This window comes from Bacillus sp. NTK074B (assembly GCF_017303375.1).
Taxonomy (GTDB): domain Bacteria; phylum Bacillota; class Bacilli; order Bacillales; family Bacillaceae_B; genus Rossellomorea.
This window is the reverse complement of sequence record NZ_JAFKOH010000007.1, coordinates 1-57,671: the sequence shown is the minus strand read 5'-3', so window position 1 is coordinate 57,671 and position 57,671 is coordinate 1. Positions and strand designations below refer to the sequence as shown.

Annotated in this window: 61 protein-coding genes (1 of these 61 running past the window's edge); 26 read left to right on the top strand and 35 right to left on the bottom strand. The window is 41.0% G+C overall.

What is annotated here, in order from left to right; translation table 11 throughout:
* The 3 genes from JI667_RS13065 to JI667_RS13055 form a co-directional block, all read right to left on the bottom strand.
* Positions 1-1,552: the 5' portion of an endonuclease MutS2 gene (locus JI667_RS13065; RefSeq protein ID WP_206854798.1), read on the bottom strand. 380 nt of this gene lie to the left of the window's left edge; only the first 1,552 of its 1,932 coding nucleotides appear in the window; its start codon is at positions 1,550-1,552; its stop codon lies off the left edge, out of view.
* A 429-nt stretch (positions 1,553-1,981) separates the two neighbouring features.
* A complete protein-coding gene (locus JI667_RS13060) occupies positions 1,982-2,410 on the bottom strand; it encodes a DUF4395 domain-containing protein (RefSeq protein WP_206854795.1) in 429 nt (142 codons plus the stop codon).
* 153 nt (positions 2,411-2,563) lie between these two features.
* Positions 2,564-2,746: a YkvA family protein gene (locus JI667_RS13055; protein ID WP_306465463.1), complete on the bottom strand. Its 183-nt coding sequence runs from the start codon at positions 2,744-2,746 to the stop codon at positions 2,564-2,566.
* A gap of 460 nt (positions 2,747-3,206) precedes the next feature.
* Between JI667_RS13055 and JI667_RS13050 the strand changes: the two genes are divergently transcribed.
* A complete protein-coding gene (locus JI667_RS13050) occupies positions 3,207-4,808 on the top strand; it encodes an ABC-F family ATP-binding cassette domain-containing protein (protein WP_206854788.1) in 1,602 nt (533 codons plus the stop codon).
* Positions 4,809-4,860: 52 nt separating this feature from the next.
* On the opposite strand, the gene recQ is transcribed toward JI667_RS13050, so the two are convergent.
* From recQ to JI667_RS13030, 5 genes are all read right to left on the bottom strand, one after another.
* Positions 4,861-6,990, bottom strand: coding sequence for a DNA helicase RecQ (recQ, locus tag JI667_RS13045; protein WP_206854769.1), 2,130 nt, complete (start codon positions 6,988-6,990; stop codon positions 4,861-4,863).
* A gap of 127 nt (positions 6,991-7,117) precedes the next feature.
* Complete coding sequence (locus tag JI667_RS13040) at positions 7,118-8,716, bottom strand: amidohydrolase (protein WP_244668316.1); 1,599 nt, start codon at positions 8,714-8,716, stop codon at positions 7,118-7,120.
* A 113-nt stretch (positions 8,717-8,829) separates the two neighbouring features.
* Positions 8,830-8,964 carry a hypothetical protein gene (locus JI667_RS22930; RefSeq protein WP_280515491.1) on the bottom strand — a complete coding sequence of 45 codons (135 nt, stop codon included), beginning with the start codon at positions 8,962-8,964 and terminating at the stop codon, positions 8,830-8,832.
* Positions 8,965-9,099: 135 nt separating this feature from the next.
* Entirely contained in the window at positions 9,100-9,315 is a 216-nt protein-coding gene (locus JI667_RS13035; protein ID WP_201715108.1) for a cold-inducible protein YdjO-related protein, read from the bottom strand.
* Between the two features lie 217 nt (positions 9,316-9,532).
* Complete coding sequence (locus JI667_RS13030) at positions 9,533-9,664, bottom strand: YuzL family protein (RefSeq protein ID WP_206854756.1); 132 nt, start codon at positions 9,662-9,664, stop codon at positions 9,533-9,535.
* 359 nt (positions 9,665-10,023) lie between these two features.
* On the opposite strand from JI667_RS13030, the gene JI667_RS13025 reads away from it, so the two are divergent.
* The 3 genes from JI667_RS13025 to JI667_RS13015 are packed head-to-tail and all read left to right on the top strand — an operon-like array spanning position 10,024 to position 13,796.
* Positions 10,024-11,538 carry a spore germination protein gene (locus JI667_RS13025; protein ID WP_368077907.1) on the top strand — a complete coding sequence of 505 codons (1,515 nt, stop codon included), beginning with the start codon at positions 10,024-10,026 and terminating at the stop codon, positions 11,536-11,538.
* Between the two features lie 12 nt (positions 11,539-11,550).
* Positions 11,551-12,663 carry a GerAB/ArcD/ProY family transporter gene (locus tag JI667_RS13020; protein ID WP_206854751.1) on the top strand — a complete coding sequence of 371 codons (1,113 nt, stop codon included), beginning with the start codon at positions 11,551-11,553 and terminating at the stop codon, positions 12,661-12,663.
* Positions 12,660-13,796, top strand: a complete 1,137-nt coding sequence (locus JI667_RS13015; RefSeq protein ID WP_206854748.1) for a Ger(x)C family spore germination protein — start codon at positions 12,660-12,662, stop codon at positions 13,794-13,796. The genes JI667_RS13020 and JI667_RS13015 overlap by 4 nt, the downstream gene beginning before the upstream one ends.
* Before the next feature lie 334 nt (positions 13,797-14,130).
* Here JI667_RS13015 and JI667_RS13010 read toward each other — a convergent pair whose 3' ends face one another.
* Entirely contained in the window at positions 14,131-14,481 is a 351-nt protein-coding gene (locus tag JI667_RS13010; protein WP_206854745.1) for a DUF1033 family protein, read from the bottom strand.
* A 164-nt stretch (positions 14,482-14,645) separates the two neighbouring features.
* Between JI667_RS13010 and JI667_RS13005 the strand changes: the two genes are divergently transcribed.
* The 6 genes from JI667_RS13005 (at position 14,646) to JI667_RS12980 (ending at position 20,376) form a co-directional block, all read left to right on the top strand.
* Positions 14,646-15,101 (top strand): cupredoxin domain-containing protein, encoded by a 456-nt coding sequence (locus tag JI667_RS13005; RefSeq protein WP_206854742.1) that lies wholly within the window; start codon positions 14,646-14,648, stop codon positions 15,099-15,101.
* Between the two features lie 225 nt (positions 15,102-15,326).
* A complete protein-coding gene (locus JI667_RS13000) occupies positions 15,327-15,608 on the top strand; it encodes a hypothetical protein (protein ID WP_206854739.1) in 282 nt (93 codons plus the stop codon).
* 33 nt (positions 15,609-15,641) lie between these two features.
* On the top strand, positions 15,642-16,403 hold the full coding sequence (gene yidC, locus JI667_RS12995; RefSeq protein ID WP_206854736.1) for a membrane protein insertase YidC: 762 nt from the start codon (positions 15,642-15,644) through the stop codon (positions 16,401-16,403).
* Positions 16,404-17,017: 614 nt separating this feature from the next.
* Positions 17,018-17,647 carry a 5-bromo-4-chloroindolyl phosphate hydrolysis family protein gene (locus JI667_RS12990; protein WP_206854733.1) on the top strand — a complete coding sequence of 210 codons (630 nt, stop codon included), beginning with the start codon at positions 17,018-17,020 and terminating at the stop codon, positions 17,645-17,647.
* 14 nt (positions 17,648-17,661) lie between these two features.
* The gene (locus tag JI667_RS12985; RefSeq protein WP_206854730.1) at positions 17,662-18,804 is read left to right on the top strand and encodes a toxic anion resistance protein; all 1,143 of its coding nucleotides are present in this window, start codon (positions 17,662-17,664) and stop codon (positions 18,802-18,804) included.
* Between the two features lie 267 nt (positions 18,805-19,071).
* Positions 19,072-20,376, top strand: coding sequence for an aldehyde dehydrogenase (locus tag JI667_RS12980; protein ID WP_206854727.1), 1,305 nt, complete (start codon positions 19,072-19,074; stop codon positions 20,374-20,376).
* A gap of 410 nt (positions 20,377-20,786) precedes the next feature.
* Here the strand turns inward: JI667_RS12980 and JI667_RS12975 are convergent, their stop codons facing one another.
* The 5 genes from JI667_RS12975 to JI667_RS12955 all read right to left on the bottom strand — a co-directional run bounded on the left by JI667_RS12975 (position 20,787) and on the right by JI667_RS12955 (position 27,273).
* The gene (locus tag JI667_RS12975) at positions 20,787-22,361 is read right to left on the bottom strand and encodes a cation:proton antiporter (protein ID WP_206854724.1); all 1,575 of its coding nucleotides are present in this window, start codon (positions 22,359-22,361) and stop codon (positions 20,787-20,789) included.
* 507 nt (positions 22,362-22,868) lie between these two features.
* Complete coding sequence (locus JI667_RS12970) at positions 22,869-24,788, bottom strand: vWA domain-containing protein (RefSeq protein ID WP_206854712.1); 1,920 nt, start codon at positions 24,786-24,788, stop codon at positions 22,869-22,871.
* Between the two features lie 10 nt (positions 24,789-24,798).
* Complete coding sequence (locus tag JI667_RS12965; protein WP_206854710.1) at positions 24,799-25,680, bottom strand: ATP-binding protein; 882 nt, start codon at positions 25,678-25,680, stop codon at positions 24,799-24,801.
* Between the two features lie 365 nt (positions 25,681-26,045).
* The gene (locus tag JI667_RS12960) at positions 26,046-26,951 is read right to left on the bottom strand and encodes a GNAT family N-acetyltransferase (RefSeq protein ID WP_206854707.1); all 906 of its coding nucleotides are present in this window, start codon (positions 26,949-26,951) and stop codon (positions 26,046-26,048) included.
* A 118-nt stretch (positions 26,952-27,069) separates the two neighbouring features.
* Complete coding sequence (locus tag JI667_RS12955; protein WP_206854688.1) at positions 27,070-27,273, bottom strand: DUF6501 family protein; 204 nt, start codon at positions 27,271-27,273, stop codon at positions 27,070-27,072.
* A gap of 208 nt (positions 27,274-27,481) precedes the next feature.
* On the opposite strand from JI667_RS12955, the gene JI667_RS12950 reads away from it, so the two are divergent.
* A complete protein-coding gene (locus JI667_RS12950) occupies positions 27,482-27,811 on the top strand; it encodes a hypothetical protein (protein ID WP_206854685.1) in 330 nt (109 codons plus the stop codon).
* A gap of 32 nt (positions 27,812-27,843) precedes the next feature.
* Here JI667_RS12950 and JI667_RS12945 read toward each other — a convergent pair whose 3' ends face one another.
* The 3 genes from JI667_RS12945 to JI667_RS12935 form a co-directional block, all read right to left on the bottom strand.
* Positions 27,844-28,470, bottom strand: coding sequence for a DedA family protein (locus tag JI667_RS12945; protein WP_206854682.1), 627 nt, complete (start codon positions 28,468-28,470; stop codon positions 27,844-27,846).
* Between the two features lie 129 nt (positions 28,471-28,599).
* Positions 28,600-29,475 (bottom strand): gamma-glutamylcyclotransferase, encoded by an 876-nt coding sequence (locus JI667_RS12940; RefSeq protein WP_206854679.1) that lies wholly within the window; start codon positions 29,473-29,475, stop codon positions 28,600-28,602.
* A 182-nt stretch (positions 29,476-29,657) separates the two neighbouring features.
* Complete coding sequence (locus JI667_RS12935; RefSeq protein ID WP_206855569.1) at positions 29,658-31,295, bottom strand: AMP-binding protein; 1,638 nt, start codon at positions 31,293-31,295, stop codon at positions 29,658-29,660.
* 387 nt (positions 31,296-31,682) lie between these two features.
* Here JI667_RS12935 and sda point away from each other — a divergent pair, with 387 nt between their 5' ends.
* Positions 31,683-31,817: a sporulation histidine kinase inhibitor Sda gene (gene sda / locus JI667_RS12930; protein WP_044336757.1), complete on the top strand. Its 135-nt coding sequence runs from the start codon at positions 31,683-31,685 to the stop codon at positions 31,815-31,817.
* Between the two features lie 75 nt (positions 31,818-31,892).
* On the opposite strand, the gene JI667_RS12925 is transcribed toward sda, so the two are convergent.
* The 3 genes from JI667_RS12925 to JI667_RS12915 form a co-directional block, all read right to left on the bottom strand.
* A complete protein-coding gene (locus JI667_RS12925) occupies positions 31,893-32,030 on the bottom strand; it encodes a hypothetical protein (RefSeq protein WP_206854661.1) in 138 nt (45 codons plus the stop codon).
* 170 nt (positions 32,031-32,200) lie between these two features.
* Positions 32,201-33,448, bottom strand: coding sequence for a 2-oxoglutarate dehydrogenase complex dihydrolipoyllysine-residue succinyltransferase (gene odhB / locus JI667_RS12920; RefSeq protein ID WP_206854658.1), 1,248 nt, complete (start codon positions 33,446-33,448; stop codon positions 32,201-32,203).
* A gap of 19 nt (positions 33,449-33,467) precedes the next feature.
* Positions 33,468-36,314 carry a 2-oxoglutarate dehydrogenase E1 component gene (locus tag JI667_RS12915; RefSeq protein ID WP_206854656.1) on the bottom strand — a complete coding sequence of 949 codons (2,847 nt, stop codon included), beginning with the start codon at positions 36,312-36,314 and terminating at the stop codon, positions 33,468-33,470.
* A gap of 545 nt (positions 36,315-36,859) precedes the next feature.
* Between JI667_RS12915 and JI667_RS12910 the strand changes: the two genes are divergently transcribed.
* Positions 36,860-37,375 carry an Hsp20/alpha crystallin family protein gene (locus JI667_RS12910; protein WP_206854653.1) on the top strand — a complete coding sequence of 172 codons (516 nt, stop codon included), beginning with the start codon at positions 36,860-36,862 and terminating at the stop codon, positions 37,373-37,375.
* An 11-nt stretch (positions 37,376-37,386) separates the two neighbouring features.
* Here JI667_RS12910 and JI667_RS12905 read toward each other — a convergent pair whose 3' ends face one another.
* Positions 37,387-38,796: a HAMP domain-containing sensor histidine kinase gene (locus JI667_RS12905; RefSeq protein ID WP_206854648.1), complete on the bottom strand. Its 1,410-nt coding sequence runs from the start codon at positions 38,794-38,796 to the stop codon at positions 37,387-37,389.
* Positions 38,793-39,473, bottom strand: coding sequence for a response regulator transcription factor (locus JI667_RS12900; RefSeq protein ID WP_206854645.1), 681 nt, complete (start codon positions 39,471-39,473; stop codon positions 38,793-38,795). The genes JI667_RS12905 and JI667_RS12900 overlap by 4 nt, the downstream gene beginning before the upstream one ends.
* 345 nt (positions 39,474-39,818) lie before the next feature.
* On the opposite strand from JI667_RS12900, the gene JI667_RS12895 reads away from it, so the two are divergent.
* From JI667_RS12895 to JI667_RS12870, 6 genes are all read left to right on the top strand, one after another.
* On the top strand, positions 39,819-41,039 hold the full coding sequence (locus JI667_RS12895; RefSeq protein WP_206854642.1) for an MFS transporter: 1,221 nt from the start codon (positions 39,819-39,821) through the stop codon (positions 41,037-41,039).
* A 137-nt stretch (positions 41,040-41,176) separates the two neighbouring features.
* Entirely contained in the window at positions 41,177-41,353 is a 177-nt protein-coding gene (locus JI667_RS12890) for a hypothetical protein (protein ID WP_206854639.1), read from the top strand.
* A 467-nt stretch (positions 41,354-41,820) separates the two neighbouring features.
* Positions 41,821-42,549 (top strand): LamB/YcsF family protein, encoded by a 729-nt coding sequence (locus tag JI667_RS12885; RefSeq protein WP_206854636.1) that lies wholly within the window; start codon positions 41,821-41,823, stop codon positions 42,547-42,549.
* An 83-nt stretch (positions 42,550-42,632) separates the two neighbouring features.
* On the top strand, positions 42,633-42,926 hold the full coding sequence (locus JI667_RS12880; RefSeq protein ID WP_206854633.1) for a hypothetical protein: 294 nt from the start codon (positions 42,633-42,635) through the stop codon (positions 42,924-42,926).
* A 14-nt stretch (positions 42,927-42,940) separates the two neighbouring features.
* Positions 42,941-43,459, top strand: coding sequence for a 2'-5' RNA ligase family protein (locus JI667_RS12875; protein ID WP_206854620.1), 519 nt, complete (start codon positions 42,941-42,943; stop codon positions 43,457-43,459).
* 60 nt (positions 43,460-43,519) lie between these two features.
* Positions 43,520-43,927 (top strand): secondary thiamine-phosphate synthase enzyme YjbQ, encoded by a 408-nt coding sequence (locus JI667_RS12870; RefSeq protein ID WP_206854618.1) that lies wholly within the window; start codon positions 43,520-43,522, stop codon positions 43,925-43,927.
* Positions 43,928-44,061: 134 nt separating this feature from the next.
* On the opposite strand, the gene JI667_RS12865 is transcribed toward JI667_RS12870, so the two are convergent.
* Positions 44,062-44,451: a thiol-disulfide oxidoreductase DCC family protein gene (locus tag JI667_RS12865; RefSeq protein WP_206854615.1), complete on the bottom strand. Its 390-nt coding sequence runs from the start codon at positions 44,449-44,451 to the stop codon at positions 44,062-44,064.
* A gap of 104 nt (positions 44,452-44,555) precedes the next feature.
* Positions 44,556-45,134, bottom strand: coding sequence for a histidine phosphatase family protein (locus JI667_RS12860; RefSeq protein WP_206854612.1), 579 nt, complete (start codon positions 45,132-45,134; stop codon positions 44,556-44,558).
* Between the two features lie 185 nt (positions 45,135-45,319).
* Between JI667_RS12860 and JI667_RS12855 the strand changes: the two genes are divergently transcribed.
* Positions 45,320-46,174: an STAS domain-containing protein gene (locus JI667_RS12855; protein ID WP_206854609.1), complete on the top strand. Its 855-nt coding sequence runs from the start codon at positions 45,320-45,322 to the stop codon at positions 46,172-46,174.
* Positions 46,175-46,218: 44 nt separating this feature from the next.
* Here the strand turns inward: JI667_RS12855 and JI667_RS12850 are convergent, their stop codons facing one another.
* Both JI667_RS12850 and JI667_RS12845 read right to left on the bottom strand, forming a co-directional pair.
* Positions 46,219-46,722 carry a hypothetical protein gene (locus tag JI667_RS12850; RefSeq protein ID WP_206854594.1) on the bottom strand — a complete coding sequence of 168 codons (504 nt, stop codon included), beginning with the start codon at positions 46,720-46,722 and terminating at the stop codon, positions 46,219-46,221.
* Positions 46,706-47,191, bottom strand: a complete 486-nt coding sequence (locus JI667_RS12845) for a hypothetical protein (RefSeq protein WP_206854590.1) — start codon at positions 47,189-47,191, stop codon at positions 46,706-46,708. The genes JI667_RS12850 and JI667_RS12845 overlap by 17 nt, the downstream gene beginning before the upstream one ends.
* Before the next feature lie 129 nt (positions 47,192-47,320).
* Here JI667_RS12845 and JI667_RS12840 point away from each other — a divergent pair, with 129 nt between their 5' ends.
* Together JI667_RS12840 and JI667_RS12835 are read left to right on the top strand one after the other, a co-directional pair.
* Entirely contained in the window at positions 47,321-47,518 is a 198-nt protein-coding gene (locus JI667_RS12840; RefSeq protein ID WP_206854586.1) for a hypothetical protein, read from the top strand.
* Positions 47,519-47,984: 466 nt separating this feature from the next.
* Entirely contained in the window at positions 47,985-48,176 is a 192-nt protein-coding gene (locus JI667_RS12835; protein ID WP_206854581.1) for a hypothetical protein, read from the top strand.
* A gap of 111 nt (positions 48,177-48,287) precedes the next feature.
* Here the strand turns inward: JI667_RS12835 and JI667_RS12830 are convergent, their stop codons facing one another.
* The 4 genes from JI667_RS12830 to JI667_RS12815 form a co-directional block, all read right to left on the bottom strand.
* On the bottom strand, positions 48,288-48,719 hold the full coding sequence (locus JI667_RS12830; RefSeq protein ID WP_306465462.1) for an NUDIX hydrolase: 432 nt from the start codon (positions 48,717-48,719) through the stop codon (positions 48,288-48,290).
* Between the two features lie 72 nt (positions 48,720-48,791).
* Positions 48,792-49,133 (bottom strand): VOC family protein, encoded by a 342-nt coding sequence (locus JI667_RS12825; protein WP_206854578.1) that lies wholly within the window; start codon positions 49,131-49,133, stop codon positions 48,792-48,794.
* Positions 49,134-49,156: 23 nt separating this feature from the next.
* Complete coding sequence (locus tag JI667_RS12820) at positions 49,157-49,522, bottom strand: aminoacyl-tRNA hydrolase (protein ID WP_206854575.1); 366 nt, start codon at positions 49,520-49,522, stop codon at positions 49,157-49,159.
* Positions 49,523-49,587: 65 nt separating this feature from the next.
* Positions 49,588-49,917 carry a hypothetical protein gene (locus JI667_RS12815; RefSeq protein ID WP_206854573.1) on the bottom strand — a complete coding sequence of 110 codons (330 nt, stop codon included), beginning with the start codon at positions 49,915-49,917 and terminating at the stop codon, positions 49,588-49,590.
* Positions 49,918-50,075: 158 nt separating this feature from the next.
* Here JI667_RS12815 and JI667_RS12810 point away from each other — a divergent pair, with 158 nt between their 5' ends.
* Genes JI667_RS12810 through JI667_RS12800 form a run of 3 tightly spaced genes read left to right on the top strand, consistent with a single transcriptional unit; the run spans position 50,076 to position 51,332 of the window.
* Positions 50,076-50,669: a TetR/AcrR family transcriptional regulator gene (locus JI667_RS12810; RefSeq protein WP_206854571.1), complete on the top strand. Its 594-nt coding sequence runs from the start codon at positions 50,076-50,078 to the stop codon at positions 50,667-50,669.
* Between the two features lie 4 nt (positions 50,670-50,673).
* Positions 50,674-51,018: a DMT family transporter gene (locus JI667_RS12805; RefSeq protein WP_206854567.1), complete on the top strand. Its 345-nt coding sequence runs from the start codon at positions 50,674-50,676 to the stop codon at positions 51,016-51,018.
* Positions 51,018-51,332 (top strand): DMT family transporter, encoded by a 315-nt coding sequence (locus JI667_RS12800; RefSeq protein WP_206854564.1) that lies wholly within the window; start codon positions 51,018-51,020, stop codon positions 51,330-51,332. Before JI667_RS12805 ends, JI667_RS12800 begins: the two co-directional genes overlap by 1 nt.
* Positions 51,333-51,378: 46 nt before the next feature.
* Here the strand turns inward: JI667_RS12800 and JI667_RS12795 are convergent, their stop codons facing one another.
* From JI667_RS12795 to JI667_RS12785, 3 genes are read right to left on the bottom strand one after another with little or no spacing between them, the layout of a single operon-like run.
* Complete coding sequence (locus JI667_RS12795) at positions 51,379-52,482, bottom strand: Ger(x)C family spore germination protein (RefSeq protein WP_206854561.1); 1,104 nt, start codon at positions 52,480-52,482, stop codon at positions 51,379-51,381.
* Positions 52,479-53,588 (bottom strand): GerAB/ArcD/ProY family transporter, encoded by a 1,110-nt coding sequence (locus JI667_RS12790; RefSeq protein ID WP_206854556.1) that lies wholly within the window; start codon positions 53,586-53,588, stop codon positions 52,479-52,481. Before JI667_RS12790 ends, JI667_RS12795 begins: the two co-directional genes overlap by 4 nt.
* Complete coding sequence (locus tag JI667_RS12785) at positions 53,572-55,104, bottom strand: spore germination protein (RefSeq protein WP_206854552.1); 1,533 nt, start codon at positions 55,102-55,104, stop codon at positions 53,572-53,574. Before JI667_RS12785 ends, JI667_RS12790 begins: the two co-directional genes overlap by 17 nt.
* A gap of 215 nt (positions 55,105-55,319) precedes the next feature.
* Here JI667_RS12785 and JI667_RS12780 point away from each other — a divergent pair, with 215 nt between their 5' ends.
* Positions 55,320-56,411, top strand: coding sequence for an AI-2E family transporter (locus tag JI667_RS12780; protein ID WP_206854548.1), 1,092 nt, complete (start codon positions 55,320-55,322; stop codon positions 56,409-56,411).
* Between the two features lie 100 nt (positions 56,412-56,511).
* Here the strand turns inward: JI667_RS12780 and JI667_RS12775 are convergent, their stop codons facing one another.
* Together JI667_RS12775 and JI667_RS12770 are read right to left on the bottom strand one after the other, a co-directional pair.
* Positions 56,512-56,784 carry a hypothetical protein gene (locus tag JI667_RS12775; RefSeq protein ID WP_206854545.1) on the bottom strand — a complete coding sequence of 91 codons (273 nt, stop codon included), beginning with the start codon at positions 56,782-56,784 and terminating at the stop codon, positions 56,512-56,514.
* A 78-nt stretch (positions 56,785-56,862) separates the two neighbouring features.
* On the bottom strand, positions 56,863-57,567 hold the full coding sequence (locus JI667_RS12770; RefSeq protein ID WP_206854542.1) for a Type 1 glutamine amidotransferase-like domain-containing protein: 705 nt from the start codon (positions 57,565-57,567) through the stop codon (positions 56,863-56,865).
* Positions 57,568-57,671: the final 104 nt, after the last annotated feature.

The window sequence follows — 57,671 nt, the reverse complement described above, 5'->3', positions numbered from 1 at the left end:
CGCCCAGGCTGTATGTTTTTTTCTCCCTATAGGTGATTTCATGGGCTTTCTCAATGATCTCAGGATGCATGCCCAGCTGCAAGGCAATGGAAAATGCCTGACTTTCTCCTCCTTTGCCGACGATAAGCTTATACGTTGGCTGCAGAGTGTCGATGTTGAATTCCATACTGCCATTCATAAAACCATCATGCTCTTCTGCGAAATGTTTGATTTCACTATAGTGGGTAGTGGCAAGGATAGTGGCTCCCTTTTCGTATAATTGATTCAAAATGGCTGTAGCGAGACCCATTCCTTCCAAAGGATCTGTACCGGAGCCGAGCTCATCCAATAGAACGAGGGACCGATCGTTGGTATCCTTTAAAATGTCAATTATATTTTTTATATGGGAACTGAATGTACTTAAGTTCTGCTGAAGACTCTGACCATCCCCGGTATCCAGAAGGATTTGCTGGTACAAGCTGATTTCACTGCCTTCACCTGCGGGAATGTGAAGACCGCATTGGGTCATGAGGGTGAGAAGCCCAACCGTTTTGATGGTGACGGTCTTCCCTCCCGTATTGGGGCCTGTGATGACCAATGCATGAAATCCTTCCCCCATCTTGATGGATAGTGGGACTGCCTGTTTTCCTAACAGCGGATGAACGGCATTGATCAAGTGAATTCTATGATCTTCATTCAAAAATGCCTTCACTCCGTCATAAGAGCGGCTATATTTCGCTTTGGCAAACAATACATCGTAATGGACCATGGTTTCGATCGCGAGTTTTAATTGCGGCTCGTATGTTTGAACCATTCCCGTCAATGTCCATAGAACATTTTCGACTTCACGATCTTCTTCTAGTTTAAAAGTGAGAAGCTGATCCTGCTGTGTGCTTAACTCCTCCGGTTCGATATAAAGGGTTGAACCGGAGGCTGAAGAATCCAAGACCGCCCCTTTCATCTTCCCCCTGAATTCTTTCTTGATCGGGATGACATATCTGCCGTTTCGTTGACTCACGATCGATTCTTGAAGGAAAGATTTGTATTTTGCCGATTTTACGATCGATTGTATTTTATCCTTTAACCGATCCTCCTGAATTCCCAGTTGCTTTCGTATCCTCAATAACTCTTTACTCGCATAATCATCCACTCTGCCATTTCGAATGCATCGATTGATTTCCTCTCCTATATCAGGAATGTCTTCGATGGAATAAACGTATGATGAAACCCTCGGTGCGAGCCACTGTTTATCCTCCATGTATTTCTTAAGTTTTTTACATGCATCCAGAAAATAATATAAGCCTGTGAGCTGATCGGGTCTAAGCGGCACTCCTTTATTCAGATTCCCCATGATGTTTTCTACCCCGTCTAAAGCATGAATCGGCACACTGGCACTTTTCTCTAATATGCGTACGGCTTCCGTCACCTCATCCAGGCGCATGTCAATCTGGCGGATATTGGTGGACGGCTGTAAGTTCAATAATTCCTTTTTTCCTTCTTCCGTCAGGGCAAATCCCATCAGTTCTTCTTTCACTGAGTTGAATTCCAGTGTTTGAAACGTTTTTTCATTCATTGTATTTTCCTCCATATAAACAAAAATAGACCACAACGAACAATGTCCATTGTGGTCTTCCCTCACTCGTATACAATCCCCCCCCATCAATTAATGCTCGTCGGTACGCAAGCAGGTAAATCCTTCAACTCCAAACGGTTGAAAAGACGACGTGACTTGCGGAATTGCGCACAAAAAGAGCTGTGCACAAAGACACAGCTCTCCTGATAAAAGGTTGAGTATGCTATGACCATTGTTCTTAACTACATTTTGAAGGTATAGCTAAATAAGCTTGATCAACAGCTTTTTTAAAAGGCCATTGCCTGCAAAATGTCCGTATTCATTTCACGGTTAGTTAAGAACGACACCTAACATATAACATACTCCCTTTGTATACACTATTTAAATTCAATTTTAGTTTACGATGGATTCCCTTCTTTTGTCAATAGGTTATTGTAATGACCGTTTATATTGGAACCTTTTCCACTGAAAGCGGATGAAGCACCCGATGCAGAATCCTGCAAGAGCGACGGATGCAGCGAGAAAGACCATTCCTGAGAACAGATAGAATCCTGTGCTCCACCCCGCCAGGGCACTAATAATTGCAGCACCTAAGCAGCTCACCGCAATGATATTATTGAACTGCTGCTGGTCAGCGTCTTCCGGTGGATAAGAGGAAGGTTCTTTCTTTAAAAATAACTTCCCTGCCTTTATAACGGGATTGTATTTAAATAATAAAGCCGACATCCCCACTATGAAGGGAAGCAGTAAGAAATACTCTATTTGAACCACCCATGAAATGGCAACGGTTGAAACAATGAACCATTGATTTAGTTGAACTAATGGTCTTGGTATTGAATTGGTTGTAGCTGAACCCATTTTAATTCATACCTTTCTGATTGGAATTAGTGTAATTATAGTGTATGGGATGCAGCTGAAAAAATCAAAAGAAAAAACCGAAAACGGCAGCCCATTTTTTTGGCTGTTTTCGGTTTTCTTCTTTATAAGTTAATAACAGTCTGCTCTTCGGCCTCATTTCGTTAACTCATATCTTTTCTGTAACTCCTCAGGAGCCATCTTCACCATGAGCTGAAGGATGAAGGTAAACACAGCCAGATCATCGACAATCCCCAATAAGAGAAATACATCCGGAATCAAATCCAGGGGCAGCCAGAAATAGAATGCAACCAACCCCACCGATAATCCTTTCTTCAAAAAAGGAACATCCCCCGACCGAAAAAAATCCACCAAAAAAGGAATCGACCTCCGAACATTAAAAAGAAACCTCACCCGCTTCACGAACCTTACCATACCTCATCACCTGTCTGTTTTTTTATAACGTTATCATAGCACACAAAACCACGGAAAGAATCTGCTGTCAATCAGCATCGATTTTTGGCTCATTCGAGGGAAACGTCCGTCTCCCTCGCCTTTCAGCTCTGCTGAAAGGTCCCCAAGAGACAAAAATCACTCCCATACAGAGCATTCCACTATAAATTTTTATACTGATGTCGTTTTCCCACTCCTCTCCTAACCCCCTGATGAATGTCCAAGGTATAACTCTTCCTTATGTAAATACCCGGTAAATTTATCACTGTTCCTGCCAACACTCTATCTTTTTAGCATACTCGCGTGTTATAATCTTTTAGATTGAGTATTAGGAGGTATATCATATATGATTCAGGTTTCAGATGTAAGCTTACGTTTTGGGGATAGAAAATTATTCGAAGACGTGAATATAAAGTTTAATCCAGGGAATTGCTACGGACTGATCGGAGCAAACGGAGCTGGTAAATCTACATTTCTCAAGATTCTATCAGGAGAAATCGAATCGCAGACCGGCCACGTGTCCATGGGGTCAGGTGAGCGCCTTGCTGTCTTGAAGCAGGATCACTTTGAATATGAAGAATATGAAGTGTTGAAAGTCGTCATTATGGGGCATACCCGTTTATATGAAGTGATGCAGGAAAAAGATGCCATCTACATGAAAGAAGATTTCTCTGATGAAGACGGTATGAGAGCGGCAGAATTAGAAGGCGAATTCGCCGAGCTGAACGGTTGGGAAGCTGAATCAGAGGCTGCCATCCTACTAAAAGGCTTGGGAATCAACGAAGATCTTCACAATAAACAAATGTCCGAACTGACCGGTGGGGAAAAAGTAAAAGTACTATTGGCACAAGCACTATTCGGCAAGCCCGATGTTCTCTTACTGGATGAGCCTACCAACCACTTGGACATCCAGGCGATTCAGTGGTTAGAGGACTTTTTGATCAATTTTGAGAACACAGTCATCGTTGTATCCCATGACCGTCACTTCTTAAACAAAGTGTGTACACATATTGCCGACCTTGATTTCGGAAAAATCCAAGTCTATGTCGGAAACTACGACTTCTGGTATGAGTCAAGCCAATTAGCACTGAAAATGGCTCAGGACCAGAATAAAAAGAAAGAAGAAAAAATCAAAGAACTTCAGGCCTTCGTTGCCAGATTTAGTGCGAATGCTTCTAAATCGAAACAAGCGACTTCACGGAAAAAATCGTTAGAGAAAATTTCCTTGGATGACATCAAGCCAAGCTCACGTCGTTATCCGTATGTGCAATTCAAGCCGGAACGTGAAATCGGAAACGATGTCCTGCGGGTTGAAGGTCTTACAAAGACAGTTGATGGAGTAAAGGTCTTGAACAATGTTTCCTTCATCCTCAATAAAGAAGATAAAATCGCCCTGGTCGGAGCGAATGAAATGGCCAAGACGACTCTTTTCAAAATCCTTTCAGGTGAAATGGAACCGGACAGCGGCACGTTCAAATGGGGAGTGACGACTTCCCAAGCCTACTTCCCGAATGAAAACTCCAAGTATTTCGAAGGAAATGAACCCTCTCTTGTGGATTGGTTACGTCAATACTCACCGGATGATGAAAGTGAAACATTCCTTCGCGGATTCTTAGGCCGCATGCTCTTCTCAGGGGAAGAAGTATTGAAGAAGCCGAGTGTTCTATCCGGTGGAGAAAAAGTCCGCTGTATGTTATCCAAGATGATGCTGAGCGGATCAAATGTTCTTCTTTTGGATGAACCGACGAACCACTTGGATTTGGAATCCATCACCGCATTGAATAACGGGTTGATCAATTTCAAGGGTGCCATGATTTTCGCATCCCATGACCATCAATTCATTCAAACAATCGCCAATCGTATTATCGAGATCACAGAAGAAGGTGTCATTGATAAAGAAACAACATATGATGAATTCCTGGAAATGAAAGCTGCAATGAAAGCTTAATACTGACAAGAAAAAGCAGGCTGCCTGACGGGCGCCTGCTTTTTTTCATTTCTTACTGATACTCTCCGTGTTTAACCAAGTATCCTTTAATTTGGAAATAGCTTATATGTTTCGGTAATTCTTCTTTGATGGGTTTCAGGAGGTCCGTCCCTGCTTTCAAGACCGCCTCTTCAATCAAAGCTTCTTCTTCCTCTGTAAACAGGATGTTCCAGTCGTCCGCAATCCCTTCCTGATAAGAACGGATGATGTGATTTTCTATCGTTGCCGTGGTCATCCCCCGCTCTTTCGCAATGGCTTTTACATCCATATTATTGTTAAACAGCTCATAGCTGATTAAATGGGACGCTATATCGGACTGACTCGTCCTCCGTGGTCGGGAAGGCTTGACGTCCTCGGCTTCATGTTCAGGATTCTCACGGGAAAAGGCGAAGATTTCGTTTATGAAGATTTCCCCATACCGATTCAGTTTGTTTTCACCGACTCCGCTGACCTGCATGAATTCCTCTGATGTTTTCGGCTTCTTTACACACATGTCCTGAAGCGACTTATCAGAGAAAATGACGAAAGGCGGCACTCCTTCTGAATCCGCAATCGACTTACGGAGTGTCCGCAATGCCTGGAACAATCCATCTTCTCTTGGTATGATAGCTGTAACTGTAGGCTGCACCTTTCTCGTTACGCTTCTTTCCCCCATCAATACCTCTTTGCCTTTGGAGGAAACCCTGAGGATAGGAAAGCTTCCTCCCTCTACTTGAATGACCCCCTCTGAAATAAGGTAATCGATGAACAGGCCCACTTCCTTCTGGGATTGTTCTTTCATCAATCCATAAGTGGATAACCGGTCGAATCCCCAATCCAGGATCTTTTTATTCTTGGAACCCGTGAGTACACCGCTGATGAGTGAGGTGCCGAACCTTTCATTCATTCGCATCATACAGGATAAAACCATTTGTGCCTCTCTCGTTACATCCTCGGATTCCCTATCATCCAGGCAGTTACTGCAATGGCCGCATGCTTCGTCTATCTGTTCACCGAAATAGGCTAAAATATAGTTTTGCAGACATGTTTCTGTATGGACAAAATCAATCATATCCCGCAGTTTCTGCATCTCATTATCGTGCAGCTCCTGATTGACGATGTTCTGGTCGATGATGTACCTCTGAGTCTGAATATCCTGAGGTGAAAATAATAAGATACATTCACTGTCCACCCCATCACGTCCTGCCCTGCCCGCTTCCTGATAGTACCCCTCCATATTCTTTGGAATTTGATAATGAATACAAAAGCGGACGTTCGATTTATTGATCCCCATCCCGAATGCATTGGTTGCAATCATGATCGTGATGGAATCATTCAGGAAGGCATCCTGCTGCTGCTGTCTTACTCCATCAGACAAGCCGCCATGATATTTCCCGACGGAGAAACCTTTTTTCTCAAGATGCATAAAAAGATTTTCAACTTCCTTCCGTGTAGCACAGTAAATGATGCCGGAATGCTGATGATTCTTCTTTACATACCTTTCCACCCATCGCCTTCGGTCTTCCCCCTTCACCACCTGGAAGAACAAGTTCGTCCTCTGAAATCCAGTTAACACTTTATATTGATCCGGAATATGTAAGTGATGGAGGATATCTTCCTGGACCTGAGGGGTAGCGGTTGCTGTGAGTGCAAGGATTGTGGGATGTGACTGAAGCTGGTTCACTGCCTTGTCGATGCCTAGATAACTCGGTCTGAAATCATGACCCCATTGGGATAAACAGTGTGCTTCATCCACAGCTACAAGGGGGATGGACAATGTATTGAGAAAACGGACGAATCCATATGATTCCAATCTCTCAGGAGCGATATAAACGAGCTTGTATTCCCCTAAAGAAATCTCTTCCATTCTATTCTCCACTTCACTGGTGGATAATGTGCTATTAATATAGGTAGCCGGAATCCCTTGGTGTATTAATGAATCCACCTGGTCTTTCATCAGGGATATGAGAGGGGAGATCACAAGGGTAACACCATCAAGCATCAGTGCGGGGATTTGGTAACACAGAGACTTCCCCCCACCCGTCGGCATAATACCGACCGTGTTTTTCCCGTCCAATATGTATTGAATAATCCGTTCCTGACCGTTCCTGAATTCATCATAACCAAAGTACTGCTTTAATACCTGTTTTGCTTCTGCTATCACAAGCTTCCCTCCAAAAATAACATTCTTATCCCTATATTTTATTAAAGATAAGAGGACGTGCCAATAGGAAGTCGATAAGTTTCCAGAAAAAAAGCCCCCTGCACCTAGTGGGGGCTTCGACATTTACTTATACCGAATAAACCTTCTTACCATCATGCCAGGTTTCTACCACCCTGATATTGTTCAGGTCAACTGTTCCAACTTCCAATGGATGCCGATCCAGCAAGATGAAGTCGGCGCGTTCCCCTGGGGAGATGGTTCCTGTATTATGAGGTTCATTTAATTCGATAAGGGTCGGCATGGATGTGTATCCACGATATGCCTCATTTACCGTCAGCTTCTCCTGAGGCTGCCATCCCCCTTCAGGTCTACCGGATAGATCGGTCCTGTTGACGGCTGCGAACATACCCTCGAACGGATCAATGGAGCCGATAGGCAAGTCAGAACTTAATGTGTAAGGGACATCATGATTGATGATGCTCTTGAACGCATCGCAATAGGGCGCCAGATCTTCACCGACCCATTTCTCCTTTTGATCCCATTCCCCCATCAAGAAAGAAGGCTGGGTTTCAATGGTGGGCTTGATTTTCCCCAGACGGTACAGTAAGTCCTCGCCTAGAGTCTGGGCATGAATGATCCGGTGGTGATAGGTATCGGTCCGGGCCTCTTCCTGTTCCAGTGCCGTAATGGCCTGTTCCACGGCTTTATCACCGATGGCATGCATGGCCACCTGCATCCGATTTTCGCTTGCCAGCCTGATCAGTTCATTCAACTCTTCTTGAGAATAAATCAACGTACCCACAGTATCAGGCTTGTCCTTATACGGAATCCTCATGGCAGAAGTATGAAGGCGCTGAGTCCCATCCAGGAAGATTTTCACGGCCCCTACCTTGACATAATCGCTCCCTTCACCCGTGCGGTGAGGATGACGTTCAAGAAAATCCTGCAGATGTTCCTTTTTAAAGATGTAATGATGCAGATAGACCCTTAGCGGCAACTCTCCCTCTTTCTCCAACCCGCTATAGGCCGTCCATAGCCGATCATAGGATCCGATGAAATTCAAGTCATCCGTGTGCAGGGTTGTGATTCCGTGTTTAAGCATGTGGGGGATCCCGTGTTTGATCGCCTCCTTCGCATCATCGGAACTCCGGCCGCGGAAGTGATGCTTAATGTAGTGAACGGCACTGTCTTTAAACCGCCCTGTCCATTCCCCGTGATCGTCTGTTTCTTTAAAAACATCAGGAATGTCCTTGAATTCATCTTCCTCCTTTAGTAAATCGAGCACTTTATGATTCACGACGCATTCATGACCGTCCTGATGAAGAAAAAACATGTACGTATGTAAATGCAGTTCATCCAGGTCCTTCCCTGTCAGTAGGTCTTGTCGATCTTTAAAGTTGCTATCATTAAGACCCCTTCCAACAACCCAGTCCCCTGTTTCCATTTCAGGGTAATAGTCACGTACTTCATTTTTCATTTCTTCCCAGCTTTCCACATGCCTAAGATCCAATTCGCTTTTCATTAATCCATACCGTAAAAAGTGCATATGTGAATCATGAAATGCAGGGGACAGCACTCTTTCCATCCCATCGATTGCATCTTCCGTCCCTTGCTTCCCTCCTTCTATAATGTCCCTGATCCTTCCGTCCTCGAACGTTACACTGTATTTCTTAGTGGGATCAGTATACTCCAAGCCGTCATACAATCGTACATTTGATAACTTCAATGGACCTTCCTCCTTCAAGTTGGTTATGTTTCTCTTTACCTCTATCGGATGGGATTAAACATAAAAAAAACTGTACATGCGCATTCATACCCATGTACAGCCCCTTCACTTCATCAGAACCATTTAACTGTTTTTTCTTCTTTATTTTTGTCAACAGACTTAGACAGCTTCCAAAAGCCGTCCCACACTGTTTCTTTACGATCGTTTTCCGTGGAAGTACTTTTTACTTCCTTCTCTTTTTTGGACATGGTGCTCCCTCCTTTAATACATAAATACAATACATACTATTCAAATGTAAAAAAAGAGTTTAAACATTTTTTTCATTTATGGATTCACAAGGAAAGAAAAAAAGAACCAATCAGGGATTGGTTCTTTGCGATCAATCATGATGATTTTATTGTAGGATGGGGATTATCCACGACTTGCAAAACCTTTGTGGAAGTCACCATGTCTTCTTTACAAAGCGGACACTTAGGTGTATCTTCACTTTTAAAATTATCTCTCATCCAGCCCTTACAATCTTCAGCGGAACAAGCCCAAATCTTTGTTTCCTCTGTTTTGATTTCTTCCTCAACTTGATTTCTACGACCAAAAGCCATTGAACGTCCTCCTTTAAGATAAGTAGGATTTTCTTGCTAAGCTTTCTAACAGGAAAATGTGATTGTGGTAATGTATGCTGCAGATAATATGTGGTCAGTAATAGTTAATTAATCGGATTAAATGCATCGATTATTTCCATTATACCATACTTGACATCATTTTAATATATCCATGCTTAAGTTAGATCATTATGTAAAGAGCCAGAAGAGAAAACGTTCATTTTTTCTGTTTAGAACTTGTTGAAGATACTTTCACTCCACCCGGAACTTCCTGACTGGTCATTCCCTGCCCTTCTAATTGAGAAGAACCCAGAGCTGCCTGTGATGCATCTCTTTTACTGTTGCTCATTTGATTCACCTCCTCTACTATCTTTCCCGGTATTCATCCATATTATTTACATTTGTTTATTAAAGGGTGTTTTCGTAAACATTTTTGCATTTGGATGTAGGGAGTGGCGGTTGATTTCCGCTACAGGTGCTCGCTTTCCGCAGGGCTGGCGGTGAGCCTCCTCGGCTTTTTTGCTGAGGAGGCTCGGCCGAACGTCCGTGGAAAGGGGAGCAGTTCTCTTCACCCTCCTGCACCACACTCTATATGACAGAGCATCTTTGCGAAAACAGCCTTATTAAATGAACCAGGCAACTCCATGAGTAAGAATCATATACATGGGAAATCTAATCATTAAATTAAGGTTTAGGGTGTTGAATTCAGTGTTTAGACGAAAAAAAGTGCAAGAGGACATAGAACAAGAATCCCCTCATAGTTTTGAAATTGAGACGTTTCATAAAGAATTACTCTCGTTAGTAAGCAATAGTGAAGATTTAGTCTTGAGGACCATCACAAATGGAGATCAATCAATCGCTGTGACATACTTTGACGACATGATTAATGCAACCTCCATGCAAGATAGCATTATTCGGCCAATAGAAGAAGCCGATGGAGAAGTGAATTACCAACAGATCAAAGATACAATAAATATTGCAAAACTCACAGTTACTAATTCCATCAATGATGTAGTCGATAATCTGGTCAACGGCACCGCTTATATCTTTAGAGAAGGAGATACACACGGAATATTGGCGGATGTTGCGGATAAGGGCACCCGTGCATTGGAGAAAGCGGAAACGGAATCCCTTGTATTCGGTCCTAAAATTTCTTTCACAGAGTCTATAACGAAAAACTTGAATTTGATCCGTTCAAACATTAATGATCCCAAGCTATGTGTAGAAACATACACAATCGGGTCAAGAACAAAGAAAAAGGTTCAGATGGTGTACATAAAGGACATTGCAGAAGAAGAAAACGTCAATACATTCCGACAACGTATCACAGAAATCGAAGTCGACAGCATTGTAGATTCAACGGTACTCGCCCAGATGATCGAAGACAATTCCATAACATTTTTTCCACAATTCATTACAACTGAGCTTCCTGATCGATGTACCATATCCCTCCTTCATGGAAAGATCGCCGTATTGGTGGACCGAAGCCCCACGGCAATTATCGGTCCGTCAACATTCATGAATTTCTTTGAATCGACGGAAGATATTTACATGAGATGGAATATGGGCACTTTTCTTAGAATGGTAAGGTTTGTCGCCATCTTTTTTTCAATTCTTCTCACACCTGCTTATGTGGCTGTTCTAACGTACCATTATGAAGTAATACCTTCTGCACTCCTGGTGTCCCTTGGTCAATCACGATCGAATGTCCCCTTCCCACCTGTATTCGAGGCGTTGCTACTCGAGTTCATTATTGAATTGTTAAGAGAAGCCGGAGCGAGGCTGCCGACCAAGGTGGGCCAGACGATGGGGATCGTAGGAGGTATTGTCATTGGACAGGCTTCCGTTCAAGCCGGATTTACGAGTAATATTCTGATCATCATCATCGCCATCTCCGCCCTCGGTTCTTTTACAGCGCCAAGCTATGCAATTGGAACTGCAGTAAGAATCATACGCTTCCCGATTATTTTGATGGCAGGGCTGTATGGTGGTGTTGGTATCATGTTCTGCTTTTGCTTTTTGCTCATCCATTTATTGAAAATCACAACCCTTGGCAGGCCATATCTATCTCCCATCTACCCATTTAGATTCTCCGACTTGAAGTACAGCCTTTTTCGCATGCCGTATCAATATTTGGTCAAGCGTCCCGTATCCAATCATCCAATGGATAAAATGCGCATTCCCCTGAAAAAGGCAAAACAGAAAAAAGACGTTGACGAGTAAAGGGTGTTATGTATGGAAATTAATGTGAATCCTAAAGAGCGGCTCATGTTTAACGCATTTCTGATGATGTTTGTTTTACATACCGCCCAGACCGGAGTAGGAATTGCAGGTTTACCGAGAATCATCTTTATAGAAGCCAAAAGAGATGCATGGATTTCGGTCATTTTAGCCGGAACACTGGTCTGCCTTGTGTTGTTTCTAATGATTAAGATGCTAGAAACCTATGAAAGCGCAGACTTATATGGTATCCACATGGACCTATACGGAAATTGGTTGAGTAAGGTATTCAATGTCCTTTATATAGGATTTTACCTGAGCGTCACCTATGTTATCCTGATGAACTATATTGAAATGGTCCAAGCATGGATCTTCCCCAAAATGCCCACATGGCTTTTGATGGGACTGTTAATCTGCTTACTGGTGTATGGGGTTCTGGGGGGAATAAGAGTGGTGGTTGGAATTACCTTTTTAGGGCTTATCCTTGCTTTCTGGCTACTGTTTATGATTTATACTCCAATCAAATTCATGAATTTCAATCATCTTCAGCCCGTTCTGACGTCTTCCCCAAAAGAACTTATCATGGGAGTTTATAAATCAAGCTTCAGTATCATCGGTTTTGAATTAGTCTTGTTTCTCTACCCCTATGTTAAGGAAAAAAGGAAGATATTGAAATACGCCCTTATCGGGACTGGATACTCTACGTTTCTTTTTACTCTTGTTACGGTTGTCTGTATTGGCTTCTTCTCTGAAGATGCGTTGTTAAAGACGATTTGGCCAGTCCTGTCCATGTTTAAAATTTTACGAATCCCTAATCTTGAGCGTTTCGAATTTATTGCCGTCTCATTTTGGATGATGGTCATTCTTCCCAACATCTGCTTATACTTTTGGGTAGCTTCCAGGGGAATGAAGAGAGTATTTCGATTTTCTCAGAAGAAAGCCATTTATCTATTCGCCATCCTCCTATGGGTTTTGTCTGTATTTGTAAACGATCGGTTGACCATGAATACCATTACCGATAAGGTTGGTTCTACGAGCTTTATTCTTGCATTTGTGTATCCAAGTTTTTTATTCATATTGGTCAAACTGAAATATTTAGGAAAAAAGAAAAAGGGAGTGGGCATATGACCAGAATGATTATGCTCCTGTTAGCATGTGCTACCTTTTTATTAAGCGGTTGTGTAGAAACAAAATATCTAGAAAAGCTTGGATTGATTACTGCCGTTGGGTATGACCAGGGTGAAGATGAGAAAATTACCGGAACATTGGTTCTCTACCAATTTAATCCCGCCATGGAGGACTTTGAAAAAGTGTTGACGAGCACAGCAAAGACCAGTAAAGGTATTCGCTTGTCACAAAATCTGGAAACAGATCACAAACTCGTCTCCGGGCAGCTCCGGATTGCCATTTATGGACGGGAGCTTGCAAGTAAAGGAATTGCTCACTTAGTGGATACGCTCGAGAGAGACTCGGCAATCGGGAATATGGTATATTTATCAATTGCAGATACGACGGCTGAAGAAATCCTAACTTATCAAATGGAGGAAAGGCCCTCTAATAGAGGGACCTATTTATACAATTTAGTCAGGCAGAATGTTGAAGCTGAGATGCTTGTGTCCCCTACTCTGCAAGAATTCATTACTGATTACGGAAGTGTAGGTAAAGATCCAATTCTTCCCTTATTGACAGCGAAAGACGGTAAAGTAGGTATAGACGGCTTTGCTCTTTTCACAAGGGATCAGTTCATCAAGGAAATAAAAAAAGATAAGATATTCTTCATTCGATCTCTTATGGAGGAGTATCATGCAGGCAGCGTCGAAGTAGAATTGCCTATTGATCTTTTCAGACCATACTTATCAAGCCTTCATCTAGGACAAGAGAATGATAAGATTTATATCATGATAGACAGCATTAAATCATCTCATGACATTACAGCGAAAAAAACGGATAACCCTTCTTTCAGAATCAATTTGAATATCCAATCACGCTTACTGGAAATGTCAGAGGAAATGAAATTATCAGATCCAAAAGCATTGCAATTATTGCAAAGAGAAATTGGATTTTATATTGAGAAAAATATTAAAGATATGATCCACATGCTTCAGGAAGAGGGAACGGATCCGATCGGTTTTGGAATGGCGTACCGAAGTATCCGTGGCCATCAGGATATTTCTCGGGAAGAGTGGGATAAACTATATCAAGAGGCTACATTTGAAGTGAAAGTAAATAATAAAATCATCCGCACAGGCGTCATTGATTAACAACTGGAGTGAGGATGGGACAAAAGGGTTTAGGCTAAAGAAAAATCCGAACGAGTGATTGGACTAAAATCTAACTCGTTCGGATTTTTTAATTTTTTGTGCTAAAGCTTATTCCATGTATTAAGCAGGTATCAGCTGTTGATTGAATGCAAGACGAAGTATTCCTACGGGAAAAGCAGAATAGGTGAGACCCCGCAGGAGCGATTGCTGTGAGTAAGCTTGCCTTCCGCCCGCGGAAAGCGAAGTCTTGCACGGAAATCATCAGCGGTGAAAGACGTGATCTCATTGTTCGTCTTTAGAGTGTGTAGATTGGGTTATGTCCCAGCCACATTTCTTATACATATTCAATATGCTCGGTAATTTCGGAAATGACTGAGTCATCCTTTATCTCCATTGGCCTGTCATTTTCGAATATGACCAATCCATAATAAACCTGCAGATCATCATCGCAGGCTTCGCAAAAATCAATCTCATCAGGATTCCAGAATGCAATGGCATGAAATTTCTTCGTCTTGGACTTTGGATAACTTTCACTCAGTCGTTTCATTTCCTTGAGAAAGGCAGCAATCGCTTCGTTCCTGTTATCAAAGATCGAATCCCCTACTATATCCGATTCCCATCCTTCAAAAAACCACCATGGCTCTGCATCACTTTTGGTTGTAATCACTCTCCATGTATTATCCAATGCTTCACCCTCCTTGCTTCCTTGACCAAATTGTACAAAAAATGGAGTCGAAAGAAAAACATTTAGATTTCCCCTTTTATAAAATATTGACAACTTCACTGTCGTACAAGCATAGGTTTAATAGAAAAGGACCATAGTGAACGAATATGCGAGGGGGAAAGCAAATGAATTTCATAGTATTAAAAAAAGGGTCCATCATTGCCATTCTGGTAACGCTATTAGTCATTACGGTTGGCACAATTTGGTCATTATCCTCTAAAAATTCCTATCCAACGGTGTCCTTATCTGAGAAAAAAGGAGAAAAACAAGTCATTCAGCTTGTAACAGGCGAATTTAAATCGAAAACCGCGGATGGTAAAGAAATCGAGGCATATCGCTGGGATCCGGGAACACTGGTAGTGGAGAAAGGAAAAGAGGTCGAACTCCGCATCTTTGGGGTCAACGGTATGGAACACCCTTTTTACATTGAGGGGACAGATGTCACTGGTACTGTAAGAAAGGGGAAAGAAACGGTCGTCAATGTCACCTTTTCAAAAGAAGGAACCTATAGACTTATTTGTGAAACCCATGAAACCATTCAGAATAATGGTCCTATGATCGCATATATCGTCGTAGATTAAACCGTTCAATCCCAAAATGAGAGATCTCCCTGAGTGGTGTACTGCCATCTGGAGATCTTTTTATTTTTCGAATCTCACTTGATCATCTTTTTGAAACCTTTTCTTCACACAATCGTATTAACTATTACCATGGATTCTATCCACGAATAGCAGTATACTTTAAATGTGATCATAACAACTGATCTAACTTAGATATAACTAGAATAGTAAAAGGAGTCTTCTCCATTGACATTCATTATTGTACAAGACTTGTTGGACTTCTACTTAAGTCCTTTGCACTTTAGTATCGTATTTTTATTTATATTGGCATTGATATGGGAACGGTGTCCGTCCCCCTTTCATCTTTACACACACTATTATGACAAACGACTTGAAGGAACCAATCTGATCGCCAAGCAGGTGGCCCATAACGAAATAAAGCCTATAAGGGTTTGGTTTACGACCTGTATGAAATTTCAGTTCTATCATACTGACAATGATGAAGAATCCTCTTCTGTATATCACTAACGGATATGCAATTATACAGAGGAGGAAAAAACATTGAAAAAATTTTCATTCATTTTCATTTTACTATTGTTTACACTGACAGGATGCCAAAGCGCCACTACTGAAGGGGCTTTCTTTCATGATTATCTGGTAAACCCATTTTCATTTCTCATTCATGAAATCGGTACTTTCTTAGGTGGGAACTTTGGAGTGGCCATCATCGTGATTACCCTTCTTATTCGTCTGATCCTTTTGCCATTTATGCTGAAAACGTATAAAAATCAACAGGACATGAAAGGGAAAATGGCATTGATCAAACCGGAAATGACTGCCATTCAAAAAAAGATCAAAGAAACAAAAGACAAAGATGAGCAGAAGAAGCTTCAGCAGGAATTGATGATTCTCTACCAAAAAAATGGAGTAAATCCTCTGAATATGGGATGTTTGCCGTTATTAATCCAGACACCTATCTTGATTGGTTTATATTATGCAATCCGGTCTTCCTCAGAAATAGCCAGTCATTCTTTCTTATGGTTCAATCTGGGTCATCCTGACCATGTGATGGCGATCATTGCAGGGTTGGTGTACTTGGCTCAATCGCGTGTATCTTTAATGAACATCCCTGCAGAGCAGCAGGCACAGATGAAGATAATGGGACTGCTTTCCCCCGTAATGATTTTTATCTTTTCTTTGAACGCACCTGCTGCCCTCCCTCTTTACTGGACGGTCGGTGGTGCATTCCTCATCCTGCAAACAGTGATGGGAAAAATTCTTTATCATCCACACACACCCATCGAAAAACAGGAAAGTCAATAAAGAGGCTGGGACAAAAGGATTCCAGCTAAATGAAAATCCGAACGAGTCATTGGATGAAAATCTGACTCGTTCGGATTTTAAATTTCTGTGCTAAAGCTTACTCCATGTATTAAGCAGGTTCTAGCTGTTGATTGGAGTGCAAGACGAAGACTCCTGCGGGAAAAGCGGAATAGGTGAGACCCCGCAGGAGCGAAAGCTGTGAGGAGGCTTGCCTTCCGCCCGCGGAAAGAGAAGTCCTGCACGGAAATTAACAGCGGTGAATCCCGTGATATTCAAAATATTCATAGGCTTTGTTCGGATTTAGAATACGGATTTAGTTATGTCCCAACCTCTTTTATTTTTTTCATATATCCACACACATGTTTTGTCATTGTATTTACAAAACCATTCTAACAAAAAAGGATTTATGATAAGCATTCAATAAATAGTTGTTAAGTAACTGAAACTAAAAGAATGAAGACAATTCCTTGCAAATCTGGACGATTTTTCTTTTACATCACTTCATGATTTCCATTTTTCCCTTTTTTACAATAAAATGATAGTAGGTATAATATGAAACCTTAATCATCGTCAATCGTATGTATGGTAAGCATCTTTATTAAGGGGTAGATGAAATGAACACATTTCTGCAATTATTAGTAAGAACGATTATTTCTTTCAGTATAGGAATCAGCAGTTTTATCGCTTTCCTGCTCCTGTTGGACATGGGATTCCCTCTTACTCTACTCTCAGGCATAGGTACCGGTGCATTGTTTTTCATCCTTGTGAAAGCCCTACAGAAACAGTGGTGGCTGAAAAAAAACGGTCTATCTTCAAAGGAGTATCGATATATTAACAGAAATTTAAAAGAAGCAAAAGAAAAAGTAAAGCGGCTACAAAAACAGCAATTAAAGGTCCGCTCTCTCGGTGCTTTCAAGCAAATACTTGAAATTAACCGGATCAGCAGGCGAATCTATCAGCTTGTAAAAAAGGAGCCTAAGAGGTTTTTCTCAGCAGAGTCCTTCTTCTTCTACCATTTGGATTCTGTAGTGGAAATCACCGAGAAGTACACGTTCCTTGCTTCTCAACCTGGTAAAAATAAAGAAACATTCCTTTCACTCCAACAAACCCGTACTACCCTGGATGACTTGACTGGTTCATTGGAGAAGGATCTACAAAAAGTACTGGCAAAAGATATGGATCTTCTGCAATTTGAACTGAATTTCGCTAATCAGCATTTATCACATAAAAAAGATCTTAAATAAATTCCGGAGGTTTTATGATGGAGCAACGAAATGAACAATCAGAACTGGATTTATTGCTTTCAAACCCATTTGGCGAGAAACACCCTGCTGTAAATGAAAAAACAAAATCCCCGCTATTACTGGATCGCTTGCCGGAGGAACAGCAGGAAAAAGCGAGACAATTAGCCGCACAGATTGACTATAAGGATTATGAAGCCATTTTGAAATACGGAACAGCCGCTCAATCCCAGCTATCCAACTTCTCCCACTCCATGCTGGATCATGTCCAAAAACGTGATATCGGTCCGATCGGAGACGTGTTAAGTGACTTGATGAAAAAACTAGAGCAGATGAATCCTGATGAACTGAACACCAAGCAAAAGGGCATGTTCAAGAAACTATTCCGTAAAGTATCCTCATCCCTTCAGGAGGTACTTTCTAAATACCAGAAGATCGGCTCCCAAATTGACCGAATATCCGTGAGACTGGAACACTCAAAAAAGACCCTGCTTGATGACAACCGGTTATTGGAAACGTTATATGAAAAAAATAAGGACTATTTTCAGGCTCTCAATATGTACATTGCAGCTGCTGAAATTAAAAGGGAAGAAATCAGCCAAACCCTCCTTCCTTCTTTACGGATGAAAGCTGAAGAGACCGATGATGAACTGATCTATCAGGAAGTCAATGATACAATGCAGTTCCTGGATCGACTGGATAAACGCATCCATGATTTGAAGTTAAGCAGGCAGATGACGATTCAGTCAGCGCCTCAGATCCGATTGATTCAAAATACAAATCAAGCATTGGCCGAAAAAATTCAAGCTTCTGTCTTGACAGCGATCCCTCTATGGAAGAATCAAATCGCCATTGCTCTTACCCTGCTGAACCAACAGAAGGCGGTTGCGGCACAAAAGCAAGTTTCCCGCACGACCAATGAGCTGCTCTTGAAGAATTCTGAGATGCTAAAAACGAACAGTATTGAAACCGCCAAAGAAAACGAACGTGGAATCATCGATATAGACACCCTGAAGAAAACCCAGGAAAACCTCATCACCACCATTGAAGAAACATTGGCCATACAGGCAGAAGGCAGACAAAAGCGACAGCAGGCAGAGCAGGAGATGGTTACCATGGAGAACGACCTGAAACAAAAACTGATTGAGATTAGAAAATAGTACAAAATCTTCCTTATCTTCGGCCGTTCCCCCGCCTATTGCGTGGTAATGGCCGATTTTTTTGCCATCTGGCATTCCTCTGCAGATTTTTGAATATAAAACAGATGTCTTGCATATCTGATTTGGTTATATTATATTCTTCACATGCAAACAATTGATACATCAATAAATTGCACACAATTATCTCGTAAACCATAAGTATATATATTTATAACCGGGTAAACCATGATTATCTACGCTATTCTATTTCAAGAGGAGTTTTATTCAATGGAAAATTATCAGCTACTATTAGATAAACAGCATTCATTCTTTCATAAAGGACATACCAAGGATATTGATTACCGAATCGAAACATTAATAAAATTGAAGGATCTTATTCTGTCAAGTGAACAGAATATCATTAAAGCGGTAAACGAAGATTTAAACAAACCGGAAATTGAAGCCAAACGGGCAGAAATTGGCCTTGTCCTGGGTGAGATCGAATATACCATAGAAAATCTTGCTGGATGGGCGGCCCCGAAAGAAGTGAATACACCTGCAACACACGAAGGGGCAGAGAGCTTCATTTATTCCGAGCCACTTGGTTCGGTACTGGTGATTGCCCCATGGAATTATCCATTCCAACTTGCTGTTGCCCCCCTCGTCGGAGCCATTGCAGCGGGAAATACAGCGGTATTGAAGCCATCTGAATTGACACCTAGAACTTCCCGGCTGATCGCGAATATGATCAATGAACATTTCCCGGAAGAGTATATCCACGTCGTTGAAGGTGAAGTGGAAACCAGTACCGCCTTGCTCAAGGAAAATTTCGATTATATCTTCTTCACGGGAAGCACAGGGGTCGGGAAGATCGTGGCTGAAGCTGCAGCCAAGAATTTAACTCCGGTTACACTTGAACTTGGAGGCAAGAGTCCGACCATTGTCCACTCAGATGCTAACCTTGATGAAGCGGCCAAACGCATCGCAAGGGGTAAATTCGCAAATGCCGGCCAAACATGTGTCGCGCCTGATTATGTACTTGTTCATCGTGATGTGAAGCAAGAACTGTTAACAAAAATGAAAGCAGTCATCAAAGCGAGCTACGGGGAGAAAATCATTCAGAATCCTAACTTCGGGCACATAGTAAGTGAAAGACACTTTGACCGTTTAGAAGGTTTCTTAGATAATGGAGAGCTAGTGTCCGGTGGAAAATCAGACCGTAGCCATCTCGTAATCGAGCCAACGATTCTAGATAAAATTTCTTGGGATGACCCAATCATGCAGGATGAAATCTTCGGACCCATCCTTCCTGTCATCGAGTATGATGATACATCCAAAGCGATTGAAGAAATTGTGAAGCGTCCCAAACCATTGGCACTTTATCTCTTCTCTCTAGATGAACGATTGCAGGAAGAAGTATTGACAAAGGTATCGTTCGGAGGCGGCGCAATCAATGATACGATCAATCACATGACCTCCCACTACCTTCCATTCGGCGGTATTGGTGATAGTGGCATGGGAGCGTATCATGGGAAAGCAAGTTTCAATACGTTCTCACATTTCAAGAGTATATTGAAACGCTCGAATGATTAACTTATATTCATTCGTCTGAAGCTTTCCCTTCCCTTATGATCAAATTTAAAGAGGATGGTACAAAAGGGTTTAAGCTAGAGAAAGATCCGAACGAGTGATTGGATAAAAATCTAACTCGTCCGGATCTTTAATTTTTAGTGCTAAAGCTTAATCCATGCATTAAACAGGTCCTAGCTGTTGATTGGAGTGCATGAGGAAGACTCCCTGCGGGAAATGCGGAATAGGTGGGACCCCGCTGGAGCGAAAGCTGTGAGGAGGCGACTTCCGCCCGCGGAAAGCGAAGTCTTGCACGGAAATCGGGCATAAGAGTATCACGTGTTCTCATTGTTCGTCTTTAGAGTGTATGGATATAAGTATATCCCAGCCTCTTTTTTGATCGATCAACAAGTTCAACTGTTATGTTACCTTCCTTATTTCTCCTCATTATGGACGATGCTGTCTGTAATGCTGTCATATTCCTTTTCCGCAATGGAACTGCTGATGATTTCTTCTTTCTCGAGCTTGGCAATTGCCTCGTATTCTGCATACAGTGCATGTTTTTTCAAAGTAGAGAGCTGTTCTTGTTTGAGTACAGGGTTACGCTCGAATAGGTCATCCAATTGGGCTTTCAGCATATCGATTCTTTTCTGATACGTCTCGATGAGTTCATTCGAGATCGGATCTGTGATATACAGTTTCTGTTTTATGCGATGGATCTCTGAAATCGCTGTTTCATACCTGTGAAACTGGCTGAGTAATTTTTCAAACTCCTCATGACCTTCCGCTTTGGGCTTAATACCCAATACGTTGATCAATGGCTTGATAGTCAGTCCCTGAACTACCAGACTGAATAAAACAACACTGAAGCCCAGGATCAACACGTCTTCACGGCCGGGAAAGTCACGGGGCAAACTTAGTACCAAAGCAATCGAAAGTGAACCCTTTAATCCCCCCCAATTCAGGATGTGTTTCCACATATGAGGAAAATTCCCGATAAGGGATAAGCTGGTATAGACGGCTATGCTTCTTGCGACCAATACAACAAGTATGGCTGCGAATATGTACGGCCACTTTTCAAGGAGGTCGATCCGTGTAATCTCGAGGCCCACCATTAAGAAGACCAGTGAGTTGGCCAGTAACGCAGCAACATCCCAAAAACTATTAATATTCAATTTAGTAGTCGGACTCATCCCGATTTTCCCGCCGAAATTCCCAAATATCAAAGCCGCAATGACCACGGCAATGACCCCGGAAGCATGAACACTTTCTGCCAAAAGGAAGGATCCATAAAAGAGGATGACACTGAAAATGATCTCAAGTGGATAATCGTCGTAGTACTTTGTCAATATTGAGAAGGCATAACCTAAAGAGCCGCCAATGATGACACCTAATGACACCACCCTGATGAATTCCCAAATACCACTCCCTAGGCCCGCCCAACCTGCATCAATATAGGAAACAAGATAAAAGGCAGAGATATTGAATAATACAACCGCTAAACCATCGTTGAATAAGCTTTCCCCTTCAATGACAACCGCTAACCGTTTCTTCACACCGACGCTCTTGAAAATGCTCAACACACTGACTGGGTCTGTTGCACTCATCAGCGCTCCGAAGACAAAGGCTGCAGGGATGGAGAAATCAAAGAAATAATAAGCCGAAAAACCAATGATCAAAAATGAGATCAGGGTTCCTCCGAAAGCAAGGGCGATGATCGGCTCTTTGTTTGCCCTGAGATGGGAATAAGGGAGTTTCAAAGCGGCTTCTCCTAAAAGAGCCGGTAAAAATAATGTAATGATGACAAAATTAAATACTTCACCTTCTGTGATGAAATCTTTAAGTGGTTCCAATACAGGTATATTAAATAATCCGATAAGGGCTCCTACGATAACGAGAGCAATCGGATAAGGTTGCTTGAATTTCTTCGCAATCGCTGTGATTCCGGCTGCTAACATCACTAACATAAGACCCAGTTCAAAAATGTGGTGCATATCCAATTCATGCATACTCGTCGCTTCCTCCCTTGTATATTACTTTTTTTCCCTATTGTTTTTTTTACTTCTCTTATATAATGTAAAGACACACCTGCCCTTCCCACTCTATTAAGATAACCAAAAAAGAATGACCTTATTTTAACCATAAAGCCATTCTTCTTTAGTATACAGATTTTTCCTCAGTGAAGAAAATCCTAAACCTTTTAACGCTTTTGAAACCAAGAGGATAGATAATATTTAAATATAGGTAACTCCCGTTTCCACCCCTCTCGATTCAATTGGCGGTTCCTACGGTGATATTCTTGTATGGTTGCATTGTATTCATAAGTATTGATCATGATCCCAATCCCCCTTTTCACTTAGTACATTCAGTTTATTAGAATGGAATATCATAAGAATGAGAAGGAGGATTGATTTTATTTCATACTGAAGACTGAAATACGTTCATCCTCCAACCACCGGACCACTACCTCTATATGATTCAAAAAGACGACTACAGTATGCAGTCGTCCTTTTAGTCTATATACTTTTATAAAGCAACTTTCGAAGCAGGGGGAATAACACTTCAGGAAGTTCCTCCACATCGGACACGAGGATGCTGTAGTTACCATAAATGTTTTGAATGGTTCTTCTTTGAGCTTCATCAATTTCACCGTTAGCCAGAAAGACATTGATGACCTCAATCCCCTGTTTCCTTGCATCCAATACTGCCTCATGAGTATCGACAATTCCGTTCTGCTCGTATTCCATAGCTGCAGGCTCACCATCAGAGAAAACAAGCAGGAACTTCTGCTTTTCATTCCGAAGCAGGATCCTTTCCGTCATTAAACGGATGGCCAATCCGTCACGATTATCCTCTTCCGGCTGAAGCTGCATAATCTCTGAACCACTGCCTGGTTTTAAGGAAGTATAAAAATCCAAAACAGGTTTCATATAGTTTGGTTGACTGGTTTTGGTCGCACGATTGGTATCTTCCCAAAAACCGACCACTTCATGTGGAACGCGAACAGACTTTAACGATTCATGAAATAAAGTAATTCCAAGTTTGGTTTGATCCATTTTATCAAACATGGAACCTGAACAATCGACGAGCAGAGAAAACACTGCATCTATTTCGGAAGACGGATTTTGCTTTTTATAAAAAAGTCTTGGGCTATCGTCAGTAAAGAACCTCAATAGCTTCTTATTCAATCTTCCGAAATGCAAATCGCTGCGGGGCTGAATCCGCTTATGTTCCAGTGTCTTCTCGATCATTTTTTGTAATTTTTTTTGATAAGGGGCGATCAGACCTTTATTGTGATTATACGAATGTCTTTCTTCTGGAGTTGGCACAGTGGGCGTGATGAAGTGCGGTACAGCAAAACGATTTTCTCTGCCATAATCACCATGACCACCTAAAGTCTCCTCTTTCTCCTGCTCTTGTGCCTTCACATTTTGATACTGCTCTCTCTCCGTCTCCTGGGCAGATCCCTGCACCATCGCTAATGCCTGGTCGCCATCATCCCCTTCTCGGACCCCTTCTCCCATGAGGTCCGACTGTGAGCCTTGATCTAAATCGAATTGCAGGAATGATTCCCCTTTATCACTGGTTTCCCTGTGCCACGTACGAAATTCTTCATCCATTACTTCTTCTTCGCCCGAGCTTTCTTCCTCTAATACATCCTGATTCTGAAGAGGATCTTTCCTTTTCATGTCCTCAAATGTCTCATTCAACGGACCTTCTGTATCATAGACGTCCTCAGGTAAATGGAAATACTCGTTCAACATATCCTTTTGGACGATTTCATCCACTACCTCAACAATTTCAAGTGCTATTCTCACAACATCACCTGTTGAACGTGTCTCAAAGAGCCTGGTGATTTTCCCATGAATAAACGGCATGGCAAGATCAATCTCCTCGTTAATCTTCACCGGTTGTTCCAAAGGAGATTGAGCATGCAGAAGAAGGAAGATGGAATTAAACAAAGCATCTGTAAACACACTCTTCGTCATATTCACTTTAAGTTGGGCTTCAAAGTGCTGACGATATAATTCCCTTCTCGTCACAAAGGTTTTTTTCGTCCCTGGGCGTTTTGTTTTACAAATTTCCTCCAACCTTATTTCTTCTCCGATGACAAACAATTGCTTGGCGAAACGGGGAACGGAAGTGGATTTTATTTTATCGATGTACTGCCTGACATCTTCATTTTCGGTCTCGTATAGATTACCGATCGTTCTTAAGTAGATATCACTTTTCAACCCATGTACTTCTTCTTCTCGTTTACGGTGATCCCAGAAATGACTGACATAGACCGTTTCCTCTTTAAGGTCCAAATAGGAGAACGGACCGTACTTTAAGTTCATATCCGCATTCTTTGAAAGTGTTTTCGTGAGATCTGCCATTTCCATCACTAAAAAGGAATCGATGTTTTCATCGTTAAATTGTATAAATCGATGCATTATGAATCCCTCATTCAAATATTGTTTCCGCTATATTGAGAATCGCCGCTTTTTCACGTTCATCTTCAAGCTTATCAACGATTCCCCTCTGTATCGCACGCTTGGCAGGAAGGTACAGAGCCAAGTCACAGGCGTCCAGAAGTGCGCGTATAGAGGCCGATTCTTCTGAAATCTGGCCGTTTTTCACTTGGATTAATAGGTCAGATGACAAACTTACGAATTGGCTGATGAGTTTAGGGTCTGTCAGTTTGCTCTGACTTTCAATGACGCTCCTTAACGTCTCCCCTTCAATATAAGGCACATCAATGACAACAAAACGATTTTTGAGTGCCTCATTTAATGGAACCGTGCCGACATACCCTTCGTTTATAGCCGCTACGACACCAAATGATGGTGCAGCTTTGATCACTTCCCCTGTAAATGGGTTTGTTATACTTCTTCTGTAGTCCAGGACCCCATTTAAAATCGGTAATGTTTCGGGTTTGGCCATATTGATTTCATCGATATAGAGCAGATGACCATTTTTCATGGCTGAAATGACCGGACCTTCAATAAACTCAATGGTGCTTTTCCCGTCTTTTTCACTAATTGTTTTATATCCGAGTAATGCTTCCGCATCTAAATCGACCGAACAGTTTATACTGTGCATCGGTTGAGAGAATATAGATGATAATGTATCTGAGAGTTTCGTCTTACCTGATCCCGTGGGTCCTTTAAGGAGAAGGTTTTTCCCAAGGGAAAGAGAGATGATGCTGTCTTCGATGATATACTGTTCACTGGCCGTATAACCACCTTCACCGATTAAAGAATGGTGTTCCGTAGAGGCAAATGCTTGTTTTCTTTGATTGATCGTATGAGTGACCGATTCCGGTAAGCTTATATCTTGATTCATGATTTGACATCCTTTCGATTTCACATATTAGTCATTCTACACGGTATAGCGCTTCCACTGCAAAGGGTCTGCCCAAATTTGTCCTTTCCTCTGCAGCGAGAATCAACTATCCAAGCGTCGGTGTTTCATTATTACAATGTAACTATCAAGATTGCTCAGATCAATGCTTTTTCGTTCGATGCATTTATTTATTATTCCTTTACTCTATTTAAACTGGTGGTCACAAATCATTTCGCTCTGTCAACACTCACCCTCCTGCACCACACCCTAAATGACAGAGCATTTGCAAATCTTAGTCTGCATATAAATTACAACAATATTAGCAAAAACAGCCATTTAATAAAAAAACACCCCGTTCGGGTGTTTTAAACTTTCATATCGTATCGGGTGAATCCTCTGTAAACATACATTCCGGATTTTTGGTAAACAATGGTGGCGTCGGTGTAGTTATCACTGTCGACGGATAGAGCTGCAGATTTCATTCCACGTTTGTACAGCTTCCAAAAGGCGAAGGACAGAAGAAGATGGGCTAGCCCTTTTCTACGCCAGTCCCTCCTGATCCCTACATGGGAGATTTCCCCCATTTGAGTTTCCTCATTAACAGAACAAAGGATAAATCCAATCAAATCGTTTTTTTCTTTTAAGAGATACCATAGTGTAGGATCAAATGAAGGCCGTTGGAATCTCTTGATGAATTCCTCCAATTCTGTTGGATGATAGTCAAAATGATCTGAGAATACTTCCTCAAATGTCTCATGCAGAGACTCTGCCTGAGAATCAGGATTGAATTCCGAAATTCGATAAGAAGAAGGAATCGACGGATTTTCCAAGCTTTCAAGATTTCTTTTCATCTGATACCAGTATCGGGTCGGAGCAAATCCAATTTTCTCAAAAGTCCTCTTCTCTACTTCAAGATTTGCTGATAAGATGATCGTTTTGGAATCGGAAATATGTTCTTTTCGCGCTTTAGCTGATTTGATTAATTCTGTTGCCATTTCCTCTATATACATACCTAGATTTTCATCAGGCTTGCCTAAAATCAAAGAAGGTAAGCGGTGATCTTTTTCTGTCAAGATGGAAATCGCCACCAGATCCCCATCTTTCCATAGTCCAATCCGATCCCCTGCCGGTATGAAATCAAGGATCTCCTGTATTTCCCCATCACTCGTTTGCATCTCACCATATACCTCTTTTTCATATTTTATAAATAGCTTAACAAGTGAAGGTTTATCCTCATTGGATATGATTCGTTTACTATAGGATCCGTTCATACTCTACTCCCCGTTTAAAATTAAATTTCCCAGCCATTTGAGATGCGATGTGAGGATTTGAAAAACAAAAAAAGCTGATTTCTCCCGTGAATGTGGAAGAAATCAGCTGGCAGAGGGATTATACCTCTTCAAAGTACTCTTTATAAAAACCACCCATTTTGCCACTCTCATCGATTACGAAGAAGTAATCTTCAGATTCATTCTTCACGTCGTATTCTTTTCCAACGGTGAGAACATTAGCGACTGTATATTTCTTTGCATCAGTATGTACACACTTTACCTTTTTATTTGTACGGTGATCGGTCCAAGTTTTATGGATCAAATCAATAACCTCCTTTTAATGAGAACTATGCTACTAGTATATTCTTACAGGCTCATTAGTTCAACTACTATCATGCATTCTAACTGATTCGTTTCACTTCATATGGATGATCAAGAAGTATTTTGTATCTTTTTTTCGAAATCTGTCACTTCTATCTATTTATATGGTATATTATAGGAGATTAAACGTTTGGAGAGGTTAGATACCAGTGAAAAAAGAATTAACCAGAATAGGGATGGCCTTCTCTTTCATTTTGTTTGTCTATATGAGTACCCATAGGCCAAGTGAAGCACAGTTTTACTCATGGCTCTTGAATGAATATAATATAGAATGTCATGAATCAATTACGTGCACGAAAATGACTGATGACAATTCGTACACCACTCTGATTGAAACCGGATCAAATATTAAGAAGGGATATCTTCTGTTTAACACGATCGGCAAGATCTATGAAGATGAGAATGGCTCAAGAATCATTGTTAAAGCGATCGGTATGTTTGGGAGGTATTTTACCATTATAATTGATGAGCAAGGCTGATGGAGACACTACACACTTCCATCGGTCTTTTATTATTTTCGGTATTTTACTTTTTTCCATCTTGTTGAAAACGTGCTTTTTTTCATGAAGAGGATGAATCCGTATATAAAGATAGGGATCAATAGGATTGCAATGAAGATACCCGCTTTTACGCTCATTTCCTCTAACACCACCGGAAAGCTTTTAGGAAAGTACCGTCCAATCTGAAAATAGATAAGTCCCCATAGGAAAGCGGAAGGAAGGGCATATAGAAGGAATTTCATAAAGGGGATTCCCTTTGAAGCACCTGCAATGTAAGGCATGCATAATCGGACACCGGGAATGAAATAGCTGAACGAAATAGCTAAAGGGCCATATTTATGCAACCAGTTCTCTCCACTTACAATCAGTTTTTTTGATTTATTCCCTTTCATCATACGAGATGTCACCTTTGAGCCAAAATACCTTCCATTCAAGAAGGCCAAAATCCCATAAGAGATTAATCCACTGTACATACAGAAAAAAGAGGTGCACGGGTCAAAATGTCTCCATTCAGATAGATATCCGGCTAATGCTGCAGCAAGTTCGTTTGGTACCGGTAAGCCTAAAAACACAACCCAGTTAAAAAAGAACATGGCCAAATAACCAAATCGATCCACCAACTCAAGTAAAAAGTCCATCACACACCTCTTTTCACTTCCTACGATTCGTTCCGTCAGTTCAAATTCCTAGACGTTTACCAATGAATACCCCAAACTTGAAAGAAGAAAACCATTTCAGAATCGGATCATCTATTTGAGTATGCCTGTTTAACTTCGCTTTAAAAGATTCTGAACTTGTTCTTTCGACATACCTATTTCCGTTAACTGTTTTTGTAATTTTTCATGGTAAGCCATGCTTACATGAGGAAAACTCCCACGAAGGATTTCCCTTGCGTAATGATCGGGAGGGCATGTTTCTTCATATTTCGCTTTTACAATAAAGGTCAATACATCTTTATGGAGAGTACCGTCAATTGTAATGTCAATGAAAGCGGCTCTGTACCAACCCGGTGTCACACCCTCTCTCTCAAACAAGTATTCTACTGCCTGCTGTGGGATTTTATAAACGACACCTTCCATTGTCCCTCCATCTTCTATAATGTCTCCTCGGCCTCCATCATGAACTTGAAAGAGATATTTCATCGAATAACCTTTCAATTCACCGGCACCAAGGCAGTTTGTGAAATAACGATCTACTCCGGCTTTTTTAAACCGATCATCATCCATACAGGAACCGTATGCAAAATAAAGGGTTCTTTCAGGTTTCTCCTTCAGATATCGATGAACCTTCCAGTCTCCTGAAGGGATTTCTTCTTGAAATAATGCTTCGTTTTCAGAATAATATGTAAACGCTTCATATTCTCCTGTATCAGTTGAAACTTTTTTTACTTTCCGAATGTAGAGGTTGTCTTCTCGCCCTTCCAAAAAACCCTCAAGTTCATCCACTTTTGATAATATATCGGAGTTGATCTTATACAACTCTCCATAGACGGTTTCATCCCCTTCTCTAAGGGCGGGATATCCTCTATTGGTCTCGTAAAGAACTCCCTCAACCCATGCTTGCTCCCTCATGAATGTTGCTTCTTTCAATAGTGCATGATTACTTTCATGTCTTCTTAACGTACCATAAACAAAAACGTACACAGTTTAACCCCTTCTCTCTAATTAACATAACTTTATTCTAGTTAAACACTTAGAATACCTTTTCTATATTTTATCAAATGACCAACAAAATTTCAGTTATTCATACTATATGAATAGGAATAATTGCAAAAGGGCATTCCTGTCATGACGGGAATGCCCAAATGGGAAACGCTTTCAATTATTTAGTTTCTTTTAGGTATGGCCGTTTGTTTTGCCTGCTCTCTTAACCGGAATTTTTGTATCTTTCCGGAGGCTGTCATTGGGTAAGCATCAGTGAATTCTATATACCTAGGAATTTTATGTCGTGAGATCTTGCCGGTACAATACTCTCTGATTTCTTCAGACGTTGCGTTCTGGCCTTCCTTGAGAATGATCCAAGCCATGACTTCCTCACCATATACCTCATCTGGGATGCCTATGACCTGAACATCCAACACCTTAGGATGGGAATAAAGGAACTCTTCAATTTCTCTAGGGTAAATATTCTCACCGCCTCTAATGATCATATCCTTAAGCCTTCCTGTAATCCTGCAATATCCATGGGCATCCATAACGGCCAGATCTCCTGTATGAAGCCAGTCTTCATCGTCTATGGCAAGCCTCGTAGCCTCTTCATTCTTAAAGTACCCTTTCATGACATGATAGCCTCTGGTACATAATTCACCCTGGACTCCATTTGGGACTTCCCGATTTGTACCAGGTTCCACGATTTTCACTTCAACATTAGGAAGTGATTTCCCAACGGTCTCGACTTTTACTTCGATCGGATCATGAGTGCGCGTCTGTGTGATCACTGGGGATGACTCGGTCTGGCCATAAGCAATCGTAATTTCATCCGCTCCCATTTTCTCCATGACACCTTTCATTACTTCAATCGGACAATTGCTTCCTGCCATAATGCCGGTACGAAGGTGTGACAGATCATATTGATCGAAGTCAGGGAGGTTCAGTTCGGATATGAACATGGTCGGGACTCCATGGAGACCCGTACACTTCTCATCCTGTACGGTCTTTAAGACCTGACGAGGATCGAATTCCTGTAAAGGAACCATTGTAGCTCCCACGGAAACGCAAGCAAGAACACCTAATACACAACCGAAACAATGAAAGAATGGAACAGGTATACATAGACGGTCTTTTTGAGTGAGCCTCATACACCCGGCAATGTTATAACCGTTGTTTACGATATTGGAGTGTGTGAGCATGACCCCTTTTGGAAATCCTGTCGTCCCGGATGTATATTGCATATTAATGACGTCCTGGGGGGAAAGACTTGAAAGTCTTTCGTCTAACTCTTTGTCATCCGCTCCCTTCCCTTTTTCTATAATATCCCCCCAACTGTATGTACCCGGATAGGAATTCTCCCCCAAAACAATGACATTTTTAAGAAAAGGAAGTTTTTCACTCTTTAATTCCCCCGGCATGGAAGAGTTCAATTCCGGACAAATCTCATATAACATGTCTATATAAGGCGCACCTCTGAAGCCTTCCATTAGAATAATCGTCTGACTGTCCGACTGCTTTAACAAATATTCTAATTCAGCGGTTCGATAATTGGTATTCACGGTTACAAGGACCGCCCCCATTTTACCTGTGGAGAATTGGCTCACTAACCATTCTGGAGTATTTGATGCCCATATGGCAATGTGATCCCCTTTATTGATACCCAGTTTCATGAATCCTTTTGCAGCCTGTCTGCATAGTTGGTTGAATTCGTGATATGACCATCGCAAACCTCTGTCTGCATAGACGACTGCTTCGATATCAGGTTGAATTCGTGCTTTTTCTTCAAGAAGTTCCCCTACTGTAGTGTGTAAAATCTCCGACAAAAGAATATCCCCCTTTTCTTAGACCGAAAGTTGCTTGGAACCTTGCGAGTATGTATAATCCCAGAGGTGAAAAAGTCAGTTCCTTACCCGTGTATATTATCACAAAAATTAAAATTTTCAAACTAATAAACCATCTACATGTCTCATAATGTAAACGAGTTTATACAGTACTCTGACAAAATTCAACAATCTAAAAATAGTTCAACTAAATGATATAGACAAAAATCGCCTCACTTAAACCAAAATCAACAAAATAACTAAAAATACAACTTTTGACGTGATTTACGAAAAAACTCTTTTCAAATGATGGTTTTCTATGTAGAATATATAGAAAATATAGAAAATTCTATATTTTACACATTTCCTGGGAGGTTGGCTATGAAAATCTTAAGTAATGAACAGTTGGTGGCAGCTTATCGTGATGCTGAGAAACAAGGGAATGATCAAGACTGGATTTTGCTTCTTAAGAAAGAAATTCGTAACCGAGGATTAAAACCTTTTAGGAAATCTTGACCATGTAAACAAAAATTAGATTTGAAGACTTTTTATCTCACCCCCTGAGATACCATTGTGATGACAGACCCAAATTTATTTGAGTCTGTCTTTTTTCATTCCCTTCGATCCATGATACTCCTCGATTTGCTTGTATTGCTCACTATCGATCAGTCCTAGCTTATGAAAAAAATAGGAATATTGAATGACTTTTTTTGATTGATGAGTTTTCATATTTACACCCTCTCCAATTCGCCCGAAAGTTTCCTTAAGTAAACTTTATTATACTTATCCATATTTTATGCCTTTGGTGAAAATTGGTGAAAAAAAAAGCTGACTCATAGACCCAAAGTGGTCATATGAATCAGCTAAACATTCATCTATCACTATTCAATCAGAAAGAATCAACCTTCAAGAAGTAAATCTTCCGGGTTTTCAAGCAAGTCTTTGACCATTGCAAGGAAGCCTACAGCTTCTTTCCCATCAATGATTCTGTGGTCATATGATAATGCAATGTACATCATCGGACGATTCTCCATTGTGTCTTTATCAATGGCTACAGGACGAAGTTGAATTTTGTGCATTCCTAAAATTCCAACTTGAGGTCCATTTAAGATTGGGGTAGATAAGAGTGAACCGAATACTCCACCATTTGTAATGGTGAATGAACCACCTTGAAGGTCCCCTAAAGATAGTTTATTGTTTCTTGCCTTTGTAGCAAGTTCCATAATTTCGCCTTCGATTTCAGCAAAGTTCTTACGCTCACAATCGCGTACGATAGGTACAACCAGTCCATCATCAGTCGACACAGCTACGCCGACATCATAGAATTTTTTCAGGACAATTTCATCTCCATCGATCTCAGCATTTACATAAGGGTATTTCTTAAGAGCCGCAACTACCGCTTTAGTGAAGAAACTCATGAATCCCAGTCTTACATCATGGTCATCGAAGAATTTGTCTTTTTTGCGTTTGCGGAGCTCCATGACTTTGCTCATATCAATTTCATTGAACGTCGTTAACATGGCAGCAGTTTGCTGAACCTCGACTAGACGTTTCGCAATCGTTTGACGGCGGCGGGACATTTTCTCACGAACAACAGGCTTTCCATCATCTTTCTTAGCAGGTGCCTTCTTTTCCCCTGCAGAAGGCTTAGAAGCTTCAGCTGGCTTATTACTATAGGCCTCGATGTCCTGTTTACGCACACGGCCAAGAGGATCTGTTGGAACATCTGAGAGGTCGATGCCTTTTTCACGTGCTAATTTTCGTGCAGCCGGAGAAGCAATCGGACGATTCTTTTTGTCCTCTTTCACTGGTGCCTCTTCCTTCTTCGTACTTTCTTCCTTCTTCGTACTTTCTTCCTTCTCCTCTTCTTTAGGCGCTTCTTGTTTTGCTTCAGAAGGGGATGGTGCTTCTCCCCCCGCACCAACAATGGCAATCACCTGACCAACTTCGACTGTATCACCTTCATCTGCTTTCAGCTCTTGGATGGTTCCGGCTTCTTCTGAAATGACTTCAACATTTACTTTATCCGTTTCAAGTTCGACAATGTATTCGCCTTTTTCTACATAATCCCCAGGCTGTTTCAACCATTGAGCAATTGTACCTTCTGTAATTGATTCTGCTAATTCTGGAACTTTAATTTCTGCCACTGTGATGTCCTCCTCTTTCTTATCGGGTTAACGCTTCTCTGATAATCCGTGATTGTTCTTTTTTGTGTACAGTTGGTTCACCTTCTGATGGACTTGAACGTCTGCGACGGCCGACATAATGCACTTCTACACCCTCTGGAGCAATATCCCTTAGACGTGGCTCTGCAAATGTCCATGCGCCCATATTCTTAGGTTCTTCCTGGATCCAGACCAACTCTTTCAGGTTTGGATACCTCTCTAATATGGCAGTGATATCTCCTTTAGGAAAAGGATAGATTTCTTCGACTCTTAGAATATGCAACCAATCTTTCTCTTCGATATCCTGAAGCTTCTCTTCTAAGTCGATTGCAATTTTCCCGCTGCATAATACAATTCTTTCAACTGCATTCAAATCTTTCCCGAGGCCCTTCTCCTCCAGTACTGAATGAAATTCACCATGTGCCAATTCTTCAGCTGTAACAGAAGCAAACTTATTTCGAAGTAAGCTTTTCGGTGTCATGATGACCAGTGGTCTCACTTCTTCTTTTTGTAAGATGGCAGCTTGACGTCTCAGGATGTGGAAATATTGACCGGCTGTTGAACAGTTCGCAACAGTCCAGTTATATTCACCACCAAGCTGTAAGAATCTTTCCAGGCGGGCACTGGAGTGCTCAGGTCCCTGTCCTTCATATCCATGAGGGAGAAGCATGACAAGACCAGTTTTTTGCCCCCATTTTGCACGTCCGGCAGAAATGAATTGATCAAACATCACTTGTGCCATATTTGAGAAATCTCCAAATTGCGCTTCCCATAGAACCAGTGTTTCCGGAGCAAACACATTGTACCCATACTCATATCCGACGACCGCTGTCTCAGTGAGAGGACTGTTGTGGACAACAAATGATGCGTGGCTGTCCTTCAGATTGTGTAAAGGAATATATTCTTCACCTGATTTCTCATCATGGAGTACAAGATGACGCTGAGCAAATGTTCCCCTCTCTGAGTCCTGACCAGTCAACCTTATTGGGGTACCATCCTTTAAGATCGAAGCAAAAGCAAGAGTCTCTGCATGGGCCCAATCGATCTTCCCTTTTCCTTCGAATACCTGACTGCGTCTATTTAAGATGCGCTCTAATTTCTTGAATACATTAAAGCCCTCCGGCCATTGGAGCAATTCACCGTTTAGCCCTTCCAGCTTATCGAAATCGACGCTTGTATTGATGTCCGGCAGTCCATTCGCTACATACTCAGGCGGAGCCAGAACTGTATCGGGATCATCGTCTTTCGCAGGTACCTTATCATATGCCGCTTTTAATTCTTCTTCGATTTCAGTATCCATCTTATCGACCTCTGCGTCTGTTAAGATCCCCTCAGAGACGAGCCTTTCTGCATACAGCTTCTTCACATTCGGGTGATTCTGAATGATCGAATACATTAGTGGATTCGTCACCATTGGTTCATCCGTTTCATTGTGACCGAAACGACGGTAACCGATTAGATCAATGACAAAATCTTTTCCAAATGTTTTACGATATTCATAGGCTAGGACTGCAGCAGCGAGACAGGCTTCGGGATCATCTGCATTGACGTGGACGATCGGCACCTCGAAGCCTTTTGCAGTATCAGATGCATACTTTGTTGAACGTGAATCACGGCTTTCCGTTGTGAACCCAATCATATTGTTGGCAATAAGATGAATCGATCCACCTGTATTATAGCCGCGAAGTTGGCTCATATTTAATGTTTCAGCCACGACACCCTGTCCCGGGAACGCAGCATCCCCATGGATCATCACCGCATAGGAAGCTTCCGGAGACTGCTCAGGGTAACCCCTGTCTTCCCGGACTTCTTGAGCTGCACGTGTATATCCGGCCACAATCGGACTCACAACTTCCAAATGACTTGGGTTATTGGCAAGCGTCACCCGCGCACGTGCTGTCGGCGACTGCTGTGGAGCGATTTCACGATCAGCGCCAAGATGATACTTGACGTCACCCGTCCATCCAAAGGTAATTCCCACCGACCCTTCAGAAGGAATTAAATCCTTGCTCGGTGCGTGTTGAAATTCTGCAAAGATCATTTCATACGGTTTACCGATTACATGTGCCAATACGTTTAAGCGTCCCCGGTGTGCCATTCCTATGTTGACCGTTTTAGCTCCAGATTCAACTGAATAACGGATCATCTCGTCAAGAAGTGGAACCATTGTATCCAGTCCTTCAATCGAGAAGCGTTTTTGTCCTACGAAGGTACGGTGAACATATTTTTCAAATCCATCCACTTGAGCAAGACGCTTTAACAATGCGACTTTTTTATCCTTTGAAAGAGGTGCGAAATAGGATTCCGATTCAATCTTTTCTCTTAACCAATTTTTCTCTTCAAGTTCATGTACATGAGCATATTCAAAAGCTAATTTATTTGTATAGACCTGCCTTAAATGATTGATTGCCTCGAGCCCATCCCTGATATGAGAAGGGGCATTCGGACATAAGAAATCAACCGGAATCTGTTTTAAGTCTCCTTCGGTCAAATTGAACTCGGAAAGCTCGATTCTTCTTGTATCCTTATTCCGATCATTTAGGGGATTAATATCCGCAGCCAAATGACCATATGTACGAATATTATCTGCTAATTTAACCGCAGCCACCATTTTACTTAGAGCAGTTGGCTGTTCTGGTAATGTAAATGACGAATCTCCGTGTTGAGCGCTAGCGATGACCTTGACATCTTCAACGGTAGGAGGCCCCCATTGTTCAAATAATTCCTTCAGCTCAGGATCTACCTCAGATGGATCTTCAAGGAATTGTTCATAAACCTCCATCACATAACCCAGGTTAGGTCCGTAGAACGATTGCCACGGTTCCCCATGTGCAGATTGCTTCTTCATTGTGAAAAACCTCCAACTATTTTGCCAGTTAGTATAATTTGGGTATCATGTATTCTTACAAGTTCATGATCATTTTTCATTATGCAAGAATAGTAATTTTTACTACATTAAAACGCTTACAAGGACATTTTATCACTGTGCAGTGGTAATATAAAGTCTTTATAACAAATTTCTCAAAATTTTGTTTTCCTCATTTCTTATAAGGCTATTACTTATATTCCCATAATAAATCCACGGAAAACCCTTTTTAAAATCGACTATTCTGAAATAATATTCTATTAAGCGCTTTCTCTTTCACCTTCTTGTATCCCGTTGTGAGGGTACTTTTTTCATAAACCATCTTACTACTGTTACCTAAAAAAACCAAATATTTTTTGTTGATTTCATGAATTTTTTATTTTGTTTGATCTTTCTAGAGTAATAGATACAAATTTTCCGCCTTCAGTTCACATCTTCCTCTTAAAAAATGAACTCATCGCCCATCCGTTGCATAGTATAAAACCAAAAGCAAACCAACCAATACAGTTTAAAGTGAGGTGGTTCACGTGTTCCCATGGAGTTTATTCCCTTTCAATAAAGGTATGAAAGATCAAATGAACCAGATGAACCCGAAAGAAATGGATTCTTATATACAAGGAATGATGAAGAAAATGATCCCTGGCGGTTGGGAAAGCATGATGAATCCTAATGATATGATGAATGGTGCTCAATCCTTCATGAACCCTATGGGCAATCAGGGGCAAAAAGACAAGAATGAGAAAGAGTACAGCTCCCACTCCTCATCCGTTCCTGCTACTGTCTTTGAATCCTTTGAAGATATTTATATTCGTTTTCATATTCCGAACGAAGAATGGATGAAACAACTGAAAATCTTCCACACCTCCAACCAGGCAATCATAGAAAACATCCCGGGGAGTGACGAAAGACAAGTAATCACTCTGCCCTGTTTAGTAAAGAAAAAAGGGGCTGTGGCTCAGTTCAAGGAAGGAATCCTGGAGCTCAGGATCCCTAAGAGCATTGATATGCAGTACACAGAAATAGACGTCTCAGAAAAATATTGAGACGTCTATCATCATCGGACGTATTTAAGGGATAGGCGGATAACCGTTCCATCTGGTTGATTTCTGAAGGCAGTGATAAATCCCTCATAGTTATAAATGAGTTTTGATGCAATGGCCAATCCCAATCCGTATCCTCCCTTTTCCCTGCTCCTTGCCTTATCTACGCGATAAAAACGATTAAAAATCTTAGGGAGATCTTCTTCCGGAATACCGATCCCTTCATCCTTCACCTCTACGATTACTTCTCCCTGATGATCCGCAAGCTTCACTTCGATGGTGGAATGCTCATCAGAATACTTTACAGCGTTATCCAGGAGGATGGTCATGATTTGTTCCAGATGCCGTGGCATTATGGCAACCAAAGCTTCCCGGTCTAATTCATCCAAGGATGAGAACGTATAATTCTTATGAAGGAACCTAAAGTCCCTTATGACTTTATCGACTACTTTCTGAACGTTTGCACGGGCATTTTCCAAATCGACATTTACCCGGTCTGCCCTGGAGAGCTCCAGCAATTCCCCCACGAGCCGTTTCACTCTTTCCAGTTCTTCTAATGATACTTGTAAAGATTCTTCCAGTATGGTTGGATCTTTTTTTCCCCAGCGATTCAATAAAGCAAGATGCCCCTCGAGTACCTGAATGGGCGTTCTTAATTCATGGGATGCATCTTCCACGAATTGCTGTTGTTGCTGAAAAGATTTTTCGATTTGGTTCATCATCTTATTGAAGATCTGTGACAAGTCACTGATTTCATCATGAGCTTTGACGATCTCTACTCTTTCATGAAACCCTTTCCGTTCGATCGATCTCATCGTTTCGGAAAGCTTATTCAATGGTCGAACAAAGCTTTTCGCCATGAAATAACCAACGACTGCGCTGATCAGGAGTGCCAAAATACCTGTGATAGTCATGATCCAGAAAAGGTTTTTCATGATCTTTTCATAGCGGTTTAACGGCTGAATGATTTCAACATATCCATTGAACTCACTTGACTGAATCGGCGAGCGTCCAATGAGCATTTTCTTGCCCTCGGATTCTATCGATACCACAGATTTGGACCCTGCCGGCTGAAAGGGTACATAGAATGAAGCTTCATTTTCCCCTTTGATTTCCAACACTTGATCTCCTTGATGATCCAAAATCCTTATAGTCTGGTCCTTTTCTGCAATTTGTTTCATTAAATCCCGGCTATCATAAATATCTTGAAGCTTGATATTGGATCCTCTTTGTTTAAAAAAGACAGAAATTTCATCCAACACCCGTTCAAAATTGTTTTCTTCCTCATCAAGCATCCATTTACTGATAGCATGATATTGAAAAAAACTGAATAGAAAAAAGGCAAGGAATATGGCTGAGCCCGCGGCCAAAGCCCACTTCAGCTTAAGTGATGAAGGGTTAAAACGATTAATCAATGTATTCATGTCCTCATCACATAACCCGTCCCCCGAACCGTTTGGATATAACTGTCTTCGTCAGGTGAATCAATTTTATTCCTTAAATACCTCACGTAAACATCCACGACGTTCGTTTCTACTTCAGTATCGTACCCCCATACCTTATTCAGAAGAACTTCTCGGGTCAGCACAATATTCTTGTTTTCCAAAAAGGCGAGTAAAAGGTCATATTCCCTTTTCGTCACCTCAATTTCTTCTTCTAACTTAAAAACCTGCCTGGACTCTTTTTGTACAGTGATATCACGGAAATGAAATGTAGTCTGGGTGATGATCGTTTCCTCTTTTACTGCACGCCTGAACACAGCCCTCAGTCTTGCTAACAATTCTTCAATGGCAAAAGGTTTGACAATATAATCGTCCGCCCCGCTGTCAAGCCCGGAGACACGGTCCATCACACTGTCCCTTGCCGTGATCATGAGGATCGGAATGGACTTCACTTGACGTATTCTCCTGCAAACTTCAAGTCCATTTAAGCCTGGAAGCATTAAGTCCAACAGGATGATATCCCACTCCTCTTCAAGGGCCTTTTCCAAACCATCCCTTCCATCATATGCGAGACCCACATCATAACCTTCATATTTTAGTTCCAGTTCGATAAAACGGGATAGATTTTTTTCATCTTCAATGACTAAGATCCTTTTCACACAATCACCTGCTCTAAAGCTTCTTACATCTTATTTTAGTTTACTTTTATTAAAAATAAAATCATTAAGGGCATGGAATATTTCAATACCTTGATACGTCATTAAGGTAATGGCGGTAAAACTAAAAAATAAAACAGGAATAATTCGAATCCACATGGTTCTAACCTCCCTTTTTATCAGTACTTTCATTCTCCTCCAGCTTCATTAAAATACAATGAGAAATGGGTGAATTTTCATTAAGAGATATTGTTTACATAATAATATTACGGTTCGTTAAATTCGTAGTATGAATTAACCGAGATTGAAGAAAATAAGCTCTGTAGAAACAAGAATGAGGTGCACGAAATGGAAAGCAAGAAAAAGTTGGATTTATTCGCATTATCATCTATTCCTTTAGTTATGACATTGGGGAATTCCATGTTAATTCCTGTTCTCCCTCAATTGGAAAGAGAATTGGATATTACCGGTTTTCAATCAAGCCTCATCATCACGGTCTATTCGATCATTGCGATCCTTTGCATCCCCATAGCGGGGTTTTTGTCGGATCGCTTCGGCAGGAAGAAAATATTGATTCCAAGTCTCATTATCGCTGGAATTGGCGGAACCCTTTGCGGTATTGCGTCTATATATGGATCTAATGCCTATTTATTTGTGATCGTCGGCAGAGTCATACAAGGGATAGGTGCAGCCGGAGCCTTTCCGGTCGTCATTCCAACTGTTGGGGATTTGTATGAAGATGATGACCAGATAACCAAAGGGCTTGGACTGATTGAGACGTCTAACACGTTTGGTAAAGTATTAAGTCCGATCTTAGGGGCATTATTTGCTGCTTGGATCTGGTACATTCCCTTTTTTTCCATCCCTGTTTTTTCCGTACTTTCAATCGTTCTGATTCTTTTCATGGTAAAAGTTCCTCCAAAAAAAGGTGAAGAGGGAAAACAGTCCATCAAAGAGTTCATTCACGAAGTTAAAGTGGTCCTTAAGAAAGAAAAGAAATGGATTTTCGGTATCTTTATCATCGGGATCCTTTCCATGTTCATTTTATTCGGGTTCCTGTATTATTTATCCACACGACTGGAACAGGCTTATCATATCAACGGAGTCATGAAAGGTCTGTATCTGGCCGTACCCCTTCTATTTTTATGCTTGACCTCATACATTTCGGGGAAACTGATTGGTAAGAGCAAAAATAAAATGAAGTGGGTCATTGTATTAGGTTCTTTAATGAGCTCAATTGCATTTCTCCCGCTATTATTCAGCGAAGGTAAATGGGTGATCATAGGTATTTTCTCCATTGCAGGAATTGGTATGGGATCGGCTTTGCCTTGTCTTGATGCTTTGATCACAGAAGGTATCGAAAAAGAACATCGGGGAACAGTAACCTCAATTTACAGTTCCATGAGGTTTACAGGAGTCGCCCTTGGGCCCCCGATTGTTGCACTGATTGAACCCATGACCATTTTTATCATTTTTATCACCCTCAGCATCTTTTCATGTCTCATCGGGATGTTTCTCATTAAAGTCCCGGTTTCAGAACCTCATTCACTTTCAACGAAAAAGGCATAACCAAAGAACGGACCCATGGAAGGTACCGTTCTCTATTGCGTTCCCGCTACGCTTCCCTATCGTATATGGTTTACTCTTCTACATAATGTGGTAGATATAACCATAAATATGGAAGAGAAGCAAAGGGGGGAATAAGTATGACGTGGCTTATTGTAATTGTTTCTTTCTTTATCCTGCTCGTCCTATCGGAAGAGATGGTTTATTATTTTTTGCGGAAAAGAATCATGGAAGATTCTTCTAAAGAGGATAAAAATGAAGGAAAAATGAAAGCATGGCTCTATAAACTAAAATTAAAGCTACATCATCCCCAATAATCTGAAGGCTTATGCAGACTGGCAGAGAAACTTTTCTTTGCCTTTTTTTGTTCTTCCACATACACCATCTCACCTTTTTAGGCTACCCAATATATATCATTCAATTGCATTTTTCATAATCATTCTTTTTTCTCATTTTAAAAAAAGAAGACAAAAGCTTCAGCAAGGCTTTTGTCTTCAAAGGAAAGAAATTAGAATGGGTCTTACATAATAAAGATTTAAACAGAATTAGAAAGCTACCCCACTTCCCATCCTGTTTAGGGAGTGATAAATCCTTATTCATAAGCAAGACCCATTGTATCTTTCAAAAAAGTGAACTCTATTAAAACAAGATTAGAATTTAATGAGAAATTATCTATTTGCACGGGAAGTCTTCCATCAATGAAAACAGAATATCGGGTTTTATGGTATGATGAAGAAGAATTCAGAATGTTATAATACATTCTCATGGTCGAAAGGATGAAAAAATGAAAATCGATTTAAACTGTGATCTAGGAGAAAGCTTTGGTGCATATACGATTGGTAAGGATGAAGACATGATGAATTATGTCAGCTCTGTTAATATCGCTTGCGGTTTTCATGCAGGTGATCCCCTTGTAATGAAACATACCGTTTCAAACGCCATGAAGCATAATGTAAAGATCGGGGCCCATCCGGGACTGCCAGACATTCAAGGGTTTGGCAGAAGAATGATGCATATTTCACCTGAAGAGGCCTATGCCCTCATCCAATATCAAATTGGTGCTCTGTACGCTTTTGTAAAAGCACAGGGAGGGATTTTATCACATGTTAAGCCTCATGGGGCGCTGTACAATATGGCTGCGAAGGACTTCCCACTGGCTAAATCGATAGCGGAAGCCGTATATGACCTTGATACGTCCCTCACTCTATTTGGTTTATCGCAAAGCGAACTCACTAGAGCAGGTGAGGAAATTGGTTTACATGTTGCCCATGAAGTTTTTGCCGATCGAGCCTATCAATCAGACGGTTCATTAACTCCACGTTCTCTTCCACATTCAGTGCTTCACGATGCGAACGAAGTGGAAACACAGGTTCTTCGTATGGTGGAAAAACAAGAAGTGATGTCAATTGATGGTAAGATCGTATCCATCCAGGCAGACACCGTTTGTCTACATGGGGATAACGAAGCGGCTCTATCCCTCGCTAAACGTTTATATAATAAGTTAAAGGGATGATACAGGGCGCTCAACCGCCCTATTGATTCTTTTAATACTGTTTAGTAATAAGATAGATTAGTGGGGGAGATGGAGGATTTCACATGAATAAGACAGCACTTCTAAAGGGATTCAGGTGGATATTTATCTTTATAGTGGGATTCGTCATTGTCATTTACTCGTACAAGCGGATCCTCTTGCATACCGGTATAGAATCATCCATTCATACCGTTTCTCCCGGTTCTACGATTGTGGGTATCATACAAACTCATTCAACAGCCGACAATAAAAAATTCTATAAAGCCCTCTATAGAACAACAGAGGGAAAGTGTTTCAATGCAACCTTCGAACGAAAAAGCTACACGTTCATTGAAAATCGTGAATCACCTTGTCATTAAAGGAGGGGCAAAAGTTGAAAAGGGCCATTCATATTTTTCCTGCCTTTCATAAAGCAGAAAAAATTCAGGATATCAGAAAAATATACGATCCGCTCTCTGATAAAATCCCACCCCACATCACCCTTGTTTTCCCTTTTGAATCTCTTATTCCCCTAAATGAATTATTCTCCCATGTTCAATCACTGGCAAACAATCTTTCACCATTCACCCTTATCATGAACGGAGTGACTGGCTCAAATGGAGAGTATTTATTCTTAAATGTTAAACAGGGTAATGATGCTCTTATTCATTTACACGATGAATTATACAAAGGAATCCTGACACCTTATCGAAATCATCACATTACTTACACTCCCCATATCACACTTGGACGGATAAAAAACCAGGAGGAATGCAGCCTGGCAGTCGAGACATACAAGGGTTGGGAAGAGAGCTTCCATACGGTAGTAAAAGAAGTCGTCATAGAGGAAATAGGTGAGGATGAAATTTCCCATGTTATCGGCAGGATACGACTTGACGACAATATGTATTAATCAAGGCTTTCAGTGGAATGTAAACGAATAGATCATACATGAAAAGAGGCGAGTAGGTATATGATTAAAACACTCACCATTGATACTAAGAAACATGACGAAATGATCGACATTACTGACTATGTGCAGGATATCATCAATCTCTCAAACGTGAGAGAAGGTGTTGCAATCGTTCAATCCCTTCATACAACTGCAGGTATTACCGTTAATGAGAATGCGGATCCAGATGTAAAAACCGACTTCCTCCGCCGATTAGACGAAGTATACCCTTGGCATCAAGTCTCAGATCTCCATGGTGAAGGAAATACAGCAGCCCATTTGAAAACAAGCACAGTCGGCCATTCTCAAATGCTCATCGTTACGGATGGGGAACTTTTACTTGGGACATGGCAAGGTGTTTTCTTATGTGAATTCGACGGACCCCGTTCACGAAGAAAAGTGTCCGTCATAGTCATTCCTTCAAAGTAAGACTTTTATATAGAAGTGGAAACCATCGATCATTATTTGTTAATCATCACGGATGTTGAAGGAATAAGTATCTTCAACATCCGTCTCCCCCTCGATTCTTCTTCAAAAGCCCGTTTTTCACACTGCAATATCCTTTATTCTAAAAAACGATCCCGAATGTTTCCAGAAGGCAACGTGCATGATTCCTTTACTCCAAACCATCTATATCTATTCCTGGCAACCACTCTATATATGCTGTCTCTCAAGGGTTTTGGAATGAGAAGAAATACACTGAAAATCTTCCATGGCCATTTTAGATTTGAACAAACTTTTAAGGCTGCTGTGGATTCAATGTAGGCTTGAGGTTCGTCAATCAAGACAAAACTGTCAGTCGTTTCGGGGATGTTGTGTTTGCATAATAATTCCTGGCCTATCTTGCTTTGCAGTGAGGCAAATCGATAACTTCCCCGTGGATCCCGCTCAATGATGAAGCGGACACTACTATTGCAAAAATTACAGATGCCATCAAATAAAATGATTTTCACGTCTATCACACCTTTGCCTTAAACAGATTCCATTCCCCTTTACTATAATACAGTCATGCAGAACGCTAAAGGAACATGTTCCTAACCTAAGCGATGCAATGCTTTTACACCTTTTCTGATAAATGACCAATCTGATTATAGGAACGGACAAACCATTTTCCATCCTCAAAACGGATTTCAGTAAAACATCCGTTCTGTAATTTCACATGCCGGGGTCCTGAAACATCTTCATGGTATTCCATTATTAAAGCATTAATGACGGCTCCATGGGCGACGACCAATACCTTCCGATCCGGAAATTGAGCATGGATATCTCTTAATCCAGTTTGCACCCTGGCTAACAGTTCTTGGTAGGTTTCCATATTCGGGAACGTAAAGTCCGGGTAGCGTTCTTCCCTCTCTGCACGCAGCATCCCTTCCCCTTCACCAAAAAAGCGTTCTTTAAAATGATCCATTTCTATAATATCCAGGTTTAGGTCCCTGTTGATGATTTCTGCCGTTTTCTTTGCTCTCTGTAAAGAAGTGGTGATCAGTACATCCCATTGATGGTGTTTCAAGGCAACCCTGCATTCTTCCGCTTGCCGTTTTCCAGTTTCATTTAACGGAATGTCGGTTTGACCTTGTAACTTTCCGTAAAGATTCCAATTTGTTTGACCGTGACGAACAAAACATATATGCGTCATACCTTCTCCACCTTTCGTTTAATTTATTTAAATGGATTGTTTTAAAAGTCAAAACCTTTTCAGGAAAGGACGATTCAACCGGTAAGTACAATTTTACTAGCTTTTATGATATACTATATTACCATTAATAGAGATTATTTCGAAATTTTTAAATCCATAAGCAGTAGAAGGAGTTGGATGAAGAAATGAGAGAAGAGTTATTTTATATAGGACAAGAAATTGTTTCCCATAAATCCGAGATTGCTCAAGGGGTCATTCACTATCAGGAACAGCGATATTCTGATCAGATTAAGTTATCGGGTGTAAAAATGGAACAAATCACAGAATGGCGTATGCAATTAATCGAAATGCTAGGTCAATCCTTGTTTGAAGATAAAGCCGAATCCCTCGACAAAGTAAAGGAGTGGACAGGAAGAGTGGGGAAAGTTGCTCTTGAGAAGGGCCTCTCACTCAACGAATCTCTTAAAACGTTATCAGCATTCCGCACAGCCATTTGGGACATTTTCTCTGAGCAACTTCTTGATCATCAAATTTCTGCCGCTCTTATGCTTCAGGTAAACTCAGAAATCAATCCCATCCTTGATGAAATCGCATATTTATTAAACGAAGTGTGCCGTACTCAACAAAAGGATCAGCTTGCCTTAATCCATACAGCAATGGATGAACTTTCGGCACCGATTGTTCCGATTGCAGATAAGGTAGCGATTTTGCCGCTTATTGGAGAAATCGATACTCACAGAGCAAGTTCCGTCATGGAAACAGCTTTAAAGAAAAGCTCCGAATTAAAATTAGACTATTTATTTATTGATATTTCCGGTGTTGCCATCATGGACACAATGGTTTCCCATAATATTTATCAAATCATTAATGCTCTAAAGATGATGGGTGTGCAATCTGTCTTAACAGGAATCCGGCCAGAAGTGGCCCAAACATTGGGAAACCTCGGCATTACTTTTGAAGACCTGAAAACAAGTGCCAGCTTGAAAAAAGCCCTTGAAGATATTGGATTCAACCAATATGAAGTGGTTCTCCCCTTATAGTCGGAAAGACCATAAACCGGAAAAGGCGGTTTATGGTCTTTCTTCTATAAGGAAGAGGTTTTACTATCTTGTTTCACCTTATGATGAAGCAGGATTTGTATGCTTTGAACAGCCATATAAATCGGTATGGACCAATACATCTTGTATCCCTTGTCGAAGTGGAAGATTCCGATTTTCACTGTACACCACTCCATCAATAGAGAGAAAGCGGTCCAGATCAAGATGTAGGCAAGGTTCATCATTCCATGTATCTTCAACCTCTTATATATATAAATAAAGAAATAACTATACGGACCATACATAATATAACTGATGAAATCGATTCCCTGATAAGCTGAACTGTCATTCACATCATAAAAGTCCCAAGGCGTAATACTAATGGTGTGATCATAAAACATACCGATCGATATTCCGTATACAAAGTAATTGAAGCCCTCGAGAAACGAAAATATCTTTGGAGTGATCCATATTAGAAGGAGGAGGACGATCAGGCTGATAATGATAAACCATTCATTCCAGTTGAAAGACCTTTCATAGATTCTGTCCATTTCTTCCCTCCTCCTTCTTCTGTAAATGATAAAGCCCCTTCCCGAACCAAATACAGAACAGCAGATATACACCATTAACAACCACAGTATTTAATAAGCTCCAGTCAGGGTAGGAAAGAGAATGGAAATAAACATGGAGCACATCCAATATACTGATGAATAATAAAAGACAAACAAAACAAACCATTTTATCTCTCGTTCTTCTATAATTCAAATAGCCGTTCACCATGATGACCCCTACTAGTGGTACAATACACTCCCTGTTAATAAGCAAGCTGATAAATGAAGCGATGTCCTCTGAAGCTTTCATCCATTTCAGTTTATTCGTCAGAATCGTGATATAATTCGTTGAAATGATGGATAACACCATAAATTGAATCGCATTCGCGGTAAATGAAAGGTTCTTCTTCATGAATAATACAATGTAAATTATGATGATTAAAATTGTAATAAAAAAAGGAAGTGACATATGCATCTCCTATACTTTTTTCATCATTGTTCCCCTATTCCACCCAATCCATAACATTTAAAAAGCAGTAAGAGGTTTGATTTAGTTTACAGAGGGAAAATAAGGAATAAGAATCAAGGAGGTAAAGAGATGAGACATGAATCAATTAATCCTAAGTTTGCAAAGGATGAAATTAAAGAGATATTTGTAGATGGCTTGCAGCGTGACCTTTCAACCGAAGAGGAAACCCTTATCTCAGGCTGGACCCGATCATTCGATAAGAGTGAACGAGCCACCATCATCAATCTTTTAAAAGAATTATTGAACAAACATAAAAGGCATGACTAAAAACAATAGGTGTCAAATTGGGAACATCAATGTAAAAGAGAAATAAAAAAGGCGGACCCATTATAATGAATGGGCCTGCCTTTTTTATTTCTATATAGAATTCCTATCAAAGATCACTCGTTGATTCCAATAGTTGATCGATATCAACGCGATAGATCGGGCGCTTTAACTCCTCTTGTCCGAGTTCTACGGTATCGTCTAGTACTTCATCAATATTCATACTTATAATACCTCCCAGGTGGTGAATGTCAGAATGTGATGAATGGATGATATATCATCTTCCCTATACGATTCGATGGCATTATCTCATTCTTGGGGGTATCTTTCAAATTTTTTATCTTTAATTGCCTATACTGATCAGAAAGTTGAACCGAATGACAGGTTATGTTATCGTTAAATAACAATTGATTCTACTTAAATAGTAATAGATGGGTAGAATGGCTCTCTCCTCTAAGGAGGCGTATTAATGAAACGATTTTCCATGCTTCACGTACCTAAGGATTTCAGGCATAGAGGGCGACCAGCTGTTACCGTTCATGTCTTACCGGTCCACAAAGAATACTTTGCTATAGGTAAATCATTTAAAGGAAACGGTAAAGCTGCAAACAACAACGAAAAACTAGCCGCATATTATGCGTATCTAGATACTTTACATTAAAACGCTTATCTATATAAAACAGCTGATCAGAACTTAATCCGATCAGCTGTTTTGGTGTTCAAAGGTAACTTCTTATTTCTGAGTGCATCCCTTTACACCGAGGTGATACCTTTACCTTATCATTCTCTCCCTATATTCATTCAAAATGTGTCGATGACTGCTTACCATGGATTGTGGAATTCCAGAAAATGGATAGAAACTTAACTGAATGGATTCTGATAGATCCCTCCTCATTTCCCCATGAAACTCGCGAGTAAAATAGGCTGTAGTGACAACGTAGAATTCATCTCCATTTGCCGCTTTAATGAACTGATCAGCCCCAGAGTATACATTTAATAAATGTAATTCTCCTAAAAGGAGACCCGTTTCTTCCTCCACTTCTCTTCTAGCTGTCTCTTCTGTTGATTCCCTAAGCTCCATCAACCCCCCCGGGAGTCCCCAGGTACCACTTGGAAATCGCCTTTCCTGAAGAAGTACTTCATTTCGCTCATTTACTATAATGACTACCGCCCCAACCAAGATCAGTGGACGATTCCCAACCAATTCTCTAATTTCTTCTATGTATCCCAGCTGCTCTCAGCTCCTCTCAAATCAAACAGATACCTTTTTGAATTATCACAGCATATACTGACGCACCTCAAAGCAATTCTTATCGGGATCAAAAAATTCAAAATAGGTTACCCCTTCATCTACCTCAATGGTCCCTACCTTGACACCTTTCTCCATAAGCTTCAATCTGGTTTCTTCCAGAGCATCTGAAAATAAAATGGGTTTAATGGAAGAGGGACGGACCTCGCCTTGTTGAATGGTAAGGGTGGCTTCTCCCACCCCAACTTTATAGACAAGATACTCCCCTGAATCGAAGACCTGTTCTAACTCCAACACCTCTTCATACCATATTTGAGACTTCTTTAAATCAGCCACTTGAGTATGTACCGTATCAATTTTTGAAAACAATGGTATTTCCACCTTCCCCAGATTTAATCTTTCAGTAGACTTAAATGACCGACAATTTCCTTCGCCTCGAATTTTTCCATAGGAGGCAGTGCAGTTACGGTTAATGACCCTTTTACTATCTCCGTTAAACCACTGTCATGAATACTGAAATATCCTTTCTTCTCCATTTTTTCCAATTCCGAGGATTTCCCCTTAAGGACCACTTTCTTCATTCCCGTTTGCACCCATTCGATAAAGTCAGCCTGCCTATTTTTAAATGGGGAATCCTCCGACATCATTGTCAAAGTACTCAATGTAGCAGCATGTGCCACTTGTGCGGCCGTCTTTCCTTTAGACATCTGTAGATCCTTATTAACGATAAAATATTGCACGAGATCCTTTCTAGTCATTCGTTTAATCATTCCTATCATCAGTGTAATGAAGTGCTATGATATTATCCTACCACATACTCGATTTACTTCCTTCTAAGTTTCACCGTATTCTTTTTGAGTATGACAATTTTCACCTCCTCCCCGACGGTAAAGTCCAGGTATTCATCACAATTCACCTTATAAGTATGGCCATTATCAAACTTCATGGCACAAGATGAATCACTTTTATTCATATCCAGCTTTTCTCCAGAGTTTATTCCCACCGATCCCTCTCCTACACCTTCAGGAAAATATTTTTCTTCAATTACCACCCAATCTTCTTTATTGCTGACCACCAGTTTCACGATCAGTAAACACAACAGGACTAAGACCAACAATCCAAGAACGGACACTTTCATCCATAACGCTTTCATATAAATCCCCTTCACTTATTTTTAGGCAATAAAGGATTATATGCCAGCAAATCTTATAACATGCGACTAGGTAATGAATAACTTTCCTTGCAATCATTCGAGAAGGGATTTATAATCAAACTAACGACCGTTAGTTAGTCTGAAGGGGATGATTCTTCATGAATGGTAATAAGCAATTGATTAAGACCGTTGCACTGGACTTATTCGGACAAAAAGGATATGAAGATACCTCATTAGCAGAGATCGCACGAGAAGTAGGAATTAAGAAACCTTCCATCTATAATCATTTCCGCAGCAAAGATGATTTATTTGTGGAAGTATTGGAAGATCTTATTATTTCTGAAGTCAAAGCATACAGAATGGCTCAGGAGGAAATGAATCATCTGGAGCCCGTTGAGAATGTCAGGAATCTCTTTGACCTGTTTTGCCAGAGATTGATGACAACTAAAGAATCTCTACTTTGGAAAAGGGTCACATTCTTCCCTCCAGAACCCTTTAAAGATCTAATTCAGGAACACTTTGTCTATTTTGAAGAAGTGACCTCCTCTATTCTGGTGGATATATACGAGGAAGGGATAAAACAGAAACGGTTTCATGAAATCACTGTAGATGAATTTGTGTCCTCGTTTTTATGTTTGGTTGACGGGGTTTTCTTAGAGCATCATTATTACACGCAGGAAATCTTCCAGCAACGGGTTGAATCCGCCTGGAAAGTGTATGAACGTGGAATAGTAAGTGACAAAGGAGTGTAGCATCATGGGTTGGATTTATGTCATTATTGGAGGAATTCTTGAGATCGGGTGGGCAACCGGATTGTCCCTGTCGCAGGGATTTACCAAACCCCTCCCCAGTATCATTACGGCATTTCTAATATTAGTGAGTTTTTATTTTTTCTCAAATTCAATGAAACGATTGCCTATAGGTACAGCTTATGCCGTCTTCACAGGCATAGGTGCAGCAGGTACGGCACTAATTGGAATGTTGTTTCTTAACGAAGGGATCAGCCTATTGAAAGTGGCATTCATCTCTTTACTCATATTCGGGGTCATTGGGTTAAAGATGAGTGATAAAGAAGAGAAAGATACTGGGGGTGCCCACTGATGGCGTGGATATTTCTCATTTTTGCAGGGTTTTCAGAAGTAGTCATGGTCACTTTCATGAAGCTTTCAGAAGGGTACAAAAAACTCTTGCCCTCCCTTATAAGCTTTGCAGCCGGCGCAATGAGTTTTTACTTATTGTCTCTATCCCTGCTCGATATTCCTGTAAGCACAGGATATGGTATATGGACGGGTATCGGGTCTGCCGGCGCCGTGATTATGGGCATGTTGTTTTTCAAGGAAAGAAAAGACGGTAAAAGGATTTTCTTCATCTGCTGTATTGTTGGAAGTATCATTGGTTTGAAGCTTATCTCTTAAAGTAAAAAGATCTTGCTTCCAAAAGGGGCAAGATCTTTTCTTATGGTTAGTTGATGATGCCGTTTCCGATAATTTTTAATTCTATAGTTGGTTTTATGGTGATGGTGGGGTATTCTTTCTCCCAGTCTACTTGTTGCCACACCTCTGGGTGAAAGGCGATTAACTCTCTCCCGATCCCCAATAAATCGGAGTTTGCTTCCTGAACTTTCCGAATGACTTCCTCTGCGTCTTGTTCCAGATGCCTTGTTATGCTTTTTTCCAACTCTTTTACCTTTGCTTTATCCGCCAATTCATCTTGAGGGAACTCCACGATTGTGACCCCCGTCTTCATTGTTAATTCGACTTCAATATTTCCAGGAGTCGTTGAGATTAATTTCATTTTTGTCTTTGGGTCAACCAAATTATATGTAATATAATTTTCTATATTGACCTTTTTTCCTTTATCCACTTTGGTGACGACCCTTGCGATCTTTGCTTTTTTATTCATTAACACGAGCATAAGGGTCGATTCAGGAATGGATAGGGTACCTGACATGGCCCGTTTATGGAATAAGGCGGTTCCATCCATGATGACCTCTTCATCTTTCAGCTTAAAGAGCGGTACGAAGAAGTCCTTTCCCTCATCAAACATGAGAGTGCACACCGATTGCATATTGACCTTCGGAACCCCGGTAAAGGATTCCCCAGACGAGATGGATTCAATAAGAAACTCGGATATGAGGACATTTTTCTGTTGAATGGTCCGAAGAATGTTTGCTGCCTCTCCCTCTGCAACGGCTAACTTTGATGAAATGGAGCTATTGGGGTCCCGGTAGAAAATATCCAGGAAATCGTAGACATCGTTCCTTGCTAAATCCTCACCCAATAAGAAAATACGGTTTTTCGAGGGCTCAAAATTACCTGATATCTTCCGGTCCATATGCATCCGTACATCTCTGATTGTTTTAGCATCGGCCTCTACCTCGGTATTGGTGGGGGTTCCTTCTTTAAAATCCCGAATGATGGCTGTAGCATGGATATCTCCGTCGGAAGTTAAATCAAAGGCAGAGGAAAATACAAGCCTTCCATTTTTTAATAGCCTTTCATCCCAACAACCTGACAGGGTCAAGGAACTTATGATGAGTAGAATTAGAATTCTATTCTTTTTCATGAACGCTTCGCCCTTTCCTGTTTTTTGAACAAAAAGGATACACCAAGCAGCAGGACAGGAATCAAGATGACAAAAATATAACTCATAAAGATGATTGCCTTGTTGTACATTTCCATGTGTTCGTTATTTACCGATAAAGCAATGATAAGTCCAGTAATGCCAAAAAGGACGGGTAGAAAGGTACGTTTGATTTTTTTGACTTTCCTGATAAAAAATGATGTCCCTTCCGTCGAGAAAAACAAGTAGCTTGTCAGAGATGTGATGACGTTGACAATCCACAGGGATAAGAAGACAAGGTCGATCCGTTCGATGATCTTTAAATACAGGGACTTTACAAAATATAAAACGGGTTGTGGAATAATTTCAATTTCAGCGGGACTGAATATCACCAGGCTTACGATCGTCATAAAGCAATAAATGGTGGTCACACTTATATTGGCAACCGTGACAGATTTCAAGATGGATGCTGATCCGATCTGCTGAAAGTGGGGATATAAAATGAGCAATAATTCAAATCCCAGCATGGAAAAGTACGCTTCATTTGCCCCCTTCAACCAATTTACCCCTCCTGAATGGGCCATGGGAAACAAATATCTGAAATCGACTGGATGCGTCACCAGAACAATGATGGATATGACTAGTAGGAATAGGATGAGGCTTGATACAAGGACATAGACATTGCTTATCCCAACGACATCTTCTTTCGCCAAATATATAGCTGTGGCCACTAAAAGAACCATAATGATCCATTTGGGAGTAAAGATTAATACCCACATTTTAATGATTTTCGTTGAGTACATTAAAACCAAAGCAGTCACCAATAGGCCGTACAGGATGTAACCGCAATTCAGGATTGTCCCTATTCCGTTTCCAAGTAATATCTTCGAATATTCAAATATGGACTTTGATGGAAAACGCCGGCCCAGGAACCATAGAAGGAAGACCATTCCCTGTACCAATATCCCTGCTAATATCACCGAGATCCAGGCATCCTGCTTTGACTTAAGATAGACATTAAACGGGAGTCCTAATATTCCTACACCGATTTGTGTCTGGAGAATGAAGAAAGTGAGCTGTACCCCACTCAGCTTAGTCTGATTGTTCATTCTTTTTCCACCTTCTAGGATCCGTAGTCTTCCATTTATATAGCGCCCTTAAGTCTTTTGGCCGCTCTTTCATTAACCATATGGGAACTCTTATAAATGTATCTTTCCATGCCTTTAAATCCAGTGGCACCAACGGATATAAGTAGTAATGGCCAAGGGACTTCAGTTTGGCCAAATGTATCAATATGAACATCGCTCCGATCACGATCCCAAAGAACCCGAATAACGAAGCTAAAATCATCAGAGGAAACCCCAATATCCGAACTGAAGTACTTAATTCATTGGAAGGAATGACAAATGATGAAATGGCCGTAATAGCGACCACAATGACCATTGTGTTGGAGACAAAATTCGCTTCCACAACGGCTGTCCCGATGACGAGCCCTCCAACAACCCCAATGGTTTGGGCAACCGGATTGGGCAACCGGATGGCAGCTTCACGCAATAGTTCCAGGGTGAATTGCATAATGGCCGCTTCAATCAATGGAGGAAAAGGTAAATACTCCAAAGAACTCTTGATAGAGAAGACAATTTCAACGGGTATCACTTCATAGTTGTACGAAATGACCGCAATATAAAAGGCAGGAAGACACAATGTGGTAATAAAGCTCAATAATCGGATCAGCCTTAAGAATGATGAAATAAATGGACGAGAATTGTAATCCTCGGCAGTTTGAAAAAAGCTGAAAAATGAAACAGGAAAGATCAACGCAGTGGGACTCCCTTCCATCAGGAGGACCATCCTGCCCTCCATCAGATTGGCCTCCACTCTATCGGGTCTTTCCGTATTTAAAAACTGCGGAAATGGGGAAAATGAATTGTCTTCCAGAAATTCTTCGAAATAACCAGGAGATTGTATGGAATCTGACGCAATCGCTGCGATGCGGCTTTCTATTGTTTTCACTAAGTCGGGATTGGTCAATGTCGAAATGCTGACCAACGCATATTTGGTTTTTGTTGTCTCTCCTACATGAGAATACTTCACCGTCACATTTCTATTCGTGATTCTTTCTCTGATGAACTGAACATTTTCCGAGACATTCTCACTAAACCCTTGATGGGAACCCCTGACTACTTTTTCATTTATCGGTTCAATCCGATGTGCAGACTGATCTTTTGGGGTAGGAATCAACAGCATGCATTCTTCGTTTTCTTGTATCAACAGGCAAGAGCCATCCACCAACGCATCCAGTGCATTCTGCAGGTCAACCGTCTCAATGATGGTTGCTCCATTCACAATATGGCTTAAGTTGCCAAAAGGGGTTTCCTGCATTGGCTTGATGACATTCATTTGAATACTATTTACATCTACTATAGTATCAATGAAAATCAGTTTGACCCGGCTATCATTGAATATCAGATCCCTTATAGAAAGGTCATCTGACAAATATAGGCCATTCCGAATAAACGTTACCCTCTCTTCTAACCTGGAAAGGGAAGAAACATTCACTTCCTTTTCTTCTGATGCTGGATTGATTAGTTTTCGCGTGGCCCTTGTCTTGAATGACCTTCCCATGTTTAACACCTTCTGAAAGAGTTTATTACCATGTAGGTTGTCCATAATAAGCAGTGCTATTCAAAGACAGCGATGGCCTTTTTCAAGATAGAATTTGCTTCTTTCACATTCTCTTTAAAAAAATTCTCTTTTTCCACAAGATATTAGTAGGGTGTACCTACCAGTTTTTGATATACTTAATCAGATAAACTAGTCGATAGGAAGAGGTGAAAAGGTTGACCAAGAAAAAAATGTATTCCTGGAGTTTGCAAATTCTTATTATTCTTACCATCATTTATGTTTCAACGAAAATTTCATTTTTATTTGAACCGATTGTTGTATTCGCATCAACATTATTTTTTCCGATCATCATTTCAGGGTTTCTTTATTTTTTATTAAATCCCCTCGTCAATCTTCTCGTGAAAGCAAGATTGCCGCGTACCGTTGCAATCATCGTCTTATATGCTGCGATCATTGGGTTGATGGTTTTAATCATCGGGAATATCGCTCCTGTCATCACCCGCCAGGTGACAGCACTGTTTAATGCCCTTCCGGAGTATGCACGTCAAACGAGAAATTTCATTGAATATTTGTCCGAAACAGAGCAATTTAAATGGATGATGAACCAGGATTATGTCTCACTGAAAGATATCGAAAATCAGTTGGTGGATTTCGCCAATACACTGCCTGATAATATCACCACCGCCTTAAAAGGATTACTCAGTGTATTGACGAGTATCACGATCCTGATCGTAACCGTCCCATTTCTATTGTTCTTTATGTTCAAGGACGGCCATAAATTTCCGAAGGCGATTTCGAAGTTCCTGCCTCCTGCATACCGCAAGGAAGGAATCAACACGTTAAAGGATACGAGTGAAACACTCGCTGCGTATATTCAGGGTCAATTAACCGTTGCTTCATTTGTCGGTACCCTGACCTTTATCGGTTATTTGATCATCGGTTTGCCTTATGCATTGGTTATGGCCCTGATCGGGGCGGTTACGAATATCATCCCGTTTATTGGTCCGTTCATAGGTGCAGCACCGGCTATTATCGTGGCCTTATTTGATTCCCCGACAAAAGCGATCCTGGTGGTGGTCGTGGTCACAATCGCTCAACAAATTGAAGGGAACCTTCTCTCTCCCCTCATTCTGGGGAAACGTTTGGATACCCACCCGGCGACGATCATCATTTTATTACTTGTTGCAGGGAATTTAGCGGGAATACTTGGAATGATCTTAGCGGTACCGACTTACGCCGTGACGAAAACCATTGTATTGAATACAGTGAAGTTTATTAAACTGCGAAGATCTACTATACAGGAATGAATACAGAGACAACCGGGCAAGCCCGGTTGTTTTAATTTTGAGATTTTTTGCCCCATAAACGAAAAAAAAGCAAACCCCGGCCGGGAATTTGCTTCTCTCGTCATCTTTTCTTTTTAAAGAATTTATTGGATGCACCTTTGACTGCTTTGCTCGCAGTATCAACGGTTTTCCCAACCATTTTATTACCGGTGTTGCTTACGTTTTTCACAAAGTCTGCCGAGGTATCAGAAACTTTTCCTACTAATCCACCTTTACCACTCACACTTTTAATCATGTCATTTGCAGTATCTGCCGTTTTGTTCAACAATTCACTGGCTTGCTTGGATGTATTTTTCACTAATTCACCCGGAGTATTTCGTTTATCCTCACTCATGATGATTCCCCTCCTTAGATAAAGACTCATCACTATCCCTATGTATAAGGAGGCCCAAGTATGCGAACCAACCGACAATCACGTGTTGTGTTTTAAATATTTTGTCGGTAATTTCGTTTCTCGGATCAGACCATCTTTCTTCTCAACCCAGTAGACTGAGGCATGTTCTCTGGAACTCACCGCATTGGAGAGCGCTTCATCAATAAAGTGCAGGGCTGCCCCATCATCTGCAGCATAGCCGGCTTTCAATTTCCCTTCCTCAATAAAGGTCTGATAAAGGGGACGCCGGTTCTCTTCTCCATCATAATGGGGGGAGTGACTGCCTTTCAGCAGTCCCAATCCTTTAATTGTGTCTAAACTATCACCGTATGAATCGGTCGTACCTTCTTCAAACCAGCATATCGAACCTGCACTTAAACCTGCAAGGATGATTCCACACTCCCATGCCTTTCTTAATATGGAATCGATCCCCCACTCTCTCCATAGTGCCAGCATGCATTTTGTATTGCCCCCTCCTACATAAATAATATCCTTATCTAACAGAAATCCTTCTATATCCCTTGTGGAGGGCTTGAATAACGAAAGATGTGAAGGTTCAGAGGATAGAGATTTAAAGGAATGGTAATAACGTTCAATATAACTATCGGCATCTCCGCTGGCTGTCGGAAGAAAACATATCTTTGGTTTTGATGCATTTGCCTGCTCAAGTATGTACTGATCCAGTATTATGTTTTCGGGTTCCATGGAGAAACCTCCTCCACCCATTGCAATGATTTGTTTCATGAGAAGACCCACTTCCTTTTATCGAATGGCTGTTTTCGCAAAGATTGTTGCTATTCGCATACAAACTAATATGTACGATGCTCTGTCATTTAAGTTGTGGTGCA

Bases quoted from the DNA above. Each gene is read 5' to 3' on its own strand.
- JI667_RS12800 (WP_206854564.1), top strand. From the start codon at position 51,018: ATGGCGTGGATATTTCTCATTTTTGCAGGGTTTTCAGAAGTAGTCATG.
- JI667_RS12785 (WP_206854552.1), bottom strand. From the start codon at position 55,104: ATGGGAAGGTCATTCAAGACAAGGGCCACGCGAAAACTAATCAATCCA.
- JI667_RS12990 (WP_206854733.1), top strand. From the start codon at position 17,018: ATGAACACATTTCTGCAATTATTAGTAAGAACGATTATTTCTTTCAGT.
- JI667_RS12845 (WP_206854590.1), bottom strand. From the start codon at position 47,191: ATGTCACTTCCTTTTTTTATTACAATTTTAATCATCATAATTTACATT.
- JI667_RS12885 (WP_206854636.1), top strand. From the start codon at position 41,821: ATGAAAATCGATTTAAACTGTGATCTAGGAGAAAGCTTTGGTGCATAT.
- JI667_RS13020 (WP_206854751.1), top strand. From the start codon at position 11,551: ATGGAAATTAATGTGAATCCTAAAGAGCGGCTCATGTTTAACGCATTT.
- JI667_RS12840 (WP_206854586.1), top strand. From the start codon at position 47,321: ATGAGACATGAATCAATTAATCCTAAGTTTGCAAAGGATGAAATTAAA.
- JI667_RS12985 (WP_206854730.1), top strand. From the start codon at position 17,662: ATGATGGAGCAACGAAATGAACAATCAGAACTGGATTTATTGCTTTCA.
- JI667_RS12905 (WP_206854648.1), bottom strand. From the start codon at position 38,796: ATGAATACATTGATTAATCGTTTTAACCCTTCATCACTTAAGCTGAAG.
- JI667_RS12980 (WP_206854727.1), top strand. From the start codon at position 19,072: ATGGAAAATTATCAGCTACTATTAGATAAACAGCATTCATTCTTTCAT.
- JI667_RS13035 (WP_201715108.1), bottom strand. From the start codon at position 9,315: ATGGCTTTTGGTCGTAGAAATCAAGTTGAGGAAGAAATCAAAACAGAG.
- JI667_RS12915 (WP_206854656.1), bottom strand. From the start codon at position 36,314: ATGAAGAAGCAATCTGCACATGGGGAACCGTGGCAATCGTTCTACGGA.
- JI667_RS12795 (WP_206854561.1), bottom strand. From the start codon at position 52,482: ATGAAAAAGAATAGAATTCTAATTCTACTCATCATAAGTTCCTTGACC.
- JI667_RS12975 (WP_206854724.1), bottom strand. From the start codon at position 22,361: ATGCATGAATTGGATATGCACCACATTTTTGAACTGGGTCTTATGTTA.
- JI667_RS13030 (WP_206854756.1), bottom strand. From the start codon at position 9,664: ATGAGCAACAGTAAAAGAGATGCATCACAGGCAGCTCTGGGTTCTTCT.
- JI667_RS12820 (WP_206854575.1), bottom strand. From the start codon at position 49,522: ATGACTAGAAAGGATCTCGTGCAATATTTTATCGTTAATAAGGATCTA.
- JI667_RS12890 (WP_206854639.1), top strand. From the start codon at position 41,177: ATGACGTGGCTTATTGTAATTGTTTCTTTCTTTATCCTGCTCGTCCTA.
- JI667_RS22930 (WP_280515491.1), bottom strand. From the start codon at position 8,964: ATGTCCAAAAAAGAGAAGGAAGTAAAAAGTACTTCCACGGAAAACGAT.
- JI667_RS12770 (WP_206854542.1), bottom strand. From the start codon at position 57,567: ATGAAACAAATCATTGCAATGGGTGGAGGAGGTTTCTCCATGGAACCC.
- JI667_RS12790 (WP_206854556.1), bottom strand. From the start codon at position 53,588: ATGAACAATCAGACTAAGCTGAGTGGGGTACAGCTCACTTTCTTCATT.
- JI667_RS13050 (WP_206854788.1), top strand. From the start codon at position 3,207: ATGATTCAGGTTTCAGATGTAAGCTTACGTTTTGGGGATAGAAAATTA.
- JI667_RS12810 (WP_206854571.1), top strand. From the start codon at position 50,076: ATGAATGGTAATAAGCAATTGATTAAGACCGTTGCACTGGACTTATTC.
- JI667_RS12850 (WP_206854594.1), bottom strand. From the start codon at position 46,722: ATGGACAGAATCTATGAAAGGTCTTTCAACTGGAATGAATGGTTTATC.
- JI667_RS12960 (WP_206854707.1), bottom strand. From the start codon at position 26,951: ATGAACGGATCCTATAGTAAACGAATCATATCCAATGAGGATAAACCT.
- JI667_RS12835 (WP_206854581.1), top strand. From the start codon at position 47,985: ATGAAACGATTTTCCATGCTTCACGTACCTAAGGATTTCAGGCATAGA.
- JI667_RS13060 (WP_206854795.1), bottom strand. From the start codon at position 2,410: ATGGGTTCAGCTACAACCAATTCAATACCAAGACCATTAGTTCAACTA.
- JI667_RS12970 (WP_206854712.1), bottom strand. From the start codon at position 24,788: ATGCATCGATTTATACAATTTAACGATGAAAACATCGATTCCTTTTTA.
- JI667_RS12860 (WP_206854612.1), bottom strand. From the start codon at position 45,134: ATGACGCATATATGTTTTGTTCGTCACGGTCAAACAAATTGGAATCTT.
- JI667_RS12925 (WP_206854661.1), bottom strand. From the start codon at position 32,030: ATGAAAACTCATCAATCAAAAAAAGTCATTCAATATTCCTATTTTTTT.
- JI667_RS12855 (WP_206854609.1), top strand. From the start codon at position 45,320: ATGAGAGAAGAGTTATTTTATATAGGACAAGAAATTGTTTCCCATAAA.
- JI667_RS12775 (WP_206854545.1), bottom strand. From the start codon at position 56,784: ATGAGTGAGGATAAACGAAATACTCCGGGTGAATTAGTGAAAAATACA.
- JI667_RS12965 (WP_206854710.1), bottom strand. From the start codon at position 25,680: ATGAATCAAGATATAAGCTTACCGGAATCGGTCACTCATACGATCAAT.
- JI667_RS12870 (WP_206854618.1), top strand. From the start codon at position 43,520: ATGATTAAAACACTCACCATTGATACTAAGAAACATGACGAAATGATC.
- JI667_RS13015 (WP_206854748.1), top strand. From the start codon at position 12,660: ATGACCAGAATGATTATGCTCCTGTTAGCATGTGCTACCTTTTTATTA.
- JI667_RS12815 (WP_206854573.1), bottom strand. From the start codon at position 49,917: ATGAAAGCGTTATGGATGAAAGTGTCCGTTCTTGGATTGTTGGTCTTA.
- sda (WP_044336757.1), top strand. From the start codon at position 31,683: ATGAAAATCTTAAGTAATGAACAGTTGGTGGCAGCTTATCGTGATGCT.
- JI667_RS13005 (WP_206854742.1), top strand. From the start codon at position 14,646: ATGAATTTCATAGTATTAAAAAAAGGGTCCATCATTGCCATTCTGGTA.
- JI667_RS12880 (WP_206854633.1), top strand. From the start codon at position 42,633: ATGAATAAGACAGCACTTCTAAAGGGATTCAGGTGGATATTTATCTTT.
- JI667_RS12805 (WP_206854567.1), top strand. From the start codon at position 50,674: ATGGGTTGGATTTATGTCATTATTGGAGGAATTCTTGAGATCGGGTGG.
- JI667_RS12895 (WP_206854642.1), top strand. From the start codon at position 39,819: ATGGAAAGCAAGAAAAAGTTGGATTTATTCGCATTATCATCTATTCCT.
- JI667_RS12945 (WP_206854682.1), bottom strand. From the start codon at position 28,470: ATGGACTTTTTACTTGAGTTGGTGGATCGATTTGGTTATTTGGCCATG.